The sequence below is a fragment of the Cesiribacter sp. SM1 genome (genome assembly GCF_020178975.1).
Taxonomy (GTDB): domain Bacteria; phylum Bacteroidota; class Bacteroidia; order Cytophagales; family Cyclobacteriaceae; genus Cesiribacter.
On the sequence record NZ_JAHXBU010000093.1, the window covers coordinates 57,672 to 115,342 of the forward strand.

The window sequence follows — 57,671 nt, forward strand, 5'->3', positions numbered from 1 at the left end:
GCACAATGTTATTATGGTAGGCCCTCCGGGTGCCGGTAAAACCATGCTGGCCAAGCGCCTGCCCACCATACTGCCGCCCCTAAGCCTGCATGAGGCACTGGAAACCACCAAGATTCATTCCGTAGCCGGTAAGCTGGGCACCAATGCTTCGCTGATCGCACACCGGCCTTACCGCTCGCCTCACCATACTATATCAGATGTAGCCCTGGTAGGCGGTGGTGGTATTCCGCAGCCGGGCGAGATCAGCCTGGCCCATAATGGAATCCTTTTCCTGGATGAGCTGCCAGAGTTTAAACGGACAGTACTGGAGGTAATGCGCCAGCCGCTGGAGGAGCGCCGGGTAACGGTTAGTCGTGCAAAGATATCTGTGGACTTTCCTGCCAATTTTATGCTCATCGCCAGCATGAATCCCTGCCCCTGTGGCTATCACAATCATCCTGACAAAGAGTGTGTGTGTCCGCCCGGTGCCGTGCAGCGTTATCTGAATAAAATAAGTGGCCCCCTGCTCGACCGCATAGACCTGCATGTAGAGGTAACACCCGTTTCTTTTGATGAGATGACAGGCCAGCGAAAAACCGAAAGCAGTGCCAGCATACGGGAGCGTGTAATAAAGGCCCGTGAGCGCCAGAAGCAGCGCTTCGAAGAGTATCCTGAAATCCATTCTAATGCCCTGATGCCCTCGCAGATGGTAAAGGAAGTGTGCCAGATAAACGAAGGAGGCAGAGCCCTGCTGAAGCGGGCCATGGAGCGCCTGGGCCTAAGTGCCCGGGCCTATGATCGTATTCTTAAAGTAAGCCGCACCATTGCCGATCTGGCCGATAACGACAACATCCAGATAGAACACCTGGCCGAAGCCATCCAGTACCGCAGCCTGGATAGGGAAAGCTGGGCCGGGGGGTGATACTCCTACCCCAATGCAACATCCAAAATCATCATCAGCGTAAAGCCACAGAGGGCACCAAAGGTGGCCAGGTTCTTGTCTTTTTCCATTTGTGCCGAAGGGATAAGCTCTTCTACCACCACGTAAATCATGGCGCCGGCGGCAAAGGCAAGGCTGTAGGGAAGCAGGGGCTGAATGGAGATTACCATCCAGGCACCCAGCACACCTGCCAGGGGCTCCACTGCACCGCTAAGCTGTCCGTACCAGAAGGCCCTTCCGCGTGTATAGCCCTCCCGCCTAAGCGGTACAGCCACCGAGGTGCCTTCGGGAAAGTTCTGCAGGCCTATGCCAATGGCTAGCGCTATGGCACCACCAATGGTGGCACCCTCAAAATTAGCTGCTGCAGCGCCAAAAGCAACGCCTACGGCCAGACCTTCGGGAATGTTATGCAGGGTAATGGCAAGTACCAGGAGAATGCTTCGCCTGAGGCTGGAGCGTGGCCCTTCGTTTTTTTCCAGACCAGGGTGCAGGTGGGGTAAAATCTTGTTGATGAGGCCTACAAAAAGCCCGCCGCCCATAAAGCCAACGGCTGCGGGAATCCAACTGGCAACATCTCCGTTTTCTTCTGATAAGCGTATGGCCGGAGCCAGGAGTGACCAGTAACTGGCGGCAATCATTACCCCGGCGGCAAAGCCCAGCATCAGGTTCATAACCCGGTGGCCAACACCACTGAAGAAAAATACAAGAGAGGCGCCCAGGGCAGTAACACCCCAGGTAAAGAGGGTTGCGAGCAGTGCCTGTACAATTGGAGAAAGCTCCCTGAACCAATCCGGAATCGACATGTCTGATTTTATATGCTATAGGGAACAGCTAAACATCAGAATTGTCTATTCTTTTTTCTTATTGCTGTAATCGCCCCTGCGGATAGACTGGATAAACTTGGCCCAGTTCAGGGGGTTAAAGAATGGATTAGTACGGTAGAAATTGCGGTTGTGGGTATCCATGATCTGCTGCTGCGAGTACCGCTTGTAGTTCTCGCTGCCATCCATAGGCATGTCCTGCATCATCATGGCCAGCAGGTTGGCATTCATGTTACGTTCGAGCAAATCTTCCTCCTCTGCTTTGGGTAGCTCCATGGCCAGAATTGCCTGCTTAAACAGCTGTTCGGTGGGGTAGGGGAAAATGGTTAGCTCTGGTAAGTAAGTAGTATCCGGCGATAGTTCTACCACAATTGTAATGGCATCGCCTACATTATTGGGTATTTTAAAATGCTGTTTCCGGTAGCCCAGGTAGCTGATTACAACGCTATCGCCCACCAGCACCGGCATGCTGAAAAAGCCCAGCATGTTAGTGATAGTACCACGGCCGGCTTTAGGAACATAAACGTGAACGCCCGGCAGGCTGGAGGTAGAATCGTCTGATGCCAGCACAATACCCGAGAATTGCACAACAGGTGCTTTTGCTTTTCGCTGAGCCAGCGCGGGCAGGCTAAACAGGCCAAGCACCAGCAGCAACATCAACGAATACAGATATGGTTTACGGTTTACCAGCACGCCAGTATGGTTAGTTTGTACCAAGTTACGTTAAGTTCTAAAAAGAAAATAATAAATTTACCTTAAAGTAGGTTCCATTCCGGGAGCCTTTTTTGTTCTAACACAGCATGCGACTTAAAAATTTCAGTATACAGTTTGGTGCACAGATCTTTAAGGCAGTATCCGATGAGGCGCGTCTTCGTATACTACATTTACTTTACCGCAATAGAGAAATGTGTATATCAGACCTGGAGCTCACGCTTGATTTTACCCAGACTAAAACGTCGCGGCACATCAATTATTTAAAGAACGCAGGTCTGTTAAGCTTTCGTAAGGAAGAATTATATATTTTTTATTATGTGAAGGAAGAAATGGAAGACATCGTGCGCCAGTTGATTGAACTGCTGGAGAAAGACCCTGTGCTTCGTCGGGATCAGGAAGTATATCAGATTCTCCACTCTAACCGCGAACTTGCCGTAAACAAACTACAGAGGCGCCGCTGGATGGGACTTCCTCAATGATAATTTTTTAAGATTATGCGTCAGCTAAAAACAACCTACAAATTTTTATTTTTTGATCTTGACCACACCCTTTGGGATTACACCAGCAATTCAGAAGAAACGCTTCGGGAGCTTTACGAAAAGTATGGCCTGGCACAGGTGGGAAATTTCTGTACAGACACCTTCTGCCAGACTTTCGATAAAGTAAACCGCCAGTTGTGGTCGCTGAACGAAGCCGGAGCGCTGGGGCGTGATGAATTGCGGCGCCAGCGCTTTGTGCGGGTGCTGGAAGCGCTGGGGAACACCTCTGTTCCGGAATGGGTAAGCGAAGGACTTGATCGCGATTATATGAGCATATGCCCGGCAAAAGGAGGACTTCTGCCCTATGCGCGCGAAGTGCTGGAGCATTGCCACAAACGCTTTCCCATGTATGTGCTCACTAATGGCTTTAGAGATGTGCAGGATATTAAGCTGGAGGCAGCAGGCATCAACCATTTTTTTGATGGAATATTTACTGCAGAAGATGCCGGGGTTTCAAAACCTAATACCTTCTTTTTTGAATATGTGCTACGGAAAGTTGGCGCAAAGCCACAGGAGTGCCTTATGGTGGGTGATAATCTGAAAGCAGATATCATAGGAGCCGCTTCTGCCGGGATCGATAGTGTTTATTATAACCCCTACAGGCGAAAATACAATGTTCCCGTTCAGCGCGACATTCATTGCCTTAGCGAACTGCTAACTATGCTTTGAGCATGGATCTGCTAAGTTTCCTGCCTCTTAGCTACCGGAAGGCTCTTGCTTAACAACAGCCGGTTACATAAAATCCTACTTTATGGTCACTGTTGGGTGCTGCATCTGCATATGCTGCTGCTTGTATATAAATATAGTAGCAGTGCTGCTTTGTCTGTATCTGGTTGATTTGCAGTAAGCTGTGTTTGTTGTATTGTGGGCTTTTTTGTAAAATTTATAGAAGCACCAGGTTGATTTCTAGGCTTAAATATCTAATTTGGATTGATCTAAGGATTAGCTTGCCTGCCCGTGAATACCAGAACTGTTTTAGGATGCTTATTGCTGTTGCTCATTTTTGTACCTGCCTTTGGGCAGCATCAAAATAAGCTGGAGAAAATTGAGCGCCGCTTAAAGCAGGCAAAAAAAATAGATACGCTCTACATAGATGACCTGAACATACTAAGCAATGAGTATGCAATGTCCGGGCGTAAAGATCCACTTCCGCTGGCCAGAAAAGCACTGCAGCTGTCCGATAGCCTCCAGTACCTCCGCGGGCAGGGCATTGCCAACCTAAACCTGGGAATTGTATTCGATACCCGGGGCAACTACCACCAGGCGCTTGATCATTACCTTATTAGCTTAAGGCAATTGCGCCAGGTAAACGACGAAGACTATCTTTCGCAGCTGCTTCAAAACCTTGGTTACTTTTACAGTGCACAGGGTAACTACCGCAAGGCTATAGAAGTAACCAAGCAGGCAGCAGATCTAACCTTTAAAAATCATGGAGAGCTTGGCTCCAGCTACTGCTGGAATAATTTGGGTTATTACTATACAGAAGCAGCAGCATATGACAGTGCACTGTTCTTTACCTTCAGGGCATATGAAGCTTTGAAAACAGCAAAAGACACTGCAGGGCTGGCCGATGTTTTTTACAACCTGGGCAATATTGCCTGGAGGGCCGATGGCAATGCTCCCCAAGCACTGGACTATTGCCTGCAGGCACTTGAATATTACGTAAAGCCTCCCTTTGAGGCAGAGGCTTATATTGGTTGTAAAGCTTTTGTAGGCTATTTGTACCTGCAGCTTAATGACCATACCCGGGCAGAGCGCTACCTGCAGGAGTCGCTGGCCGATGCCCGCAAAAATCAGTATCGCTTCCTGATGAAAAACATCTACAGGTGGCAGGCCGATCTTTATGCTGATGTAGGTGTATGGGATAAGGCCTACGATAGCCATAAAAGGTTTTTTCAGCTGCACGATTCTATTTTTAGTGAGCATTCGGCAAACAGGGTGGAGCAATTCAAAGCAGAGTATGAGCTGGAAGCCCGCGAGGCTAAAATTGAGCTGCTCAAAAAGAGCAAGATTATCCAGGAAGATGAACTGGAGCGCCAAATGCTGTACCGCAACAGCTTTATGGCTCTTTTTGCCCTGTTTCTGCTGATAACAGGTGTTTTGTACAAGAGCAACACTGCAAAAAACCGCACCAACAAGGTGCTAACCGAACAAAAGCGTGAAATAGAAGAAAAAAGCAGGGCAATAGTGCGGCAAAACCTCCTGCTGGAAGAGCAGCAAAAAGCCATTGCATCGCAGGCACAGCATTTAAACAGGGCCAACCACCAGATAAACCGGCAACGCCAGGCCATTGAGCAAACGGCACATGATTTAAGCTCAGGCCTAAACTATGCCAGTCGTATTCAGCATGCCATGATGCCACGCCCGGCAGAACTCAAGGCCGCGCTCCCCGATTCTTTTATCTGGCTAAATGCAAAAGATGTTGTTAGTGGTGACTTTTACTGGTTTACCCAGCTGGGCCACAAGATTTACCTGGCAGCCTTAGACTGTACCGGCCATGGCGTGCCAGGCGCTTTCTTATCGCTGATTGGTGATGTGTACCTGAACCAGGCCATTTTGCAGGAAAAGATACAGGATGCAGGCCAGATCCTTAGCTACCTGCACGAGCACGTAAGACGCGCCCTAAACCAGGAGGTGAGCTACAGCCAGGATGGTATGGAAGTAGGCTTGTGTGTGATTGATCTGGAGTTAAAAGAGGTGGCATTTGCTGGGGCCCGTAACAGCTTATACTACTGCCAGGGCGGAGAGGTGCATAAAGTAGGGGGCGACAGAATGTACATTGGTGGCCTTAACAGAAATAGTTTCTCTGGTTTTACCACCCACAAACTTAAGCTTGAAGAGCCCGCCTCTTTTTACCTCAGTACCGATGGGGTGCGCGATCAGTTTGGAGGGGAGCAGGATAAAAAGTTTGGTGAAAAAAGGCTGCTGGAGCTGATTGCACGGGTGTGCGATTTGCCGATGGAGCAGCAGAAAGAGCAGTTTCGGGAGCAACTGCTGCTGTGGATGAGGGGTTACGAACAAACCGATGATATGATGCTGATTGGCTGGAAGCTGTAAGCCCCTGCTGTGTAGAAGCAATTTCTTCTCTTTTTTCGTACCTTTGCAGGGTTATAAATTTTAAATTAACCCGTCATGTCAAACGGATTTTTCAAAGTTCCCTATCCTAAAAACGAACCTGTGCTGAACTATGCCCCGGGTTCTCCGGAGCGTAAGGCCCTAAAGGCAGCGCTTGACCAGATGCGCAGCCAGGAGATGGATGTGCCTATGTTCATAGGTGGTGAAGAGGTGCGTACAGGGAATAAAAGGAAGCTGAGCCCGCCACACGATCACCAGCATGTGCTTGGATATTTTCACGAAGGTGATGCCGGTCATGTAGAGCAGGCCATACAGGCGGCCCTTAATGCCAAAGAATTATGGGAGGGAATGAGCTGGGAAATGCGTGCCAGCATCTTTCTGAAAGCTGCCGATCTGATAGCCGGTCCGTACCGGGCAAGGCTCAATGCAGCCACCATGCTGGGGCAGTCAAAAAACGCCTACCAGGCCGAGATCGATTCTGCCTGTGAAATCATAGACTTCCTTCGCTTTAATGTCTACTTCATGAGCGAAATGTACAAAGTGCAGCCAGAGAGCTCTCCGGGCATCTGGAACCGTACAGAGTACCGCCCGCTGGAAGGTTTTATCTTTGCGCTTACGCCATTCAACTTTACTGCCATTGCCGGTAACCTGCCTTCGGCTCCTGCCATGCTGGGCAATACTGTGGTCTGGAAACCTGCCGAAACCCAGGTATACTCTGCTCATGTACTGATGGAAGTGTTTCGTGAGGCAGGCGTACCCGAGGGTGTTATCAACCTGGTGTTTGTAGACGGGCCTAAAGCCGGCGAAATAATTTTCAAACACCCCGATTTTGCTGGTATTCACTTTACCGGCAGTACGAAAGTATTCCAGATAATCTGGAAAACCATTGGCGAAAACATTGGGCGTTACAAAGGCTACCCGCGTATTGTAGGCGAAACAGGTGGCAAAGATTTTATCATGGCTCACCACACTGCAAATGCAAAAGCACTGGCAACGGCTATTACCCGCGGTGCTTTTGAATACCAGGGCCAGAAATGCTCTGCAGCCTCGCGTGCCTATGTGCCTGCCAACCTTTGGGATGAGGTTAAAGGCTATGTGGTAGAAGACCTGAAGAGCCTGAAAATGGGTGGCGTTGAAGATTTCGGTAACTTTGTAAATGCCGTTATCGACGAAAAGTCCTTCGATAAAATCAGCAATTATATTGATGGCGCCAAAAACGATCCGGATGTAGAACTGGTAGCTGGCGGTAACTACGATAAGAGCAGGGGCTATTTCATTGAGCCTACCATCTTTAAAGTAGAAAACCCTAGCTACACTACCATGTGCGAGGAGATCTTTGGTCCGGTGCTTACGGTGTATGTGTACCAGCCGGAGCGCTTTGAAGAAACCCTGGAGCTGGTAGATAAAACCTCTCCATATGCCCTTACCGGTGCTATTTTTGCGCAAGACCGCTACGCCATAGAACTGGCCACTAAAAAGCTAAGGCATGCAGCCGGTAACTACTACATTAACGATAAACCTACAGGAGCCGTAGTAGGGCAGCAGCCATTTGGTGGCGGCCGCGCTTCCGGTACCAACGATAAAGCCGGTGCTCAGCTAAACCTGCTGCGCTGGGTATCTGCCCGCACCATCAAAGAAACCTTTGTACCGCCAGTAGACTACCGCTATCCATTCCTGGAGCAGGAGTAGTAGTAAGTACTGGAACTGGGTATCTGGTATTAAGTACACAGACAATAAAAGAGCCGCCTCTATAATAAGAAGCGGCTCTTTTGCATTTCATTTAAGCTGTTTTGTATAGAACAAGTTTTTGAAGAAGGATGGAAATATCACAGCCTGTAGGCTATTATCTCCGGGAACACCGTCTCAATACTCAATTCTTTGTACTCATACCAAAATTTAGAACGGCAGGTCATCCTCCTGGATATCGTTCAGGAAGCTGCCGGTGCCGGCTTCTTTTCCGGCTACCTGCATCCAGCTGGGGGGCTCCTGTGTATTGCCGGCACCTCCGGCAGGTGCTCCGGCAGGTTTGCGGTAGCCGCCGTTTTGCTGGGCAGCGGGCGGTGCGGCACCTTCGGCGCCGGCACGATCCAGGCGCCAGGCCTGCAGCGTGTTAAAATATTGGGTAGCGCCCTGGTTGTTTGTCCAGGCACGGCCGCGGATGTTAAAGTGTACATCCACTTCTTCGCCAACTTTATATTCATCAAGCATTTCGCAGCGATCTTTTACAATCTCAAACTTAATTAGCTGCGGATACTGGGGGTTATCTGCATATTCAAGAACAAATTCGCGTTTGCTGAAGCGATCGCTAATATGCTGTGTGTCGAAAATTTCTTTGATTTTACCTCTCAAATTCATCATAGCTGCTGTAGTTAACCAAGTGACGGATAACAAAGTTAATCAATCTGAGTCTTGTAAAAAACCATTACAAAACTTATCCTAATTTTTTTAGCAACAGCCCCTGCAATGCCTCAAAATACCTTTTCCCCAAGATATTTGGTTCGGGAAGTCCGTCGCTTCCTCTATCACTTTTACCGTTCCTACAAAGATTATCTTCTTTTCTTTGCCGGTATTTTTATAGGTGTTTTGGTTGTAGCCCTCTTAGGCAGAGGTTTTTATGAGCTTTTGAGCGACCTGCGTGCCGAAAGGCTGGGTGCTTTCGATGATAGCATTACCCTTTGGGTACTCAGCTGGAAAACGCCTGCCCTGGATTGGTACCTGAGTTCAATTACCCATCTGGGTGATCGCTATGCCTATATTATGCTCTCGGTTATATTAGGGCTCTACCTTTATATACGCAAGGGTAATCTTATTTTTACGCTGCAGGCAGTGGCGGTGCTTGTTGTGGCTGGTGTTTTAAGCTTCTGGCTTAAAGATCTTATTGGCAGGCCACGCCCGGAAGCGGCGCATCAGTTAGGAATACACACCTTAAGCTTTCCCAGCGGGCATTCCATGAGCAGTATCGCTTTTTATGGTTTTCTGATACACCTGACCTGGCGCATTTACAAAAGCAGGTTAAAAAAGATAGTTTTCACTATTATACTAGTTATTCTCATCATCAGCATTGGCGTAAGCCGAATTTACCTGCAGGTGCATTACCCCAGCGATGTGCTCTCTGGCTTTGCTGCAGGAGGCATATGCCTGGTCTTTTTTATTATCCTGTTCTCGGCCCTGCGTTTCAGGCAGCGCTGGAAAGGCGAAGATCGCCAGCCAGATACCGCCACAGCCGAAGAAAACAGACCCTCTACTGACAGAAAAGAGCTGTCCTGAACTCAAAGTGTCTATGCTAATATGTGCATAACGCTTGTGATTTGCTGATTTAGCTACAAGAGTAAAGCCAACTTTCCTGTGCAATTTGTATGAAGTCTTATGCACAGCACAGCTAAAAAATGCCGCAAGAGACTTTTGAGCCCGTTTAAGTTGGGCTAGTGCAATAAATTATTCGTAGTTAACAAAGCACACTTGCCTTCTTAAAAAAAGGGATGATTAAGGTATGCCAGCATAAAAAACGCATCTGTACGGGCAAGTAGTGGTATTGGTAAAGTGCAAAAAATGTAGAAATAAGGCAATAGTAAGCCTTTTTCAGCCTATTTGTCTAACAATATTATGTGTTGTCTATACATCATGCAGATATATGCATAATTACCAGCATGTTTTGAGGCTATTGTTTGAGCATGAGGAACTTATAATGATCAATTGAATGGCACTCTGCTGTTCTGCAAGATGTGCCATTAGGCCTTTGGAGTTTAAACAATCAAGTATCAAACATGAATTAAAAGTGATTGCTGTAAGGCTTTCTAGGGCTGTGATCTTACTTAATGTAAAGATGAAACCGATTGCGAAATCCTTTTCAGTGCAAAAAATTCCAAGATATTCATTGAAAAAGAGATTAAAATTACAATATTGATGGATGCTTGTCAGCTCAGCAACCAATCAACTTTTTTCATATGAGAAAAATTCTACTTGTTCTACTTTTACTTGGCTGCGTTTTGTGGCAGCCGGTACTGGCACAGGAGCGCAGAATTACGGGTGCCGTAAGAGACGCCTCCAGTGGTGAAGCTCTACCTGGTGTAAGTATCCTTATTGATGGTACTTCTACCGGCACCGTTACCGATATGAACGGTACTTATGCACTTAGTGCAGCGCCCAATGCAACGCTGGTGTTTTCCTTTATAGGCTATCTGGAACAGCGAGTGCCTGTGAATAACAGAAGCGTAATTGATGTGCAGTTACGGGAAGATGTTGAGCAACTCTCTGAAATAGTAGTGGTAGGTTATGGTACTCAGGAGAAAAAGGATGCTACCGGCGCTGTTACCTCCATTAGTTCAAAAGAGTTTAACCAGGGAGTTATCTCCTCTCCTGAACAGCTCATTCAAGGTAAATCGGCTGGTATACAGGTGACAGAATCAAGTGGTGAGCCTGGAGCAGGCATGACCATTCGTATAAGGGGTACATCTTCTATCAGAAGTGGTAACAATCCTTTATATGTGATAGATGGTGTGCCATTAAGTGGTAGTGAAGCAATGAGCGCTGGTACAGATGTAGGCTTTGGAACAAGCTCTGCACGTAACCCGCTTACCTTTATTAACCCAAATGATATAGAAAACGTAAGCGTTTTAAAAGATGCCTCTGCCACTGCTATTTATGGCTCACGTGGTGCAAACGGTGTAATTTTAATTACAACAAAACGAGGACAGGGTGAAAACGAAACCCTTGAGGTTAACTCCTCTATTAGTACCAGTCGCATTACCAGACGGTTTGACCTTTTGGGCAGGGAAGCTTTTCTGGACGGAGCAGAAGCATTGGGTGGCGACAGAGAGGCATTGGATCTAGGCGGGAATACCGACTGGCAGGACGAGATTCTCAGAACTGCCATTACTCATAACCACTACATTGCTTATAGCGATAGAAGCGATGCAGGAAGCTATAGGCTGTCTTTAGGTTATATGGATCAGGAGGGTATCGTAAATGAAAGTGGCCTGAAAAGAATTACAGGCAGGATTAACGCCAACAGAAGGTTTCTGAACGACAGAATTACTCTATCAACCCAACTTACTCTGGCGAATGTTAGAGACCAGAACGTGCCCATTACCAACAACTCGGGATTCCGGGGCGATCTACTTGGAGCAATGATAATTGCAAATCCAACACGTCCGGTGCGTAACGCTGATGGCACGTTTAACCAGCCTGGTGTTGACCAACTGAATCCTGTTGCTATGCTTGCCTATAATGATGATTATACCAATACCATTCGTGCATTGGCCAGCTTTGGGATAGACGTAAAAATTTATAAAGATCTTTCTTTCCGTACCAGCCTTGGGTTTGATCAGTCAACCTCCAACCGTAAAGCAGCCTACTCGGGCGATCTGGTGGCGGCAGGTATTCAGGATGTAGGCAGGGGAGGTTACCTCGATGTGCGTGAAAATAACCTCTTAGTAGAAAATTATTTTACCTATAACCGAGAACTGAACTCAAACAATAATTTAGAGTTTTTGCTTGGTTATGCCTATCAAAGGTTTGATTATGAAACCCAGACAGTACTTACCCGAGACTATCGCACAAGGGATTTGAACATCATGATCAACAACTCGGCATCGGCAAACCAGTTTTTGGTTAATACCGCAAACCGGGTAGATGAACTACAGTCGGTTTTTGGACGCTTCAATCTGAAACTTTTTTCAGACAAGTTTCTGGTTACCGGTACTGTTAGGGCTGACGGATCTACAAAATTTGGGGAGAATAATAAATATGGTGTTTTCCCCTCCGGAGCTGTTGCCTGGCGGATCTCCGATGAAGCCTTTGTTCCTGATGCTTTCTCTGACCTGAAATTAAGGGTGGGTTACGGAATTACCGGCAACCAGGAAATTCCAAATAACCTGGTGTACCCCCGGCAAAGGTACAGCGATTATTCATTTGCTGAAAACGGAGATATTAATGGTGGAGACCTGGGAGACGTTGCCTTTGCAAACCCTAACCTTAGGTGGGAGTCTACTGCACAGTTCAACGCTGGTTTAGATTATGGCTTTTTTAGCAACAGGCTAAGGGGTTCGCTGGATTACTACTACAAAACTACATATGACCTGTTAATTCAGCAGGTGGCGGCACAACCCGCAGCACAGCCATTTGTATGGACAAACCTCGATGCTGATATCATTAACCAGGGGGTAGAGCTTAATCTGGAAGCGAACATCATTAATACAACTGCCTTTAGCTGGGATATAAATGGTAACGTAGGCTACAATAGAAATAAAGTTGTAAACTACACCAGTATTACTAACACCGGCGAAATTACCGGCCAGGGTTTAACTGGAGCATATGCCCAACGTATTGCTAATAATCAACCCCTGTATGCCTACTACCTTAGGGATTTTACAGGTTATGACTCAGAGGGTAATGCTACCTACAATGGAGGTGATGTGCAGCAGTTTACCGGCGATACCCCACTGCCAAAGGTAACGGCTGGTTTAACCAACAATTTCAGGTATAAAAACTTTGATCTGGGCTTCTTCTTTAATGGCATGTTTGGCCACAAGATCTATAACAACACTGCAAATGCCTTCTTTACTTCAGGTTCTTTGGTAGTTGGCCGGAATGTTACAGCAGATGTGGTTGGTAATGGAGAGTCGCCATTAAACGCAGCTGACGTTTCCACCCGCTTCCTGGAAAGTGGCAATTTTGTAAGGCTGCAAAATGCAACACTGGGGTATACGCTTCCAGTAGGAACCATCAGAAACATCTCTAACGTACGCATCTTTATTACCGGCCAGAACCTCCTGCTATTTACCAACTATACCGGTCTTGATCCGGAAGTTAATATTAGTAAGGCAATTGACGGTATACCTTCTGCAGGTATAGATTATACCGCGTATCCAAAAGCACGCACATTTACTTTTGGTCTAAGTGTAGCGCTTTAATCCTTAACTACTACTATATATGTTAAAGCATAAATATATAAAGCGAGCATGCAGCATCGCAATTTGCAGCCTGGTAGCCTTTGGCTGTACCGACCTGGAAACTGAATTCTCAGACTCTATTCCTGTTACAACAGACGGCGGTGCCACTTCAGGTGATCCTGCTGCACTTCTGTCTACAAACTACAACAGGCTTGGAGATCACATATGGCAGGACAACGTGATGGCTTTACTGGAGCATCCTACAGATGAAATGATGGGCCCTACACGGGGTACTGACTGGGGTGATAATGGCATCTGGCGGCAGTTGCACCAGCACACCTGGGATCCTACCCACAACTGGATCAGGGTTTCCTGGAACAGCCTCAATTCGCTTGTGTTTATCAGTAATCAGGTTTTAGGCTCAAATCCTACTCCACAGCAGGCTGCCGAAGCCAAGTTCCTGCGTGCCTTCAATATGTTTTACATTATGGATCTGTTTGGCCAGGTGCCATTTCGTGAAATCGATGAAGGCGTTGAGGTTGATCCAAGGGTTCTTAGCAGATCAGAAGCCTTTGAATTCATCATCAATGATCTTGAGGAGGCTATACCAAATCTACCGGAAGGAATGCCAGGCGCCGGCAACGATCTAAGCGTACCCCCTGGAAAAGCTTCCAAAGCGGCTGCTTATGCCCTGCTGGCAAGGCTGTATCTCAACAAAGCAGTATACTTGAGTGATAATCCTGCCGGGCCATATACTTTCGATGCTGCCGACATGAACAAGGTTATTGAGTATGCCGACCTTGTAACGGCCTCTGGTTTTTCTCTGGATGAAGATTACTTCCAGAACTTTCAGGACGTTGAAACAACAGAAAAGATCCTTACAACGCCAAAGAGCGTAACAGCACAACCAGAGGCTTACTACTATATGGGTGCCCATTACAATATGAATCCCGGTGGCTGGAATGGCTTTGTTACCCTTGCTGATTTTTACGACAAGTTTAGTATGGAGGACGAGCGGCTTGGCGAACCACACACACCTGGCCAGGGCTTTAAGGTGGGACCCCAGGTGGATGCCAATGGTGAGCCAATCCTGAACAGAAGAGGTGATCAGTTAACGTTTACCCCAGAGGTACAAATAGCAGGTAACAACGATCAGGCAGGCATACGTGTGTACAAATACCACCCCGATGTAAACATTGGCTCTTTGGTATTACTGAGGTACGCAGATGTATACCTGATGAAGATAGAGGCCATTCTTAGAGGGGGTACGGCTACCGGTGGTGAAACAGCCCAAAGCATGCTGGATGCACTAAGGGCTTTAAGAGGAGTGGAGTCGATTCCTGCCACACTGGAGACCATACTGGATGAAAGAGGCCGTGAGCTATACTGGGAGCGTGTTCGGAGAACAGACCAAATTCGTTTTGGAACCTTCACCGATACCTGGCATGAGAAAACAGTTACAGATCCTACAAAAGTACTGTTCCCAATTCCGCAGGTAGCCATCGACTCAAACCCTAACCTGGAGCAAAACCCGGGCTATTAATTTATTCTGATAATTTATGGTATTATGGAAAGCAAGTAAGTCTGTACTTACTTGCTTTCTCTTTCTATTTTGCTGAAATTAAAAGAATGAAGAGGATTGCTGCTGCGTTGTTGATGCCTGCTTTTGCTTGTATTTGTCTACTCTCCTGCAAGCAGAAAGATGCCGAACCCGAAACCCGGCTGTTTACCCGTTTGCCTGCCGCCCAAACGGGTGTGGATTTTAAAAATGTACTTACCCTAAGCGAAGATTTTGATGTATTTCGCTACCGCAATTACTATAATGGCGGCGGTGTAGCTATTGGCGACATCAACAACGATGGCCTGCCCGATATCTTCCTTACCTCTAATATGGAGCAAAACCGCCTCTACCTCAATAAAGGTAAAGCAGGGGAAACTCCACTTACATTTGAAGATATTACTGATAAGGCAGGCATCCTGAAGGATAAAATATGGTCTACCGGCGTGAGCATGGCCGATGTAAACGGCGATGGGCTGCTGGATATCTACGTATGCAACTCAGGCGATGTAGAGGGCGGTAACCGGGAAAACGAGCTTTACATCAATAACGGAGACCTCACTTTTACAGAACAGGCAGCAGCCTATGGACTGGCCGATAAGGGCTTTGGCACCCATGCAGCCTTTTTTGATTATGATCAGGATGGCGACCTGGACTGTTACGTACTGAACAATTCATTCCGCCCGGTTTCTACCCTGGGCATGAACAACATACGCCATGAGCGTGATAGCACCGGCGGCGACAAGCTCTACCGCAACGATAGCGGAAAATTTAAAGATGTAAGCGAAGCGGCCGGTATCTGGGGCAGTGTGGTGGGCTTTGGGCTAGGTGTAACCGTGGTAGATGTTGACAGCGATGGCTGGCTGGATATCTACATCTCCAATGATTTTTTTGAGCGGGACTACCTCTACATCAATCAAAAAAACGGCACCTTTAAAGATGAGCTTCCGCAGCGCATTGGCCATATCAGTAACTTTTCCATGGGTACCGATGCCGCCGATCTTAACAACGATGGCGCCCCTGAGATCTTTGTAACGGACATGCTGCCCGAAGATGATCGCCGCCTTAAAACCATGGTTATGTACGATGACTATGATCTTTACCAGGCTAAGCTCAAAAACGATTATTACGAGCAGTACATGCGCAATACCCTGCAGCTGAACCGCGGCGATGGCAATTTTCTGGAGGTAGGGCAGTATGCCGGAGTAGATGCCACAGACTGGAGCTGGGGCGCCCTTATTGCCGATTTTGATAATGATAACACCAAAGAAATTTTCGTTACCAATGGCATAGAGCGCGACCTGATCGACCAGGACTTTATCAACTACATGGCCAGCGAAGAAACCCTGCTGGCTACCATGCGTGAGGGCAAGGCCGATTTCAAAAGCCTGGTAGAAAAAATGCCCTCCACCAAAATTCCAAACTACCTTTTTAAGCAGCAGCAGCATTTGCGCTTCCAGAATGTAGCAGAAGCCTGGGGTCTGGCAGAGGCCGGTTTCTCTAATGGCGCCGCCTACGGCGACCTGGATGGCGATGGCGACCTGGACCTGGTGGTGAATAACCTACAGGAAGAGGCAGGCATTTACCGGAACAATGCCAATGAGCTGCAGGGTAATCATTACCTGAAGGTATCCCTGAAGGGGCCTGCACAGAATACTTTTGGCATAGGTGCCCGTGTGTATGCCTATGCAGCAGGCCAGGTGCAGATGCTTGAGAATATTCCTACCAAGGGGTTCCAGTCTTCTATGGACTATACCCTGCACTTTGGCCTGGGCAAAACCGCTGCCCTCGATAGCCTGGTGGTAAACTGGGGCTATGGCAAAACACAAACGATAAAGGAGGTTAAGGCAAACCAGCTGCTGCAGCTGGATATTAAGCAGGCAAAAGAAGCTCCCCCCGCAGGAGTCACACAGCCAAATGCAGGGGCAATAAAAAACACATTGTTTACGCCTGTAGCATTACCCGCTGCCACCCCCCACCAGGAAAACTACTATGTAGATTTTAACCGGGAGCGCCTTATTTACCACATGCTTTCCAAAGAAGGTCCGGCGCTGGCCATAGGCGATGCAGATGGCGATGGCCTCGACGATGTATATGTAGGCGGTGCCAGCGGGCAGCCCGGACAGCTCTACCTGCAGGATAAAGCAGGAGGTTTGAAGGTGAAATCGATGGCTGCTTTTAATAAAGACCAGCAATATGAAGACGTACGTTCCCTGTTTTTCGATGCCAATGGCGATGGAAGGCAGGATCTCTATGTAGTAAGCGGCGGCAGCGAGTTTGCTTCCGATGCCAGAATGCTGCAGGACCGGCTGTACCTGAACAGGGGTGGCCTTCAGTTTGAGCGTTGCGAAACCTGCCTGCCTGCATTTTACTCCATGGGCTCCACTGTTAAGGCTGCCGATTGGGATGCCGACGGCGATGTTGATCTCTTTGTGGGTGGCCGTGCCATACCCGGACAATACGGTCTTTCTGCAGCAAGCTACCTGCTGCAAAATAATGGTGAGGGTAATTTTGCCAATGTAACCGCCAGAGTATCTCCTTCTTTAGGCGATTTTGGTATGGTAACCGATGCTGTCTGGACTGATGTTGATAGTGATAAGGACCTTGACCTGGTGGTAGTCGGAGAGTGGAGTGCGCCCACCATCTTCAAAAATAACGGAGCAAACCTGGAGCGGCTCAATAATACAGAAGGACTGGAAAAAGCAGAAGGCTGGTGGAACAGCATTGAAGCAACCGACCTGGATGAGGACGGTAACATAGATTTTGTAGTTGGCAACTGGGGCCTGAATTCAAAGTTCTCCGCCTCCCCGGAAGCGCCGCTCTCGCTCTACGTGGCAGACTTTGACGATAACCAGACCATTGAGCAAATCTTTGCTCAAACAAGAAATGGACAGGAGAGTCCCCTGGTGCTGCGGCACGACCTGGTTAAGCAGCTAAGCAGCCTTAAGAAAAAGTATAATACCTACCAGGCCTACGCCGGCCAGAGTGTGCAAAATGTATTTTCTCCCGACCAGCTAACCAAAGCCATTCGCCGGGTAGCCCACACCCTGGCTACCAGCGTAATTTACAACAATGGCGATGGAACCTATACAGTGCAGCCCCTGCCCGATGAGGTGCAGTACTCACCGGTAAGGTCTGTACTGGTGGATGACTTTGACGGAGATGGAACAATTGATCTCCTGCTTAGCGGCAATTTTGATGGAACAAAGCCAGAAGAGGGGCGCTACGATGCGAACACTGGCATTGTAGTAAAAGTAGCACCAGACCGCAGCTTTCAGGTGCTTAAACAGCAGCAAACAGGATTGGATGTAAAAGGGGTGGTGAGCCAGTCGGCTATTCTTAAAACTGCCAGTGGTAAAAAACGGGTCATTTTTGCCAGAAACAACGAAACGGTACAACTCTATGCATATTAATATCAATTTAAGCCTGGCAATAGCGGTAGCAGCTGCTGCAGTTTTTGCATCAGCCTGCCATACTGCATCTGAGCCGCGCTTTGAGCTAATTTCTCCCGAGCAGAGCGGTGTTACCTTTGAGAACAGATTAGAGGAGAGTGTACAGCACAACATCTTTTCTTATCTCTATTTCTACAATGGCGGCGGCGTGGCTGCCGGAGACTTAAATGGCGACGGACTGCCCGATCTTTACTTTACTGCCAACCAGGGCGAAAACAAGCTGTACCTGAACCGGGGCAATTTTAAGTTTGAAGATATAACCGGTCAGGTAAAAATGCAGGGAAAAAAAGGCTGGACCACCGGCGTTACCATGGCCGATGTAAACGGCGATGGCAGGCTCGATATCTACGTGAGCCAGCTTGGGGATTTCCAGAACATCAGGGGTAAAAACCAGCTCTACATCAACAAGGGCAATAGTGCAGAGGGCGTACCGCAGTTCCAGGACGAGGCCAAAGCCTATGGGCTCGATCTGATCGGCTTCTCCACCCAGGCTGCCTTTTTCGATTATGATGCAGATGGCGACCTGGATATGTACATGCTCAACCACTCGGTGCACTCCAATGGTACTTTTGCCAAGGCATCCATCCGGCAGGAGTCTCACCCCCTGGCAGGTGACAAACTGCTCCGCAACGATGGCGGCAGCTTTACCGATGTTACTGACGGCAGCGGTATTTACAGCAGCGCCCTGGGCTATGGCCTGGGTGTTACCGTTGCAGATATCAACTGGGATGGCTACCCCGATATTTATGTAGGCAACGACTTCCACGAAAATGATTACCTCTACCTGAATAATGGAGATGGTACCTTTACAGAGAGCCTGGAAAAGATGATGCAGCATACCAGCCGCTATTCCATGGGTAACGATATTGCCGACATCAACAACGATGGGCTGCCCGACATCCTGTCGCTGGATATGCTCCCCTCAGACCCTGTGAAACTAAAGGCATCGGCAGCAGAAGATGCTTATGAAATATATAAGTTTAAGATAGATTACGGCTATAACCACCAGTTTGCCCGCAATACGCTGCAGCTTAACCTGGGTAATGGCAAGTTCAGCGAAATAGGCTTGCAGGCAGGTGTAGCCGCTACAGACTGGAGCTGGTCGGGCCTTTTTGCCGATCTGGACCTGGATGGTTACAAAGACATTTACATTGCCAATGGCATTAAGCGCCGCTCCAACGACCTGGACTACATCAACTATGTATCCAGCGAAGCCATACAGTCGCGCCTGGCTGGTAACATCAGCGAAGAAGACCTGCTGCTCACCGAAAAAATGCCCGAGGTTAAAATTCCTAATGCAGCTTTTAGAAATAATGGAGACCTCTCTTTCGAGGATGTTTCGCAAAGCTGGGGCCTCAACCAGGAGTCCTTCTCAAACGGTGCTGCCTATGCCGACCTGGATGGCGATGGTGACCTGGATCTGGTTGCCAATAATGTAAACCAGCCCGCCTTTATTTATAAAAACCTTACCATCGATGATAAGAATAAGGGTGGTAATTACCTTAAGATCAGTCTTAAAGGGGAGGGTAATAACCGCTTTGGGATCGGTGCCAAAATCATCATTCCTAAAAAGGGGCAGGTGCTTACCTTTGAGCACTATCCAACACGTGGTTACCAGTCTGCCGTAAGTGATGACCTGACGATAGGCCTGGGAGAAGACTCACTGGTAGACAAGCTGATTGTGGTATGGCCAGACCGTAGGTTCCAGGAGCTGCAGGGGCTTAAGGGCAACCGTGTACTAACCCTGGATCAGGCAGATGCCACTGGCACTTATTCATTTACAAAAGCAGCTGAGGTACCTGCTTTTACCGATTTAACCGCAGTATTGCCAGTGCCATATAAGCACGAAGAGAACAAATATATTGAATTTAACAGGGAAGCCCTGCTCCCCCACATGACTTCTACAGAAGGGCCGAAACTAGCTGTAGGCGATGTGAACGGCGATGGACTTGATGATTTTTTTGTAGGCGGTGCCAAACGGCAGCCGGGCAGCCTGTTTGTTCAAACTGCGCAGGGAGTTGCCAGCACTAATGTTGCACTCTTCAGGGCCGATAGCCTGGCAGAAGATGTGGGGGCAACATTTGTAGATTATGATAATGACAGGGACCTGGACCTGGTAGTGGTGAGTGGCGGCAACGAATTTCAGGCACACAGTGCTGCCCTGGAAGTTCGCTTTTACCTGAACGATGGCCGGGGAAACTTCAGCAGAGATCAAAAGGCAGCTCCGGGTATCTATGTAACCGGCTCCTGCGTAACTGCAGCAGATTATGATGGCGATGGCGACCAGGATCTGTTCATTGGCGGCCGTGTAGTGCCCTGGAATTATGGCAGCACCCCAAACAGCTATCTGCTGCAAAACCAGGGCGGGGGCAGGTTTAAAGACATCAGCGCCGATGTAGCGGGTCTTGCCAATGCCGGTATGGTTAAAGATGCCCGCTGGGCCGACCTGAATGGCGATGGGTTTGACGAGCTGCTGCTGGTGGGAGAGTGGATGCCCATCACCATATTCAGCAACAGAAAAGGAAAACTTGAAAAAGCAGATATTTCCTCACTGGAAAAAACTAACGGCTGGTGGAATGTGGTAAAGGTAGCCGACCTTGATGGCGACGGCGACCTGGATTTGGTTGCCGGCAACCTGGGACTTAATTCTAAGTTGAAAGCAAGTCCGGATAAGCCGGTAAGCCTCCTGGTACATGACTTTGATGGTAATGAAAAGCCCGACCCGCTTCTGTATCACTATGTTGGTGACAGGCAATACCTTTTCGCCACGCGCGATGAGGTGGTGAGCCAGCTCCGGGAAGTGAAGGGCAAGTATGTAAAATATGGCGATTTTGCCAGTGCAGACCAAACCAGTCTCTTTGAGCAGCAACTAATAAGCAAAGCTGAAAAACAGTACGCCTATGAGTTTCGCTCAGGCATCTTCCTCAATAATGGCGATGCTGGCTTCAGCTTTGAGCCACTGCCGGCACAGGCACAGTTTTCTCCAATTCAGGCGCTGTTGCTGCTGGATTTTGATAAGGACGGCAAGCTGGATATCCTCTCAGGTGGCAACCACTACGAGGTAAACATTCAGCGGGGCCGCTATGATGCCGACTACGGTACCCTGATGCGTAATGCAGGAAACGGCCACTTTACTGTGGTTCCACCTGCACAAAGTGGGGTATTGATCGAAGGGCAGGTACGCGATATACAAAAGATCAGGCTACAGGGGCAGGAGCTTGTGCTTGTGAGCAGGAATAATGCTCCCCTTCAGCTGTTAAAGCCAAAGCAGGAGAGGGCTCTTTTACAATGAAGAGTTCTTTTTTGATATAGAACCATCTAAACATCAACGGTATGGGAAGATCTTTTTACCTGGGCACATTATTGCTGCTGTGCTGCTGGGGTTGCAGCCTGCAGCAAAAGGAGACCAGTGAAGTAACAGTAAGCCCTGATGCACTGCACCATGGCATGCAGCAGCTTACGGATGTAATCGTGCATGATATTTTCTCCCCGCCGGTTGCCAGCCGTATTTACGCCTACGCCAGCATTGCTGCCTACGAGGTGCTGGCCCTGCACGATTCCGTATACCAGCCGCTGGCAGGGCAGCTGAATGGCCTGCAGCCACTGCCCCGGCCAAAGCTGCCTGTTAATCACCAGGTAGCTGCGGTAGATGCTTTTTTGCTAACAGGCAAAGCCCTTACCTTTTCTGATGATAAGGTAGAAGCCTACCGCCAGCAATGGCACCAAAGCCTGCTGGAGCAGGGAATTTCAGAAGAGCTTCTCAGGCAAACGCTTGAGTACAGCCAGCTTGCCTCGGCCCACATTCTGGCCTGGGCTGCCAGCGATAATTATAAACAAACCCGAACCTACGAAAAACATACCATCGCCAGTGAAGATCCAGGTAAGTGGAAACCCACACCTCCGGCTTATATGGAAGCCATAGAGCCACACTGGTTCAAGATCCGTCCCTTTGTGCTGGACTCCTGCAACCAGTTTATGCCTCCACGGCCAACCCTTTACAGCGAAGCAAAAGAGAGCCCCTTTATGCAGGAGGTTGCAGAGGTATATGAGGTGGGTAAAAACCTAAGTAAGGAGCAAAGAGAAATTGCCAGCTTCTGGGACTGCAACCCCTACGTAATGAATGTGCATGGCCATGTGATGTTTGCCGCTAAAAAAATAACCCCGGGCGGCCACTGGATGGGCATTGCCAAAATAGCCTGCCAGAAGGAGAACACCAGCCTTACGCGCACGGCGCAGGTGTATGCTCTAACTGCCGTTTCGGTAGCCGATGGCTTTATCAGCTGCTGGGATGAAAAGTACCGCAGCAATCTTATTCGTCCGGAAACTGTTATTAACCGCCACCTCGACGAAAGCTGGGCCCCCCTGCTGCAAACACCACCTTTTCCGGAGTATCCCAGCGGGCACAGTGTTATTTCAACGGCGGCAAGTGTTATGCTTACCTCGCTCTTTGGCGATAATTTTGCTTATATAGACTCTACGGAAGTGCGCTATGGCCTGCCGGCACGATCCTTCAGCTCGTTTAAGCAAGCTGCCGATGAAGCAGCTATCAGCAGGTTGTATGGCGGCATCCACTACAGGCCGGCCATTACTAATGGTGTGGTGCAGGGCAGAGCGGTGGGCGAGCTGGCAGTGCAGCGTATTAAAACCCAAAGATCCGCACTGGCAGAGAGCATGGAATAGAGAAGAGTTTTTTAGTAACGGATCAAACCTCTAGCACAATCTCTGAGCCCAAGGTCTGGCAAATTTGATCGGCAACAGCTGGCCTGCATAAGAGAATTTTGAAGGCATCAGCGGGGGTGGTTTATACAGTTTAACTTAAAAGCTAACGGAATCCATCAGCAGCTGTGACTCACTCAATTTTGCTGATCAGGTTTCTGATTTCCTCCAGCTTTAAGGGTTTTTCCAAAACAGCAAGCACATCATAGCGGCTGGCTAATTGCTCTTCTTTCTCGGTTTTATGAGAGGTTACAATTGCAAAATTGGTGTTATCCAGGTTTGCCAGCCCGGCCTTTCTTAAATCTTTCAATATGTTCAGAATTTCAAAGCCTCCAAATCCTGGCATGTCAATATCTAACAGCACCAGGTCTGGTCCGGTTTGGCGCTGATTTTTTGCGTTATTTCTATATTTTTCTTTCAAGAACTTAAGAGCTTTAAGGCTATCGGAAAATGCCAGCACCTCTTCCGCTACCTGCATATGCTCCAAAAGCCTCTGTGTAACCATGCCAATGATTTCGTCATCATCAATAAACATGATGCTCTTTATTTTTCTATCCATTTATTTAAATCTTTGCGTATCCTCCGGCCACTACAAGTGTAAGCCTGCCAATAGCTCTTGCCTGGCATCCTGTACACTTTGCATGTGCCAAGAAGAATTCTTTAGAAGAAGTATCATGTAACATACCTGCCAGGCTGCTGAAAGCATGCTCTGATTCGGTTGGTTCCATCATTATTTTAAACTCACTCGGTACTGTTTAACAGCAAGACGTTAAATATTTACAAAAGGTACGAAGCCACTAGGCAGGCATGCTCATAGATATGCACTGATCTGGTGGGGCAGGTTTATCCGTATCTTCCAAGTATCAGGAGCAGTACATAGCATAGTACTATGATGAAAAGCGTTTGAAAGTCCTGATTTTCAGTTGTGTTGCTTTCTGCTCTGGGCTTTTTATGATTTGTACTTTTATCCAGGTCCAGTAAATCATAAAAAAAGTCTAGCAAGCCAGTAAATACCTGCTTCAGCTTCATAAAAGAAATATTTTTGGAGGTGCTGCTGATCGGGGAGTTATCCCGGCAACAGCATAAATAAGAAGATTGTAGTACCGGCTGATAAGCGTTATTTACTTGCGGAATGTAACCGCTTTAGCGCTTATCAATAATGATAATAGCCAGTACAGCTGCTCATGGAGAAACCGGCAGCAGTTCAGGAATCCTGATTCAGGGTGGAGTGGGGGTGCTTTTGATTAATTTCATAGCTGTATCTAAAGATAATAATTTCTCCGGAACACCCAATAAGCAAAAGCATAATGCTTTCAGCAGTTGGACAGCAGGGGGATAAAAGGGTGCAGACGGAGGGAAAATGATTATCCAGGCAGCATAACACCAGCAGGCGGTAGCCAGGGGCATTACCCACAGCAACCCCCTGCTGGTGTTAAGAATTTATAAATATTTCAAATAGCATAAAATAAATAGTCATTATCTTATAAATTTGCTGCAGATTGGCCTCTTTAGGGCAAATTTGCTACAAGAACTGTGTTGTTGGAGTTTATTTTTTTGTTAGTAAAGTTTTTTCTTGAGCAGTGCTTAAATAACTTTTTATAATTAAACTGCCATGTTAACAACGCTCAGAACTATGTTTCCTGCACAGGCTACAGTTGCAGAGCTATCACCCTCCTCTGATAAACTGCATAGAATATCGAAGAAAATTGTATGGACATTGGTGGCAGTTGGCGTTTTTTTAAGGCTGTTCCACTACTTTAATAACAGGTCTTTGTTCATAGACGAGATCTATCTGTCTACCAGCCTAATTAAAATGAGCTTTGCTGAGCTAACCAGCCCCATGCTGGATTATCAGCAGAAGGCACCTCTTGGCTTTCTGTGGCTGGTAAAGCTTTCGGTGGTTCTTTTTGGTAAAAAGGAGATGGCCCTTAGGCTTGTTCCTCTACTGGCTGGTATTACTTCGCTATTTGTTTTCCTGCCGGTGGCACGCTACTTTCTTAAACCGTTGGGTGTGGTGCTGGCTGTGGGTATGCTTGCACTTGCTCCGGTACTGGTGTATCATAGTGTGGAGATCAAGCAGTACTGTACAGAAATGCTGGCTTCCATTGTTTCGCTGTACCTGTACACCCGCTACCACCAGCGGCAGGATTACAGCTCCCTTTTTCTTTGGGGGTTATGGGGGGCGCTAATTCTCTGGTTTTCTTATGCGGCCATATTTGTTCTGGCTGGTATCGCTATTGGCCTTAGCCTCTATTATCTGTTTACAAAAGACTGGAACCGGCTGTTTGCCTCCCTCATCCCCTTTAGCCTTTGGTTCTTTAGTTTTGCTCTTAATTTTTACCTGTTCACCTATAAGCATACCGGCTCCGACTGGCTGGTGGAGTGGTTCAGGCTGCGGAATGGATTTTTACCCCTGAATGCATCGGCAAAAGATGTAGTGGTTTGGCTTGCCCAGTCTATTTACAGCTTGCTCAACTACCCTTTAGGTATATTATGGAATGCCAGCCAGATTCATGCGCTGGGAAACCCTATCCTAAAGTTACTGCTTAAGATGCCGCTGGTTTTGTTCTTATTCTGGGGTGCCGGCATGTATACGTTCTTCAGGCACAACCGCAAAGCCTTGCTGATACTGGTGCTGCCACTGGGGCTCACTCTTTTTGCAGGCCTGCTGGAACAGTATCCTTTTTATGAAAGGTTAACCGTTTTTCTGGCACCTTTGCTCATACTCATGATTGCCCATGGCTGTGCTGCCGTTACAAATTATTTTCCTGCGCATGCACAGTGGCGCTTTATCTTTCCGGCAATTTTACTCTTCTGGCCTTTCTGGAAGTCGGTTGACCAGGTACTGCAACCAGAACAGTTCGGAAGCAGAAAAATATCATACTACCGGCAGGGCATTCTGTTTCTTAAAGAAAGAATGCAGCAGGATGATGTGGTGTACGTTTACTGGAACGCAAAGCATTACTACGATTACTACAACGAAGCCTATGACCTGAACCTGGGCGGCATTCAGCTTAATGACTTTCGCCTGGTATCCAAAGATCCCGAAGAGTACCTCCGCAGGTTAAGGCCCGAATACCAAAATGCAGCACAGCCTGGCAGGGTGTGGTTTGTGCATGATCCTTTGCTAACGATAGATATTGGTGAGTACGACCACCAGCCGGCATGGTACCACGAAGATGTAAATGCATCCGGAGCCCTGGTGTGCCGGGATCTTGAGTCTATGGGCAAGCGGGAGGTAGAGTCTTATGTGAGGCTTAATGCAGGGATAAGGCTGTTCGAGTAAGCAACACAAAAGTGTAGGCTGCTCTGTTTACTTTCCTGGGTAACACTGGTAGAGGCTGTGTTGGCTACAGCTGTTTACAGGCTCTGGAAAGTCAGGAATAAAAATCATTAGGGCTTCCCCTGAACACAGCTGCAGCCCGGCATTTGCAGGGCTGCAGCTATGGTACCAATTATGGTGTTCAAAGGCTCTTGTTCTTGTGCCTTTGAGCACCTGTCTGTTCGCTTATTTTGCCTGTTAATCAATCACCTTCCATTTACCTGTACTTACGTACAGACACTGGAAAGAAAATGAGTTTTATTTGGCCAGTCGGGGTTTATTTACCGCCCCCTTACGTTCGTAAAGCAATTCATTTGCTTCGCTAATCAGGTTTTCCCCTCTTGATGTAAGCCTGAAAGCAACTCCTCCAAACTCAGCATCTACATAGTACAGCAGGCTACGGAGAAACAAGAGGAGACCAGTCAGCTCCATAGACTCCTCAATGATGGTAAAAACTACTAGTGTAAGGCTGTTCTCAAAAGTTTGGGTGTAGTGATAGCTGGCCAGTGCTTCCATGCCCAGGGCGCCACCAACATATATGGCACCCGATAGGATCATTAGTTTCTTTATTCTGAGAGGAAGATTCCATACAAAACGGGTATAGGCAGCCCCTATTACCAGCACCAGCAGTCCGTAGGGGATAATCCAGGCAAAATGGAAAACACCGGAGGTCTGGAGTGTATTTTGGGTCCAGGCACCAATCCGCTCATGAATCTGCACCGATTCATCAATGCTGAGAAGTAGAAAGATAAAAGAAAGGCCCATCCAGTACAGCTGTTTGCCCGACTTACGTTCCTTTTCCAGAAAAGCCACTATTCCCAATGTTGCAGCACAACCAAGCAGCAGCAAACTGGAGAAATAGGTTGGTATATTATTCTCTTTATCTAAATTGAAAAGCTCAATCAGGTAAGAAGATTCATAGCCGAATGAAAACCTGGCAACCATGCCTGCTATATTTGCCAGAATCAGGAAGCTAATGATTATGCCTAATATAAAAATGATCCTATTTGGCTTGCTGGTAATTTCCATACATGTGAAGTTTAAATCGGAGAAGTTAAAAAATTGATTATCAGGTGTCTGCTGTGGGTTTTTAGCAGCGGATAATGGCTTTGACACAGAATGGCTGATCAATGTGTCATATATAAATATCCTAAAATGATAATAAACTACAATGTTATGGAAAGGTTTTTTTTAAGTTAATTTTTTTTAAACCGCAGTATTGCTACTCTGTTGCTGCCTTGCTTTTCCTTTTCCTGTAGTTGAATTGCTGGTTCAGTTATTTTTTTGCCTTTGCTGAAAGCATTGGTTCCATAGAAAAATAGACTGCCTGCCAATTTTTTCCTATCTTCACATTATGATGATGATGCTATCCATCGATTGATCCTTTCTTAAAGCGTGCCGGACGTGCCACTTTCTGTGCTTTCTATTTTCCGGTAATCCAGTTTCTGTTTCCAGGAATACATTAGCTGCTATCCTATTTTTTGCAGCGAAAAACATCTTCACATGCTTTCTAAGGCATTTGCTTCAATTTATAAACAGCCGGCACCAGCTCTGCAGTATATGCCGCAGCTTAATCAGGCTGCAGTTGCATTTAGGCTTGTGGTGCTTATGCGAAGTGTTTTCCAAAAGAGGAGAGCCTCTCCTGCCAGGGGGTAAAGCGCCAGCTTATACAGCAAGAGTATCCTTTTCAAAAGAACATATTAATCACAAATCAATTTTTTACTATCTGTTATGAATAACAATCATACAAGAGCGCAGCACCATGTAAAGAGCGGGCTCTTTTCTCATGAAAAAGACCGATTTGCCAGCCGGCCTGGTTGTATTTTTAATTGCCCTCCCGCTTTCAACCATTACCCACGGCACCCTTATGTTAATTTGTGTAATGGCAATGCCAAGGGTGCTCAACATGATTCCGCTGGCTTCTCTTTCTGCCGTGCTGTTTGTGGTTGGGTATAAGCTAACCTCTTTTCCGCTCTACAGGCAGATGTACAGGGCTGGCATGCGGCGCTTCCTGCCTTTCTTTCTTACGGTAGTGGCTGTAATGTTCACCGACCTGATCACAGGCATTTTAATTGGAGGTGCTGTTTCGGTATTCTTTATTTTACGTGATAATTATAAGACTCCTTATTTTTTTCATAAAGAAGAGCACCAGAAGGGTGAAAAAATCAGGTTAACCCTATCGGAAGAAGTTACCTTTCTGAACAAAGCCAGCATGATGCTTACGCTCGATCACCTGCCCGAAGATTCTGAAGTAGTGATTGACGCAACCCGCTCTGTAAATATTGATGATGATGTACTGGAAATTATAGAAGAGTTTAGGCATACCGCCAGCTATAAGAACATTAAGTTTGAGACAATCGGGCTTGATAAACACAAAAAAGTGCCTCAGTTTGTCTGATTGGCTGCTTATATTTCCCATCTTAAGGTCCAAATCCAGGCAATTCAGATGCCTGGGCGTAAAGCGAAAGAGGCCAGCGATAGCCCTTCCATTTTCTAAATTCATCAAAATCATTAAGATGGTCCGCATTCATCTTATTTCAGGTCCGCGTAATATTTCTACAGCCCTGATGTATTCATTTGCCCAGCGCAGCGACACCACTGTGGTAGATGAGCCCTTTTACGCCTACTACCTGGCTCATACCGGCATCCGGCATCCGGGTAGGGAAGAAGTGCTTGCCAGCATGAGTGCCGAGCCCCGGCAGGTAATTGAGGAGGTAATCTTCGGGCGCTATGCCACTGAGGTAGTCTTTTTCAAGAACATGGCAAAGCACCTGCTGGGTTTAGAAGCCTCCTTTTGTGAAAAGCTTCACAATGTATTCCTGATCCGCGATCCAGCCCGGCTCATTACTTCCTTTGCCAAGGTGGTGCCAGCACTCAATGAGTCTGAAATTGGCCTTAAGCATGCTGCTGAACTGTTTAAAGCACTGAAGGAAAAGGGCAATGCGCCCCTGGTGCTCAATTCAGATGTTGTGCTGCAGAATCCAGCCCTGGTATTAGGGAAGCTATGTGCTGCTTTGGGTATCGCTTTTGATGAGGGGATGCTAAGCTGGCAGCCAGGGCCACGGCCGGAAGATGGCAGCTGGGCAAAGTACTGGTACGGCAATGTGCATAAAAGCTCCGGCTTTCAGGCACCTCCTTCCGGTGCTTCTGCTGTACCGGAGCAGTACAGCGCCTTGCTGGAGGAGGTAGAGCCCTATTTCACTTATTTAAACCAATTTGCAATTACTTTAGAATAACAACAATGCTTCAACAGTACAATCCTAAAAATGCAGATATTCAGGTATGGGTAAATGGCCTGTGCCACCGGAACGAAGCTAAAGTCTCGGTTTTCGATAGTGTAGTGCAGGGCGGCGATGCCGTATGGGAGGGCCTGCGGGTGTACCAGGGCGGCATATTTTGCCTCGATAAGCACCTGGAGCGGCTGGAGCACTCTGCCAAAGCCCTTGCTTTTAGCGAGATTCCTGCCAGGGAAGAAGTCAAAAAAGCCATTTTTGCCACCCTACAGGCCAACGGCATGCGCGACGAAACGCATATACGACTTACCCTAACGCGTGGTGAAAAAGTTACCTCTGGCATGGACCCGCGCCTGAACACCAAGGGTACCACCCTTATAGTGCTGGCCGAATGGAAGCCACTGGTATATGACAATGAAAACGGAATCCGGGTGATCAGCTCTTCCATTCAGCGTAATTCTCCCAAATTCCTGGATAGTAAAATTCACCACAACAACCTGCTCAACAACATTCTGGCTAAAATTCAGGCGAATGTAGCCGGTGTTGATGCAGCCCTTATGCTCGATGCCAATGGTTTTGTAGCAGAGCTCAACGACACAAACCTGTTTATGGCAAAGGGGGGCGTGCTCTACACCCCGCATGCCGATGCCTGCCTGCACGGCATTACCCGTGGCCTGGTGATTGAAATTGGCCGCGCGCTGGGCCTGCAGGTAGTGGAAAGAAACCTCTCCCTTACCGAATTTTACAATGCAGATGAGGTGTTTTGCTGCGGTACCATGGGCGAGCTAACCCCTGTGGTGGCCATTGACGGCAGAAAGATTGAAAACAAATGGGGTAGCTCCCTGAAAGAACAGGTACATGCTGCTTTTGAGCGCAAGGTGCCCGAGCTTAGCGAAGCACTGCCTTTTTAGTAGCAGATGATTTAAGCTAATTAGTATTGTTACAAAAGACCTTGACTGCAAATCAGTTGCTGGTTTGAATGGGATTCTAAAAATTTGCCTGCCCGTGCTTTGTTACTGCACTACCAGCTTACTTTTGTAAACTTTTGAGTTAGCGTTAATTAGCAGGAGATAAATTCCTTTTTGAGCCCCGGACAGCTCCAGAGGATGTTTCTCCTGCATAATCACATTTGTTTCTTGTTTTGTTAACAAGCCCCTGGTGTCGAAGATCTGGTAGGAGACTATCTTGCCTGTAGCTTCAGGCATGCTTAAGTAAAATTTGCCACCCTTCGCTGGATTTGGAAATGCCTGTAAGGTTGTGCTGGCAGTGGGCTGTACACCAAGGGGATCTGTCTTGTCCTCCTCTTCCGGTGTCGGGTTTTCCTCAGCACCGGTATCTTCGTCCTCCTCTGGTGCTTGGTTTTCTTCTGGATCGGTACTGGTTTTGAAGTAGAAATACACACTACGGTTGCGGGTGTAGTTGGGGAGGGCAGGGTAGTAAGATCTGGCAATCAGCTGATAATGTTGTTCCTTGTTTTCTTCGCCAGTCCATTCAATGTTGATGGAAGCTTCCCCCTTTGCTCTAACACTGCGGCTGGATGCGCTAACATTGGCACGATCTACAAAGTCTCCCCAGATCTCCAGCACCACACTATCATTTACAGTAGGAGCATAGGCCGTAATAGTAAAACCTACAGCTTCTCCTGCGGCTGGTGCTAATTGTCCAGCAGTAAATGGAAAAGATAGCTGCGGATGCTTTGTTTCCCCCAGGTCTTCTACAATAATCTGCATATCACGCATTACATAGCCAAGAAGTTGGTGTTTTCCATTTATTTTTCGCCATTCCTTTACATAATAGCTTATGCTGTACTCACCTCTTGTGCCTGGAGCATCCCAGCTTATATCTCCTGTATAATGATTAATACTGATGTTTGGTGTAGCCCCGCTTTCGCTGTTGCCATTTCTGGGATCACCCTCAGGGAAAGATTTGTCAGGAAAGCGGAAGCCCGCTACAGGTATATTCAGGTCTTGTTGGCTAATGCCCAGGTGATAAGAAAGGCTATCACCGTCTTCATCAACGGCACCTGGTTGGTGATGATAGGTTTTTCCAACAAAGGCTCTGTCAGTAGCAGGCCTTTTAAATACCGGAGTATGGTTGTTTTCTACAGAAGGATCTATGAAAATAGCAGTTTCAATGTAAAATGGCATATTTACCGAATTGTCCATGTTCAGCACGTTTTCATTTCGGTAAAACTCTCTAAAGGATACAATATAGTGACCTGCAGAAGGAAAGGTATGACTTACCTTAAGTATATATACCCAGGTATCGGCGTTCAAAGCCTCTCTTGATACATAATTAAGGTCTCCGGGCTGTGTATCACCGTCATTATTGATCACCAGGGAGGTGCCATCTCCAAAATCCAGCGTGCCATTGCTGCCAAATATTACCTGTGAGTCACGGTCGGCATAACCTTTCAGGGTGACTTCAAAGGTTAATGCCTGTGAGTCTGTTCTGCTTGCGGTAATTTCCCCGGCCCTTATGTGTGTGGCATGAGCAAGCCCCGAATGCAGGCACATACATAAAAGGATCAATACAGAGGAGATTGTGCGGGTATAGAGCTGAATCATCTATGTTTTAGGATAAGAAGCAATTTGCTCAGAAGTCTATTCCAGTAAAAACAAATCCTACAGCATACCTTACAGATACAGTTGATCAAACTTTCCAGTTTAAACTTTAAAGCCACTCATCCTTCAAATTCTGCCACTACTCCTTAACCCATAGCCATTGAGTTTAAAAGAAAGTATTTTGTATGTTTAGTGGTTAATTATGATCAGTGTTATTATTTCCTATACTGAAAACTTATGAAGAAACTATTCCTGCTGGGCCTGCTCTGCTGGGCGGGGCTGGCACAGGGGCAAAATAAGCCCGAAGATGTCAACACCTTTACCCTTGATAATGGCATGAAGGTGTTGGTGCTGGAAGATCATTCCATTCCCAATGCCAATATGTACCTGTTCTGGAAGGTGGGAAGCCGCAATGAATATCCCGGCATTACCGGCCTAAGCCATTTCTTCGAGCATATGATGTTCAATGGTGCTAAAAAGTACGGCCCTAAAATGTTCGACCGTACCATGGAAGCCGCCGGTGGCAGCAACAATGCCTATACTACCGAAGATCTTACCGTATACACCAACTGGTTTCCGAGCAGTGCCCTCGAAACTATTTTCGACCTGGAGGCCGACCGTATTGCCAACCTGGCCCTTGACGATGAGATGGTGGAGAGCGAACGCGGAGTGGTGTTAAGCGAGCGCAGCACAGGCCTGGAGAACAGTAACTTCCGGATGCTGCACGAGCAGGTAAAGTCATCTGCCTTTATGGCCCACCCTTACCGCTGGTCGGTGATCGGCTATGAATCTGATATAAAAAACTGGACCAAGGAAGACCTGCAGCGCTATTTCGAGACCTACTATGCACCAAATAATGCCGTGCTGGTAATAGCCGGAGCAGTAAAAGTGCCGGAGGTTAAGCGCATGGCCCAGCAGTACTTTGGCAGCATAAAAGCACAGGAGCCACCACGTGAAATCCATACCGTAGAGCCGGAGCAGCAGGGCGAAAAACGGGTGAGGGTGCATAAAAAAGTGAGCACCCCTAACCTGATGATGGCCTGGCACACCCCCGCCACCAGTCACGAAGATTTTTATGCCATTGAGCTGATGAATGTGATCCTGAGCGGAGGCAATAGCAGCCGCCTGCACCAGGCGCTGGTAGATGAGCAGCAGGTAGCCACCGATGTGTTTACCTACTTCCCCGAAAGCTTCGATCCTAACCTTATGTACCTCTATGCAGTTGCCGGTGGCGATGCCGATGAGGCAAAGCTGGAGGCCGCTATTGATGGGGTGCTGGCTAAGTTTGTAGAAGAAGGGCCAAGCGAGCGCGAGCTGCAAAAAGCAAAAAACACTAAGCTGATGGAGCTGTACCGTACCCTGGAAACCATCAATGGCAAAGCCAACACCCTGGGCACTTACGAACTGTTCTTTGGCGATTACCGCAAAATGTTCGATGCCCCCAAACTTTATGAGCAGGTAACCGCAGCCGATATTCAGCGGGTGGCTAAAAAGTACCTGACCAATCCTAACCGTACTGTTGGTGTTTTAAAAGACCTTTCCAATGAACTTGCCCAAGATGATCAACAATAATAAACCTCTGCTTCTGGCAGTTCTGCTGCTGTTTGGTGTTGCCCTAGGCGTGCAGGCGCAGAACTTTAAGCTGCCCGCTTACCAGAAAACGGTACTGCCCAATGGCCTTACCCTTTACCTGATGGAGCAAAAAGAGGTGCCCCTGATCAGTGTATCTACCGTTCTGCCAGGCGGCACTATTTACGAAAACGCTAAGCCTGGCCTGGCGGCTGTAACTGCCGATGCTCTGATGTTTGGTGCAGGCAAGCGCAGCAAGCAGGAGCTGGAAGAGGCGCTGGATTTTGTAGGCGCTTCTGTAAATACCTGGGCCGATAAGGAAACCGCTAACCTGCAGGCAAGCTTTGCCAAGAAAGATGCAGACCTGGTGCTGGGTATCATTCATGACCTGCTGGTAGATCCAAAGTTTGATGCCACGGAGTGGGAAAAACTGCAAAGCCGCCTGCTGGTGCAGTACGATCAGGCAAAGGAAAGTCCCCGAAGTGTTATTTCTGATTACTACGATAACTTTGTGTTTGGTGATCACCTTTATGCACGCCCCTCCAGCGGTACCAAAGAAGGGCTAAAAAACATAGCCGTAGCCGATATACAATCTTTCTACAAGCAAAATTACCAGCCCGGGGGCGCTGCCATGGCCATAGTAGGTGATTTTAATGCAAAAGAGATGAAGAAAAAGATCCAGTCGCTTTTCAAAGACTGGAAGGGCAAAGGAAATGCAGCAGCCGTACAAACGGCACAACTACCTGCACCAGATGCGGCAAGGGTGCTGCTGGTGAACAAACCAGATGCCCGCGAAACAACCTTCTACATCGGCGGCCCTGGTGTAGCCCGCAACAATCCTGACTGGGTGCCGATACAGGTGGTAAATACCATCCTGGGCGGACGCTTTACCTCCTGGCTCAACGATGAACTGCGGGTAAACAGCGGCCTTACCTATGGTGCCCGCAGCAGCTTCGACAGCTACAAGCAGGGTGGCCGCTTTGTGATCAGTACTTTTACCAAAAACGAAAGTACCGAAGAGGCCATAGACCTGGCGCTTAAAACCTACGGCAGGCTGCAGGAGCAGGGCATTGATGCCGAAACACTGGCTTCTGCCAAAAGCTATGTGCAGGGCCAGTTTCCGCCCCGCTACGAAACTGCCGGCTCGCTGGCCCGCCTGCTTACCGATATGTACTGGCATGGTTTCGATGAAAATTTCATCAACACCTTTCAGCAAAAAGTAGCCGCACTGGATGTAGAGAGTGCCAATGCCATTGCCCGTCAGTACTTCCCGAAAGAAAATCTGCAGTTTGTACTCATTGGCAAAGCCGAAGACCTGCGCGAAACTGCCAAAAAATGGGGCGCAGTAACAGAAAAAGAGATCAAGGCGGATGGATTTTAGTGGTTCTTCCATTCCTAACTTTCATCACGCCTTATTCCTATTCCTGTTTCCAATATCCCGTTATCTCCGCGTGTGCGGGGATCTGCCAGATTCGCATAGGTTTGACAGGCTTTTCGGGGATATAACAAGCAGATTCCCACCTTCGTGGCGATGACGTACATTAAAGTTCAAAAGAAATGAAAGAGGCCGCTACACCAGCGGCCCTTTTTTTTAATGCTTTACTGTACCACCAGCTTACTCCTGTATACCTGCCCCTGGCACGCCAGGTGAACCAGGTACATGCCCTGTTTTGCTCCTGGTAATGCTACAGCCTGCTGCTCCTCAAAAGCTGCAAAGGTTTGCCGGTGTACAAGGCTGCCCTTCATGTCAAAAACCTGTAGCACAGCCTTTTTACCTGCAGTTTCGGGTATGCTGATGAAAAAGGTGCTTTCTGCCAAAGGATTGGGAAATATGGTGGCTGTGGAAATTTTAGAATCATTCAGGCCCAGTGGCGAAGCAGGATCGTAGTAGAGGGTGGTAATGCGGTTGCGGGTATGCTGGGGCTGTTCGGGGAAATAAGATCTGGCAATGAGCTGATAATGCTGGCCCAGATCTGCCTCGCCCGTCCAGCTGATGGTGATAGATGCTTCGCCTGTTGCCCTTACCCTGCTGCTGCTTATGGTTGCACCGGATCGTGGCAGAAAATCACCCCATAGCTCCAGCACTACGCTGTCGGAAGGAGAGGGAGCTGTGGCCGTAATCGTCCAGCTTACAGCTTCGCCGGCAGTTGGGTTAACCCGGGCAGAGGAAAAAGGCATGCTAAGCTGCGGATAAAGATCTGCTTCGGCATCAACTACCTTAACCAGCATATCGCGGACTACATAACCCATCAGGTAATACTGTCCATTTACCTCTCTCCATTCATCTACGGCAAAGGCAATGGTATATTCGCCTGTAGTACCGGGGGCATCCCAGCTAATATCGCCGCTATAAGGATTAATGGTGAAGGCTGGAGTGCCTCCCAGTTCCTGGGTTCCATTTCTGCTGTCTCCCTGCGGAAAAACGCGATGAGGAAAGCGATAATTAAGCACTTGCGTACTTCTATCCTGCAGGGGGCGAACTAGCCTGTAAGAGAGGCTGTCACCGTCAGGATCTGTTGCGCCAGGCTGGTGGTGGTAGGTTTTGCCAGCAAAAGCAGTTTCAACAGGAGGTCTTGTGAATACCGGGCTGCTGTTAGGACCAAGAAAAGAATCTATCTTGATTGCAGTTTCTGCATAAAAGGGTGTATCAGACGAATTTTCAATATTCAAAATAGAACTATTGCGGTAAAGCTCGCGAAAGGAAATAGTGTAAGTGCCGCCGGTTGGGTAAGTATGTGTTATTTTAAATTCGTGTACCCACACACCCTCGCTGATACGTGTTGGAATAACATTGTTGCCGTTATTGATAAGATCCATTACCGTGCCATCACCAAAATCAAGCACACCGTTGCTACTGAAGCCAACCCCCGAACTGGCATCAGTGTAGCCTCTTACTGTAATCTCGAAAGTAAGACTTTGGGCATCTAGTCTGCGTGCTGTAATTTCGCCTCCTATAATATGGGTAGCAGTGGCTGTGAATGCCATTAAGCACAGGCCCGTGAATAAAAAGCATAGCAGGGGCAGGCGATGTAAAAAAGGGTTCATCGGCGCAGTAATTTAGGTGTAACACAAGATACTGATATGCTGCGACTTGTAAAACAAAAGCCAGACTTTAACTTCTGTGCTGCCCTCGCTCCAGCAGGCGTATCAAAACAGAGGATGCCACCAGACCGGCAGCAACAGCCCATATCAATACAGTAACACCTACACCCACTCCCTCAAAGCCGCCTTTCTCAAACCAGTTCCATGCAAGTAAAAGACCAATGGTTATAAACAGAAGTATCCAGAATATCCATTTGTTGGTAGCAGAAGCTTTTGTGAAGGCCGAAGCTGGTTTGTTTAAGCGCATGATCAGCAGAAATAACACAAGCGTTCCTACCACATCAAAGGTACGCTCTGCTACAATAAGTGGCCGGGTTCTTAGCGATCCTATGGTGACTACCTCTGTGAAGGCCGTGTTGCCTAAAGGCCCTTTGAACGGATGTGTAGACCAATCGAGCAGAAAGTGACTGGCAATACCCAGTAACATAGAGAAAACGAACACCAGCCAGTGTTTGCCCAGGTAGGCAAGAAAAGAAGTCTGGGCGTAGCCGCTCAGCCGATGGTCATAAGGCTGGGGCAGGTTGCGGATCAGGGGCCGCTTTACCAGCAGGTGAAAAATAAGCGCAACGATCAGCGCAAGGGGCAAATCGAACAGCAGTGCTCCCCACAGGGTTTCTCCCAGGCTGGGGCTGGGGTACTGCTTTAAAAAATATTCATAGTCGGGTGCCATACTGCCCACCACAAGCCCGGTGGTGGAAAACCAGTCTTTTTTTATCCACTTTAAAGGTAGGGCTCCCGCAGGATGTGCTAAGGTAAAAGGCATAATTGCCAACAAAAATTTATTTTAGCGAGTAAACTAGATAGTACTTACGGTTGAATAGTTTTTTTATGGAAGAAAATCAGAAATTTTTATACAAGTATCTTAATAATCCTTCGCCCACCGGTTTTGAGAGTTCAGGACAGGAAATCTGGCTCGATTACATTAAGCCCTACGTAGACAGCTGGTTTACGGATACCTACGGCACGGCTGTGGGGGTGATTAATCCTGATGCGAAATTTAAGGTTGTGATAGAGGCTCATGCCGATGAAATAAGCTGGTTTGTAAATTACATTACTGAGCAGGGCTACATTTATGTGAAAAGGAACGGTGGCTCCGATTTTACCATTGCGCCCTCCAAGCGGGTTAACCTGCACACACGTAAAGGAATGGTGAAGGGTGTTTTTGGCTGGCCGGCCATACATGTGCGCAAAAAAGAGGGAGAGCCCTCGCCTAACCAGGAAAACACTTTTATTGATGTAGGTGCCAGTAGTCGGGAGGAGGTAGAAAACATGGGCATCCATGTAGGTACGGTAATCACTTTTGATGATGAACTGCTGGAACTGAATGATAAATACTACTGCGGCCGTGCACTTGATAACCGCATTGGTGGCTATATGATCGCAGAAGTTGCCCGCCGGCTGCACGAAGAAGGCTTTCGCCCCGATTTTGGCCTGTATGTAGTGAATGCCGTACAGGAAGAGGTAGGCTTGCGCGGTGCCGAAATGATTGCCCACCGCATCAGGCCAAATGTTGCTTTGGTTACTGATGTTACTCATGATACAACATCTCCGGGCTATAATAAGATAGTGAGCGGCGATCTGCAGTGTGGCAAGGGACCAGTACTTACATATGGGCCGGCCATTCAATATAAGCTGCAGCAAATGATCATAGATGTGGCTCAGCGAGCCGAAGTGCCCTTTCAGCGGGCGGCGGCCAGCCGCGCCACCGGTACCGATACAGATGCCTTTGCCTACTCCAGCGAAGGCGTGGCCTCTGCCCTGATTTCACTGCCCCTCAAATACATGCACACAACCGTAGAGGTGGTGCATAAGGAGGATGTGGAGAACATCATTCGCCTGATGGCAGAGTTCCTGAAGGAAATACCTGCTAACCACGATTTCCGCTACATCCAGGAGGCTAAGAAGCTCTAATGGATAAAATGTGTTTAAGGATAGCAGAGATGAAAATTGAGGCCGCAAAGGCTGGTGATAGCAGTCTTCTGACGGAGCTGGCTATGGCCTCGAAAGCCTACTGGAATTATACACCGCAACAACTTAACGAATGGAAAGACGAGCTTACTGTTACTGAACAATATATTGCTGAAAGGCACGTGTATAAGTGCATCTGTGGTAGTAAGATCGTAGGCTTTTATGCCCTAAGTGGTTTGGTTGGCAGCATTATATCTCTTGATTTTCTGTTTGTGCTGCCAGACTACATTGGTTGCGGCCTTGGCAGCTTACTGGCTGAGCATGCCATCGAAATGAGTAAGCAGTTGTTGGCTGAAGCAATTATGCTGGATGCTGATCCGAATGCAACAGCATTTTACGAGAAGCTTGGGTTTGAAGTGCTGGGCCAAAAGGAAAGCACAATTCCGGGCCGGTATTTGCCAGTGATGAGAAAAATGCTGAGCTAACGAAGCAGAGGCGTTTAAACAACTGCAGCAGCTTTCAGCCTGGATGCTTCATTGTGCAAAGCACCAGGATTATTACTGGATTGTAGCGCAGATGCCGTAAATGAACGATAAATTTAGAGACTTCTAATGAATAGAAAATCCACCACCTTCACCGACCAGATGGGCCGGCAAATTACAGTAGAATGGCCTCCCCGGAGAATCATTTCACTGGTGCCCTCCCAAACAGAGCTGCTCTATACCCTGGAACTGGAGGAGCAGGTGGTGGGGCTTACCAAATTCTGCCTGTACCCGGAGCACTGGCGAAAGCAAAAAAAGGTGATAGGGGGTACTAAAACACCTCAGCTGGATAGGATAAAGGCCTTGCAGCCTGATCTGATTATTGGCAATAAAGAAGAAAATGAACAGGAATCCATAGAGGTACTGGCCCGGGAGTTTCCGGTCTGGATGAGCGACATCTACAATCTGGAGGATGCGCTGCAAATGATGCGAATGCTGGGAGGGCTTACCAACAGGAATGAAGAAGCAGAAAAGCTGGTAGCAACCATTGTAAAAGCGTTTGCCGGACTGCCTCTTGCTTCTCCTGTTTCTGTGCTATACCTCATCTGGCAAAACCCCTGGATGGGAGTGGGTAACACCACCTTTGTGCACAACATGCTGGAGCTCTGTGGTTTCAGAAATGTGCTGGAAGATAGTGCCCGTTACCCCCGGCTAAGTGATGAAGCGCTGCAGCAGCTAAATCCCGAGGTGGTGCTGTTGTCATCAGAACCATACCCCTTTAAAGAAAAGCATATGGCTGCCCTGCAGGAGCTTTTGCCAAAATCAAAGTTGCTGCTGGTAGATGGTGAAATGTTCAGCTGGTACGGCAGCCGCCTGCTGCAAGCCCCACAGTATTTTCGTGAGGTGCAGGAGAGGATAGTTGTGAGGGAGTGATTTAGTGAGGGAGTGAGTAAGAAGCCACTGCACGATATTAACAGCTGATGCAAGAAATACCCGCTCATTCACTCACTCCCACAGTCCATCATTCACTCATGCCCGCACAACACCGAACCCAGCCCGCTCAATCTGCTCCCAGAAGCGGGGGAAGGATTTGTTTACTACTTCGGGATGTTCAAGGGTAACTTCCATTTTGGTGGCTAGGGGCGCAAAGGCCATGGCCATGCGGTGGTCGTCGTAGGTGTTGATAAAAACCTGCTTGGGAAGGGCTTTGGAAGGAGTTAATATCCAGGCACCGTTGCCTTCTTTTTCTTCCAGCAGGGTGGCGCCTATTTTGCCCAGCTCGTTCTGCAGCGCAGCAATGCGGTCGGTTTCTTTAATGCGCAGGCTGTGCAGGCCGGTAAAGCGACCGCTAACACCTTTTGCCGCACAACAAACGGCTATGGTTTGGGCAAGGTCAGGGCAGTCGTCAAAATCCTGCTCAACAGTGGGTTGGGCTTCTGTTTTAAACAGGTGTACACCATTGCCTTCCCAGCGGGTACCTACACCCAGCTTCTCCATTATTTCGATTACACGCTTATCGCCCTGCAGGGAGTGCTGGCGCAGATCGGGAAGAAAGATTTCTGCCTGATCTGCCAGGGCTACCAGGCTAAACCAATAGCTGGCACCCGACCAGTCGCCCTCAATGCTGTACTCATTGGGGGTGTAGCCGCCGGGGGCTATTTCAATGGTATTGCCCTCCCACTGCCAGCGGGCGCCAAAGTGCTCCATCAGGTCGAGGGTCATTTGTATGTAGGGGCGGCTGCTGATAGCGCCTACCAGCTCCAGCTTCAGGCCTTTGGGTAAGCTGGGGGCAATCATGAGCAGGGCAGAGATAAACTGGCTGCTGATGTCGCTGCGAATACTTAGACGCTCCGTTTGCTGCTGAAAATTTTTTTCGATCTTCAGGGGAGGATAACCTTCTTTTACCGCATAGCTGATAGGGGCACCTAATTGCTGCAGGGCATTTACCAGTGGCCCGATGGGGCGCTCCAGCATGCGGGGCGTACCGGTAAGCAGGGCTTCGCGGCCGCTGGCGGCGCAGTAGGCTGCCAGAAAACGCATGGTGGTGCCGGCATCCAGCACATCCAGCTCATGTGCGTCGCTGTTCAGCAGGCGCTGCATGGTTTGGGTATCGCGTGCTTCGGAAAGGTTGTGCAGGCTGGGTCTGGGTTTGCAAAGAGCCTGGATAATAAGCGCCCGGTTGCTCTCGCTTTTAGAGGCAGGAAGTTGTATGGTAACCGGTGGCAGTGTTGCCTTAGGATATATGGATAGGGAGGCTGCGGACATGATAAATGATTTTCCTGTTAAAATTCAAAACAATTTCTTAAAATTGGCCGTATTCTAAAGTTGAATCAAGATTCTACTTCTATTTTAAATTAGCTAATACAATTTTTTTTATTCTAAAACCTCAAATCTCCTATGGGCAACTCAGGAAAATTTATGGCCTTTTTGGCCGGTGCAGCTGCTGGTGCAGCAATTGGTCTTTTAATGGCTCCAGACAAAGGTGATGTAACCCGCGAAAAACTTTCCCGTCAGGCAGATGATCTGCTAAGCGATCTGGAAGACCAGTGGGAGCAATCATATGCTAAAATCCGTGACCTTGCGAATAACGCATTAGAAGAAGCTGAAAGGCTTAGCGAGCAGGCGCAGCAAAAAGTGGATGATAACGCTTAATACTTAATAAATCTGGGCTGGCACTACTGCCAGCCTTTTTTTATGTACCACGCTAAGGCCTGCCGGGCCTCTGCCTGCTGAACAGCAATGTTATACACCGATTCTCCCGGGGCCTTCAGTAAGCTAAAAAGCACCTGCTTTCCTTCGTTTTTCTTATCCTGCTCCAGCCTGCCCAGTATGGCAGGTATATCTTCTGGCTTAGCCATTGTTTCGGGCCATACACTGCTGATGTAGCGGGCAATTTCCTTTAAACTCTCTTCAGAAAGGCCGCACTTTTGTGCCGAAAGCCATGCCTCGCAAATCATGCCTGCTGCAATAGCCTCACCGTGCAATAAGCGCTGCTCAGCGCTGCCCTCCAGCCGGTAGCTTTCCAGGGCATGGCCAAGGGTATGGCCAAAGTTCAGGATCTTGCGCAGTCCTTTTTCTGTAGGGTCCTGCAGCACCACATCTCCTTTTACACCAATGCTGTGGCTGATGATGTTTTGCCAGTCCAGCTCCTGCCACTGCTCCTGCTCCAGTAGCTTTTGCCAGTAGCCGGCATCGGCAATCAGTGCATGCTTCACTACCTCTGCGTAGCCGGAACGTAGCTCCCTTGGTGAAAGGGTTTTCAGAAAAACAGGATCTGCCAGTACAGCCTCGGGCTCGCCAAAAAGGCCAATGTGGTTTTTATATCCTTCAAAATCTACGCCCAGCTTGCCGCCCACGCTGGCATCTACCTGCGAGAGCAGCGTTGTAGGAATATTAATAAAGCGAACCCCGCGTTTGTAGGTGGCTGCACAAAAACCACCCATATCGGTAATAACGCCACCGCCCAGGTTAATCACCAGCGCCTGCCTGTCGAGGCCGGCGCTGGTCATCTGGCTCCAGATGCTGCTGCAGGTCTGGAGGGTTTTATGCTCCTCACCGGCAGGCACGCTAAAATGCAGGTGTTCTGCTGGTAAAATACTACTGATAAGCGGGTAGCAATGCGCTGCAGTATTCTCATCAGTGAGCACAAAGAGCTTGCTGAAAGAGGTGTTTTGCAGTACTTGTTCCAGGCTTTGCCCGATTGGCGCTATCAGCACATGCTTGGGAATGGCCATTAGTCCTTGTTCATGATCTTGGTTTGCCTGCGAATAGATCCCTGGTGGATCAGCATGTACAAATCACGGATAAAAGATTTTTTCAGGTTAAGGTGCTTGCCCCACTTCTGGCGGCTTTCCAGGATCTCCTGCCAGCGATCCAGGTCCAGCACTGTAAGGTTGTGAGCACGTTTATATTCGCCAATCTGGTCTACCAGCTGCATACGGCGGTGCAGGGCTTCCAGAATTTCGCGGTCGGCCACATCTATACCATGACGGATCTCCTCCAGCTTATTGCGGAACTCGGGGTGCTCGCTGGCAGCTTCGGGATAACGCAGGCTTCTTAAAATATCGTGCAGCATGGCAGGGTTCACCTGCTGCTTGGCATCGCTCCAGGCATTTACGGGGTCGGGATGTGTTTCTATAATAAGGCCATCATAGTTCAGGTCAAGGGCAATCTGGGAGATTTCCTGGATCATGTTCCTGTCGCCGGAAATGTGGCTGGGGTCGCAGATGAGTGGCAGGTCAGGCATTTCGCGCTTCAGCTCAATAGCCATATGCCAGGCAGGCACGTTACGGAAGCGGCTTTCGCCAAAGAAGCTAAAGCCGCGGTGAATGGCACCCAGATTTTTGATGTTGCGGTTTGCCAGGCGCTCCAGTGCACCAAACCAGAGGGCCAGCTCGGGGTTGATCGGGTTTTTAACCAGTATTGGCTTATCAGTACCTGTGAGTGCCTCGGCAATTTCCTGAACGGTAAAAGGGTTTACGGTAGAGCGGGCACCAATCCATAATACATCAATATCATGCTTAAGGGCCAGCTCTACGTGCTGTGGGTTACCAACTTCTATGGCAAAGGCTACATCTAGTTCTTTGCGGATATCATCCATCCAGAACAGGGCCTCTTCGCCAACGCCCTCAAAGTTATTGGGGCGGGTCCGGGGTTTCCATACTCCGGCACGTACCAGTCTAATACCCTGATCGCGTACAGCCTTGGCTGTGGTGTACAACTGATCGTAAGTTTCGGCGCTGCAGGGGCCTGCAATAACAAGGGGCTGCCTGCCCCATTGACTCATCCATTCTTTCATTTGGCAAAAATACAGAATTATTTATATGTTAGATGCAGGAATTGATGCAAAGAATTTGGCGGTAGCAGATGCCAAAGCCCGTGATGTTGCCGTAATAGCCTGCATTGTGAATTCAAACGTTTTCAGGGCGCAGGTAATTTTTTGGATTTTCTTTTCGGGCGCCGCCGGATTCTTATCAATGCAGTGGCCCACAGGCTTAAAACTACAAATGCCATCCCATCCTTTAGGGGTCACGCCTCATACCAACAGATTTATAGTCTCTCAAAGTCCATCACAGTTCTTCTGTAGTACATTGTCTGTTGTCTCTCATCTATTATCTATCTTCTCCCTTCTAACATCCCCATAAACTATCGCCTTTTGATAGAAATAATTAGCTTTGCGTAGATCTTAATCTATTGCTGATGGAACTGAAAAAAACTGCTTTACACGATAAACATGTGGCCCTGGGTGCTAAAATGGTGCCTTTTGCAGGTTATAATATGCCTGTACGTTACACCTCCGATATTGAGGAGCACAAAACCGTGCGCGAGGGAGTGGGAGTATTTGATGTGTCGCATATGGGTGAGTTTATGGTGCGCGGACCCCAGGCAGAGCTGCTTATTCAGCTGGTCACCACCAACGACATCAGTAAATTAAAAACAGGGCAGGCGCAGTACAGCTGCATGACCAATCTGGAGGGCGGCATTATAGACGACCTGATCGTATACAAGCTTGCAGAGGAGGAGTACATGCTGGTGGTAAATGCCTCCAACATCGAAAAAGACTGGAACTGGATCAGCCAGTATGCCAAAGGCGAGGTAATGCTGGATAATGTATCAGACAAAATATCGCTTTTTGCAGTACAGGGACCAAAAGCTATAGAAGCCCTGCAATCACTTACGCCTGTAAAGCTTGCCGATATCCCTTTTTATCATTTTGTGAAGGGTGAATTTGCAGGTGTTCCGGATGTAATTATATCCGGCACTGGCTATACCGGCTCCGGCGGATTTGAGCTTTATGTGCCAAACCAGCATGCCGAGCAGGTGTGGGATAAGATTTTTAAAGCAGGCCAGCCCTACAACATAAAGCCTATAGGCTTAGGTGCGCGTGATACGCTGCGCCTGGAGATGGGTTACTGCCTGTATGGGAATGATATTGACGATACCACCTCACCCCTGGAGGCTCGCCTGGGCTGGATCACCAAATTCAGCAAGGAATTTAATAATTCTGAAAACCTGCGCAGACAAAAAGAAACCGGTGTTGAGCGTCAGTTAAGTGGCTTTAGAATGATAGACCGCGGCATACCCCGCCAGGGCTATGAGCTGGTAGATGCCGATGGAAATAAAATTGGTACTGTTACCAGTGGCACCATGTCGCCCTCGCTGAGCCAGGGCATTGGTATGGGCTATCTGAAAAAAGAATTTACCCAGCCGGGATCCGAAATTTTTGTAGATATTCGCGGCCGCAGGCTTAAGGCAGAGGTGGTGAAGATGCCTTTTTACCAGGCCTAAGCCAGCAGTAAATAAAAGCGGTGTAAACCAACAGATATGGATAATCGACAGATAGATGTTTGTTTGAGCCCCGAGCTGATCAATTTATATGATCTGAAGGGACAGATAGTGGTGGTGATTGATATTCTGCGTGCTACCTCCTGCATGGTAACAGCACTGGCAGAGGGCGTGGAGAGCATCAGGCCGGTAGCTACCCTGGATGAGTGCCAGCAGCTGGGCAAAAGGGGCTACCTTACTGCAGCCGAACGGGGTGGCGAGCAGGTGGCTGGCTTTGATCTTGGCAATTCGCCGCGAGCCTACCTGGAAGGCGCTTACGCCGGAAAAAAAGTGGCTGTAACCACCACCAATGGTACGCTGGCTATTACACGCTCGGCACCTTTTGCCAAGCAGGTGCTGATTGGTGCCTTTTTAAACCTCTCTGCCCTGGCCGGCTACCTGCGCCAGCAGCCCGAAGATGTGGTGCTGCTTTGTGCCGGCTGGAAGGGCAAGGTTAACATGGAAGATACACTGTTTGCCGGTGCGCTGGTGAGCATGCTCAGAGATACCCATGAGCCCTGCTGCGACTCACCCCTGGCTTCCATGACGCTCTACGAAACTGTAAAGAACCAGCTGTTCGACTACCTGATGCAGGCCTCCCATGCCCGCAGGCTTAGCAAGTTTGGGGTAGAAGATGATATTCGTTTCTCCCTGGAGAAAGATGTGTACCAGGTAATTCCCGTGCTGAAAGGCGATGAGCTGGTAATGCTGGAAAGCGTAGCACATTAAAAGCATAAAGCCGGTGATAAGCCGGCTTTTTTATTGCTCCAGGGTGGCATCCAGCTTTTGCAGCATATCGTCATAGGCAGAGATCAGGTAAGATTCCTGGCCAACCAGTTCGGCCATTGTGAACTGTAGCAGCACCAGGGTTTGTGCCGCCCGCTCCTGCTGGTGTGTTTCTCTTTCAAATATCAGGCTAATAAGCCTGTCAGCGGTATTGCTAACACCTAGTTTTTGTGCATCATAGGTCTCCGAGAGTGAGTTAGCAAGAGGTACCTCAATATTTTGAAGAATACCGGTACTTTTAGCGGTTTCCCAGGCGGTGCTGCGAACAAGGTTGGGGATAAGGGTTCCTTCAAATAGCCTGTTAAGCTGAAACTGATGATTTACTACCAGGCTATCGTAGGCCTCGGTTCTTCCCCTGTACTCTTCAATCTTTTTTAGGGCCACCCGGTGGTTCTGGTGCCAGTTCCTGACTATTTTCTGATTTTCACGCAGTTCCTCCCGAATGCTTATCAGCGCCTGCTTTGTTCTTTCGTCTTCTTTGTTTTGCGACATGTACTCGTTGAGTGCCAATGCCAGCAACACACTAAAAACGATGAGCAGAGATTCGATGCCCAGCTTGATCCAAAATGACTTACCGAATTTCATATGGTGCCGTTTTAAGCGAATATAGGATTATCCCAAAAATAAAAAAGCCATGCAGCTTATCACTACATGGCTTTTGATCTATCAAAACACCTGTTATTAATGCTTGAAAGCAAGCTCGCCAGAGGCAGTTGCGGCCGCACGTTCTTTAGCTTTGCTGCTTGCTTTGTAGGTATCTATGGCTACAAAGTAGTTAGGGTCTTCCAGTACGTTTACCTCGCAGATCTTCTCTGCACGCCTGATCAGGCGCACACAATCGGCGCTAAGGTGGCGCAGGTGCAGGGTTTTGCCGGCACGCAGGTACTTTTCATCCAGTTTGTTGATGGCTTCAATAGCCGACTGGTCTGCAATGCGAGAATCCTTAAAGTCGATGATTACTTCTTCCGGGTCGTTTGCCACATCGAATTTGGACATGAACAGCTGCGTGGAGCCAAAGAAAAGTGGTCCGAAAATCTCGTAGTGTTTAATGCCTTTTTCATCTACAAACTTGCGGGCGCGGATGCGCAGTGCATTTTCCCAGGCAAACACCAGTGCAGATACAATAACGCCTGCCACTACAGCAATGGCCAGATCAAAAATTACGGTTAAACCAGTTACCAGCACAATTACAATGGTATCGGTAGCTGGTATTTTGTTCCATACTTTAAAGGTACCCCAGGAGAAGGTGCCAATCACCACCATAAACATAACGCCTACCAGTGCGGCAATGGGTACCATTTCTATGTATTCGGCACCAAAAAGGATAAAGGCCAGCAGGGCCAGCGATGCCACCACGCCAGAAAGGCGGTTGCGTGCCCCACCCTTGATGTTGATGATGCTCTGGCCAATCATGGCGCAGCCACCCATACCACCAAAGAAACCATTAACAATGTTTGCAGCACCCTGGGCAATACTTTCCTGGTTGCCGCTGCCGCGGGTTTCTGTAATCTCGTCAATGAGGTTGAGCGTCATCAGGGATTCTATGAGGCCAATAGCGGCCAGAATTGCAGCGTACGGAAGGATGAACAGGAGTGTATCCAGGGTAAAAGGAATGCTGGGTACAGCAAAAGTTGGCAAACCTGCACTAATGCCGGTGCCGCCCCTTTCCACGATAAAGCTTTTTACCGTTGCAGTTTCAAAGCCACCAAAGATGGCAATAAGCGAAACAACAATAATGGCAGTAAGTGCAGCCGGTACTTTTTTTGTAAGCTTAGGCAGGAAGAACATAATAGCCATGGTGAGCGCTACCAGTGCCAGCATATAGTAAAGTGTAGTGCCTGTTAACCACTCGCCACCAGTTTTAAACATGCCCAGCTGCGATAGGAAAATGACAATGGCCAAACCATTTACAAAGCCCATCATTACCGGGTGGGGCACCATACGGATAAACTTGCCCAGTTTTAGCAGGCCTGCGCCTGCCTGTATAAGGCCTGTAAGCAGCAGCGTGGCAAATAAAAATTGCAGTCCCATACCTTCGCCCAGCTGGTTACCCTCACTTACCAGGCTTACCATTACCACGGCCATGGCGCCGGTGGCACCGGAGATCATACCCGGGCGGCCACCAAGAAGGGAGGTGATAAGGCCCATCATAAAGGCACCATACAAACCTACAATTGGCGATACGCCAGCCACAAAGGCAAAGGCAACAGCCTCTGGTACCAGTGCAAGGGCAACGGTAAGGCCTGAGAATATTTCGTCCTTAAGCGTACCCTGGCTTTTGTCAAATAAAGTATACTTCACGATTTGTACTATCTATTAACCTGATTCTGGAAATGAACCGGCAAAGATAGAGAATAATTCAATCGTGAACATCCGCTGGTGCAGAAGCAGATTTTGTACTGTAACGTTTGCGGTTTTATGTTACTTAATAAAAACCTGATTATTTAGAATAGCATCAGGGTTACATTATTTTTGGCAGAATAATATTATGTATGATAATGGTCGGGTAAAACTTACGCAATCGTTGGATTGTAGCTACTGCTTTAACTTATCGTTATTCTTGTGTCGCTCACTGTCGCGCAGGGTCTTTTTCTCTATGTTTTTCTGCAGGGCCTGGGTTAGGTCAACGCCGGTCTGGTTGGCCAGGCACATGAGCACCCAGAGCACATCGGCCATTTCATCGCCCAGATCGCGGTTTTTGTCACTTTCCTTAAAGCTCTGCTCACCATAGGTACGGGCCATTAGGCGGGCCAGCTCGCCCACTTCTTCCATAAGAATGGCTGTGTTGGTAAGTTCGTTGAAATAACGAACGCCGGTGGTGCGGATCCACGCATCTACCTGTTCCTGTGCTTCTTTGATCGTCATGCTTACAAGGTATTGCCTGCAGACTGTTTTTGCAAGACACTACAGATTTGAACTGTAATGCATGGGCACTTTGCTAATACAGGGCAGTATGGCTGTTGTGCAGCTTTTAAAACAGGGGGTAAAGCAGTTTTAAAACTCCTGTTCGTTTGGTTCAAATTTAATGATCTGGCTGGGGCGCGAGCTTCGGATAATATCTTCGTATACCAGCAGATAGTGAACGCCTGTTTTTTTATGCCGGGCATGGGCTATGATAAAAGCCCTTCCTTCATTTCCTTCCATCCACGTATCGCCGCCAGATATTCTTGTGTACACCTCTGCATCATAATCCAGCCTTACTATTTCAAGATTGGGCGGCAACCAAAGGCTGGTTTCCTGTGTAGGGGTGCGGGTAGGGTCCGGGGGAAGTGTGTTAACTGAAGGAGTACAGCCAACAGCAAGCAAAACGAAAAATGCTATGGGTACTAAAAATTTCATAGGGAGTATTTTTGGTAAAACAATCCCTGAAATCAGCACAAATACCTTGCCCTACTACAGTAAAAACAGCCTTATATCCGGAAAGGACTACTTTTTATCTTTTGTGTCGATGATGATGGTAACGGGACCATCATTGAGCAGCGCAATTTTCATATCGGCACCAAAGCGGCCGGTTTGTATGGGCTTGCCCAGCTCTGTTTGCAGTTGCTGAATGGTGGCTTCGTACAGAGGAATGGCTACAGGCGGTTTGGCGGCTTTTATGTAGCTGGGGCGGTTCCCTTTTTTAGTGCTGGCATGCAGGGTAAACTGGCTGATCAGTAGCAGGTCTCCCCCCGTATCCAGCAGGCTCCGGTTCATTACATCTGCCTCATCATTAAAAATGCGCAGGTTAACGATCTTCTTGCTCAGCCATTGAATATCTTCGCTGGTATCGGCATCTTCTATGCCCAGTAACACCAGCAGGCCGTTATTTATTTTACCACTCACCTCGCCATCTATGGTGCAGGAGGCTTCAGAAACACGTTGTAGTACAGCTATCATGCCTGTAAACCTACGCAGTTAGCCTCTTTTGTCCCAGCTTTTTTATCTCTTCCGAAGCATGAATCATGATTCCCCGCTGATCGGATTTGGCGGCAGCCAGCATACCCTCAGCTACCACATGCCCCTGAATGGGGCGGTACTTACGGAAAGGCCCCACCATTAAGGGCCGAATGATCCTGGTAATTTTTTGTGCAAACGCTTCTCCTTTGCGGTCATCCTGCCGGCGGCCCAGCAGGAGGGAGGGGCGGAATACATGAATGGTTCTGTACTGGCTTATTTTGCAAATGGCTTCTTCCACATCGCCTTTTACCCGGTTGTAAAAAAAGAGACTGCTCTTATTGGCGCCCATAGCCGTAACCAGCAGAAACTGATGGGCACCATTATTGGCAGCAAGCTTGGCCAGCTCGTAAGGATAGGTAAAATCTACCTTACGAAAAGCCTCCTTAGAGCCGGCTTTCTTCATAGTGGTGCCCAGGCAACAGTAAACATCCTGTACTTCCGGAATAAGGTTACGGTCGGCAAGGGTATCGAAATCGATAACCAGTTGCTCAAGCTTAGGGTGCTCGAGGGTTAGTTTTCTGCGCGTGAGCACATATACCCGGTCGTAATAAGGATCGCTCAGGAGCAGGTTAAGCAACTGCCAGCCAACCAGACCGGTTGCGCCGGCAATCAGTGCTGTACGCTGACCAAAGGTATCGGTGGGTGATGGTACGTTCACTATTCTGTTAAAACAGGCTTGTTATTATACTCCCATTCTTCAAACTTCTCTACGTCAGAAGCAACACTTTTATAAACCCAGCCCAATAAGGTGATATCATCTAACAGCCCTATGCCGGGAATAAAATCGGGAATAAGGTCTAATGGGTTTAAAAAGTATAAAATGGCGCCAACGATAGATAAAAGCGACTTCCAGGGGAGGTTTGGATATTCTTTGCGGGAGTAAGCTTTCAGCAAACGTTGAAAGACGATCAGCTGATTGAAGAAGTTCAGGATGTTCGGCTTTTTGTCCTTGACATTGTACATCTTCTTGCGTGACTTGTTCACCAGCTTGTCAAGCTTACCATTATCCCGGGCTATTGCTTCTGCTTCGTCTGAAGAACCCTGCATCAGCCGTAAGGCTTTCTGTAAAAAAGTATCGTCGCTGTTTCTCATGTTATTTAATTGGCTCTAAAAATATGTAACCCGCAGCCTACTGTTTGGTTTGCGCAGCAGGTGCTTCTGTTTAAAAAATAGTGCGGATTTCCTGCTTTACCCGGTGAAGGGCCTGTCCGGTAGGGTCTTTTTGCTGATCAATGGCTCTTTGCAGCACAGCCCGGCTAAGGTCAATGCTGCGCGCATCATCGGGTAGCGTATCTGTTGCCTGGTTAATAAGGGCAATTACTTCTTCCATGGCGGCCCGCACAGCAGCCCAGCTTTCTTCACTCATGTATACCTGCTGCGAAAGGTTGTGGTTGTACTCTTCCCGCACCTCGTGCACCAGTACCTGCTGGAATTCACGTGCAGAGTAGCGGCTGTCGTTGAGGCGCAGCAGCAGGTTATTTGGTGTAATGCGTTCCAGGAAAAGCACTATGCGCTCAAAAGCCTGCAGCCTGATGGGCAGCAGCACCTCCCGGTCGCGGGACTTCACCTCAATTGCTTTTTGCTGAAATTCTTTTTCCAGGAATGATTTTACCATCAGGTACATTGCATAGAGTACCAGTGCGGCAGGAACAATAATCTTTAATAAATCGGCCAGAACTTCCATAGTGTTTTTTAACTGAAACAGCCTGTGAGAGGCTTAGTTGCGGTGCTAAAGTAAATAAAATACTGTAGCAGGGGCATGGCTTTCTGAAAAAATGTGCTGCCGCTGTTCATTTGGCTCATGGGCTGATGCATAAAACGGCTGTACTCCTCTACCGGGGGGCTGTTCATGGTTGAGAACTTTTGTAATCCTGGAATCAACTAAGGTATCACTAGCGTTAAAATGTAAAGGGGCTGCCGTATCTTTGTTTTTGCAGCCACGGGCCAACTTATAAACACAACAGTATATGTTACAGCCAATAGAATTAACCTCTAAAGCAGTAGCCGAGGTAAAACATATCATGGAGAACAAGAACATCCCCGAAGGATATGGCCTGAGGGTAGGGGTAAAAGGCGGAGGCTGTGGAGGGGTATCTTATGTATTAGGTTTTGATAAACCCAAGGAAGGCGATCTGAAATACGATATACATGGGGTGCCGGTACTGGTAGAAAAGCGCCATACCATGTACCTGCTGGGCCTGCAGGTAGACTTCTACGAAGGCTCCGACGCCAGAGGATTTCTGTTCACCAACCCTTCTAAGGAAGAAAAAGAGGAAGAAGCGCAATAGTAAACAAAAAAGAGGCCCTGGGGCCTCTTCTGGTTTTTGTCGAGCTATCAAACCTTCAGCTTCACAATCTCATCCCGGGTTTTGCTCATGGTTACTTTGGCCTCGCGGCACACGCCACCAATGGGAGGGTTAAATTTGGATAAGTTCACCTCCACACGATCTGCAACGGGAAAGCGTTTAAACACCTCCTGGATGATCTGCATGTTGAGGGTTTCCAGCAGACGGCTGGGCCTGCTCATTACCTGGGCAATGATCTTATATAATACCTCATAGTTGATCGTTTCTGCCAGGGCATCGTGCTGGGCGGCGGCAGTCAGGTCCGTTTCTACGGCAACATCTACCGAATACTTATTGCCCATTTTTTGCTCTTCATCATAATATCCATGATAAGCAAAAAACTCCATGCCCTCCAATGCTACTTTTCCCATAAGAGCGGCTTAAATGGTGTCAAAGAAAGAAGAATTATCTTTTTTTTCTCTGCTTTCCGTGTCCTCACTGCTCATTCTTAGTTCTTCTACACTTTCCTCTTCATCCTCATCGAAAACAGCTTCGTCATTTTCGGTTCTGGCATTGGTATCCTGGTGGTAGCGGCGTTCGCGTACGGCCTGCTCTGCAGCGTTTACCAGGCCACTTACGTCGTGCTTCTTCACTTTCTTTTCGGCCTGCTCCACGCGCTCCAGTGTATTATTGGCCAGCACCAGCAAATCACTTAACAGGTTATCGCGGTGGCTCTCCAGCATGCGGTAATGATGCTCCATTTCCTTTACGCGTTTCTCCATGGCCTGCAGAATTTTTTCTGCTCTTTCATCAGCCTTATCCTGAATTTCGCGGGCACGGGCACGGGCATCATTCAGGATGGTTTCGGCTTTAAGCTCGGCCTCACGCAGGTGCAGGTCGGCTTTTTTAGTAGCCTGCTCTACCATGCTGTTGCCGGTATCTTCTGCGGTTTTCAGGGTTTTGAAAAGAGAGCTTTCCACATCGCGTAGCTTGCTCACCTCTTTATCTGCCATCTCGAGCTTATAGCGCAGCTCTTTGTGCTCCTCTACCACGCGCTCCCATTCCTGCGAAAGGGTGGTTAAAAAGGCATCTACTTCTTCTTTGTCGTATCCTCTAAAGTTGCGCTCAAAACTCTTTTGGCGTATTTCCAGTGGTGTAATTTTCATATTCCCTCTTGATGCTCTATGTTCCAGATTGAAATTGTTCGATCGTCGCTGGCAGATGCCAGTGTACTGTTGTTTAACCACAGCAGCCGGTTAACTGAGGTGCCATGGCCGGCATAGCGTACCTTGTCTATTACCTTCAGTAGTTTAAAAGCCGCTGCATCCCACACCTTAACAGATTTATCCATGCTGCAGCTGGCAAACAGCTTGCCATCGGGGCTGTAGCTAAGGTGGTTAATGGTGTACATGTGTCCCACAATGCTCTCGGCCAGCTCATAGCGGTCGGCTACAGACCAGGCCTTTATGTGTGCATCGCGGCTGCCACTCAGTAGGTAACGGCCATCCGGCGAATATTGTACGGTAAAAACAGAATTTTGGTGTGCCTCTATCTCCTGTTTTAAAGCAAGGGTATTTAAATCCAGTATGCGAATTTTCCCATCGCTGTAAGCGGCTGCCAGCTCCTGCCAGCCGGCGTGTAGGGCAATGCCTCTCAGACTTTTTTCAGACAGCTGAATTTCGTGCAGCACCCGCAATGGATTTTGCTGCAGTACCAGCAGGTGTCCGCTGCCGGTGCCTGCATAAATTTTTCCGTCCCAAGCTTCCAGGCTAAAAATGGCTGATTTAGTAACCTGCAGCGAGCTAAGATTCTTTTTGCTGTTTATTTCTATGAGCCGGATGCCATCGTAATTCTGCCCGAAGAAGAGCCAGTCCTGCTGCTGCTCGTAGGCCATGGCGTAGATAGAGGCATCTGCTTTAGCCAGCAGCTGGCCCTGGTCTGGAGTTGCGAGCTGCCATTGCACTACCAGCCCATCGGCGCCTGCAGAAAAAAAAGATTCTCCGGTGCCGGTAGGGGCCAGGGTATAGAGGCAATCGCGGTGGCCGCTGAAGGTGTGCTGCTTTTGTACGGCTAAGCGGGGCATGCTTTGGTTTTACAATTCTGATGTAAATTAACGATATTTGTCCGTAAACCTAAACCATGCCCCTATTCCAGACTGGTAATTTAACGGACGGCGGTAGCTGGGCACTCTGGCAGCTGGAGGAGCCCGAACAGCAACTCCAGCAGCAACTTAACCCTAACTGCTTTCCGCTTCAGGAGCTGCAAAACATTCGTGTGGAGCAGCGCAGGCTGGAGTGGCTGGGGTGCAGGCTGGCCTTGCAGTCGCTCCTGCCCGATGTGGGGGCCTTATGCCTGCAGAAGAATTCTTTCGGCAGGCCGTTTCTACATCCGGAAACACTGTACATTTCACTATCGCATGCTTTTCCATTTGCGGCAGCAGCGGTGCATCCGCTTAGGCCGGTGGGCCTCGATATTGAAAAACCCCGTCCGCAGCTGTTCCGTATTAAGCACAAGTTTCTTTCGCAGCAGGAGCAGGCGCTGGTTGGTGATAATCTCGAGCAGCTTTGCCTCTGGTGGGCTGCAAAAGAAGCGCTCTATAAACTAAATGGCCAGCCCGGGCTTATCTTTGCCCGCGATATGGAGGTAGCGCCGCTAAAGGGTACCAACAGGCTGCAGGCCTTGCTGTATGGTAAGCCCTACGAGCTGCATTATCAGTGGTATAACAGCTTACTACTGTGCGTAGTAGCATAAAGATGGTACAGATTTTGTCATAGTATAGATAACCTCAAGATTAGATATGAAAAAGCTTTTGATATTAACTGTGTTAGGCCTGGGATTGGTAATAGGCGCTTATGCGCAGGGGGTAAGCCCTGGTGCTGCAGCTCCTGATTTTACGCTCACCGATGCTGTTAGCGGGCGTGCCGTATCACTGGCTGATTTTAAAGGGCAGAAAGCCGTTGTGCTGGTGTTCACTTCCAATTACTGCCCATACTCCCGCCTGTATGAGGCACGCATCAATGAGCTGGTTGGACAGTATAAAGACAGAGGTGTTGCTTTTGTCCTGATCAATCCGAACGATGCCCAGCAAAACAATGAGGAATCGGAGCAGGCCATGAAACAAAAAGCCGAGAGTTGGGGCAATGGCCTGCCCTACCTGGCAGATAAGCAGCAGGCAACGGCAAAGAAGTACGGTGCCAGCAAAACACCTGAAGTTTATGTGCTTACGCCACGCAATGGTAGCTTCACCGTGCATTACTCCGGTGCTATCGACGACAACCCCCAGGTTGCAGAGGATGTAAGCCAGCCTTACCTGCAGCAGGCCATCGAAAGCGCTTTAACTGGTAAAACAGCTGTGGTAAAAACCAAGCGGCCGGTGGGTTGTATGATAAAAGTTAATTAAGGGCATATCTGAAATAATAATAAAGGTAAAGGAAACCGGCTGTTCAGGCCGGTTTTTTGTTGTGAGTGCTGATAATCAGTCATTGAAACATAAGTTAATACGTGCATAATTTACAGATGGGCTGAGGAGGTTGTATACCTGAATTTGCTGAATTTTGTAACATTAGGTAGAATATGATGTGGTTTTTAGTAATTTGCTGTGCCGCTCACTAAATAATTTCCAAACGATTTAACTGACCAGAACCTTTCAACCTCAGCCTCCTATCATGAAATCAGCATTGATTGCTTTAATGGCTCTGTTTCTAAGCCTGAACGCCTATGCCCAATCAAACTATCGTCCGGGATACATCATTACCATAAAAGGCGATACAGTGGCAGGATTCATCAATTACAAAGGCAATAAAAGCAGCGCAAAATCTTGTGAATATAAAAAGGGGCTGTCGGGTGATGTTATAACTTATAAGCCCTTTGATCTTAAAGGCTACGGGTTTGTTAACGATAAATTCTTTCAGTCTATCGAAATCAGGAGTACCGATAACAATGGGGTTAGTAAAGATCAGCTGTTCGTAGAGGTTCTGGTTAGAGGGGTTGTGTCGTTATACAGAGATCCTTCTGCATTTTACATAGCCAAAGGAGATTCAACTTTACATAAGCTTGTGGTCAGGGAAGATCTTGAAGTGATTGATGGTAAAAAGATGCTGCGGAGGTCTACCCATCATATTGGTATCCTAACCTATATGATGCATGATTGTGGAAGGCTTAAAGAGAAAATCGAAAGAATTTTTATTGAAGAAAAAGATTTAACAAAGCTTGTAGAAGAATATAACCGCTGTATTTCTACAGATTATATTTCTTATAAAGAGAGCAAACCGTGGTTCAGGGCAGGTTTTGGCGTTACTGCCGGCTACAGGATGTCAAAGCTAACGTTCCATTCTCAGGAGAGGGCAATGGATCTTTTTACAAAAGGAACATACAGAAGCCAAGATTTGGAAGCGGGAGTTTTGCTGAGCTTCCTATCTCCAAGAATTACCGAAAGGTTAGCCTTTCAGAGTGGAGTATTATTCTGTAGCCCTCAATATTCGGCTTATCTTGAAGCGAAGGAAGGTAACAGGGTGTACAGAAATGATGTGATCTTTACCTTGAATGAGTTCAAGATCCCCCTGGGGTTGCAATACCGGTTTCCGGAAAAGCAATACACGCCGTTTTTCAACATTGGTTTATCCAGCACACTTCATTTAAAAGCTCATTTTTTACAAATTCTGGAGGTTGAAGGAGCAGATGAAGTGCACAGATATGAGTACAGGAATTTTCCTATTGCAAAAAACCAGTTAGGAATCTGGGGTGGATTTGGTGTTGAACGAACTGTTTCCGGCAAACTGAAGGGGTATGTTGAATTTAGCTATGAGCGAACGAGTGGACTTAGCTATAACATTTGGGATGTTATCAGACCTGTTAGTTCTAACATAGCTAATCTACATTTCACTGTTGGTATCAAGTACTAATCAAATTAGGGCATGATAAGTAAACTTTCAAAAGGCTTTTTATTGTTGGCCGTATTATTCATTACGCTTATCAGGTGCAATGAAGATGAAGTAACTCCACGGCACTACCCCCGCTTAAATACACTTTCAGTAAAAAATGTTACTCAGAATGGAGCAACATTGGAGGCAGAGATTGCACATGCAGGTAACTCGCCTATTCTGGATCATGGGTTCCTGTGGGGGTTAAATGAAGGACTGTCAACAAGGCAGTCAGATAAAATCTCGCTAGGTGCATTCTCCGGGAAAGGAAATTTCAACGCACAAGTCAGCAGCAGCCTGTATAAAGATAGCACCTATTTTGTAAAAGCCTATGCCATAACCCGGGAGCATATTATATATGGCGATGCCGTACAGTTTTCGAGCCGGGGAAGTATTGCTCCTGTTATTGAGGGATTTACGCCTGAAACTGCTACCTCCGGAGATACAGTTAAAATCAGGGGGAAGTATTTTAGTTTTGTAAAGCTAAACAATCAGGTAAGCTTTGGAGAACGTAGTGCGAAGATTGTTGCCAGCACTGATACCTTAATTACATG

General features: G+C 48.0%; 51 protein-coding genes (2 of these 51 cut by a window edge). 28 read left to right on the forward strand and 23 right to left on the reverse strand.

Annotation, left to right across the window (positions count from 1 at the left end; all coding sequences use genetic code 11):
- Positions 1-901 carry the 3' portion of a YifB family Mg chelatase-like AAA ATPase gene (locus tag KWJ01_RS22160; RefSeq protein WP_224999312.1) on the forward strand. The gene continues 641 nt to the left of window position 1, outside the view, so the window shows 901 of its 1,542 coding nt (coding positions 642-1,542); its start codon lies beyond the left edge, outside the window; its stop codon occupies positions 899-901.
- A gap of 5 nt (positions 902-906) precedes the next feature.
- Here the strand turns inward: KWJ01_RS22160 and KWJ01_RS22165 are convergent, their stop codons facing one another.
- Complete coding sequence (locus KWJ01_RS22165; RefSeq protein WP_224999313.1) at positions 907-1,722, reverse strand: ZIP family metal transporter; 816 nt, start codon at positions 1,720-1,722, stop codon at positions 907-909.
- Between the two features lie 45 nt (positions 1,723-1,767).
- Positions 1,768-2,457 carry a carboxypeptidase-like regulatory domain-containing protein gene (locus KWJ01_RS22170; RefSeq protein WP_224999314.1) on the reverse strand — a complete coding sequence of 230 codons (690 nt, stop codon included), beginning with the start codon at positions 2,455-2,457 and terminating at the stop codon, positions 1,768-1,770.
- A gap of 83 nt (positions 2,458-2,540) precedes the next feature.
- On the opposite strand from KWJ01_RS22170, the gene KWJ01_RS22175 reads away from it, so the two are divergent.
- The 4 genes from KWJ01_RS22175 (at position 2,541) to pruA (ending at position 7,757) form a co-directional block, all read left to right on the forward strand.
- On the forward strand, positions 2,541-2,933 hold the full coding sequence (locus tag KWJ01_RS22175; protein WP_224999315.1) for a helix-turn-helix transcriptional regulator: 393 nt from the start codon (positions 2,541-2,543) through the stop codon (positions 2,931-2,933).
- 15 nt (positions 2,934-2,948) lie between these two features.
- The gene (locus KWJ01_RS22180; RefSeq protein ID WP_224999316.1) at positions 2,949-3,662 is read left to right on the forward strand and encodes a YjjG family noncanonical pyrimidine nucleotidase; all 714 of its coding nucleotides are present in this window, start codon (positions 2,949-2,951) and stop codon (positions 3,660-3,662) included.
- A 288-nt stretch (positions 3,663-3,950) separates the two neighbouring features.
- The gene (locus KWJ01_RS22185; RefSeq protein WP_224999317.1) at positions 3,951-6,050 is read left to right on the forward strand and encodes a SpoIIE family protein phosphatase; all 2,100 of its coding nucleotides are present in this window, start codon (positions 3,951-3,953) and stop codon (positions 6,048-6,050) included.
- 75 nt (positions 6,051-6,125) lie between these two features.
- Positions 6,126-7,757: an L-glutamate gamma-semialdehyde dehydrogenase gene (gene pruA, locus KWJ01_RS22190; protein ID WP_224999318.1), complete on the forward strand. Its 1,632-nt coding sequence runs from the start codon at positions 6,126-6,128 to the stop codon at positions 7,755-7,757.
- Positions 7,758-7,964: 207 nt separating this feature from the next.
- Here pruA and KWJ01_RS22195 read toward each other — a convergent pair whose 3' ends face one another.
- Complete coding sequence (locus KWJ01_RS22195) at positions 7,965-8,426, reverse strand: DUF3127 domain-containing protein (RefSeq protein ID WP_224999319.1); 462 nt, start codon at positions 8,424-8,426, stop codon at positions 7,965-7,967.
- Between the two features lie 105 nt (positions 8,427-8,531).
- On the opposite strand from KWJ01_RS22195, the gene KWJ01_RS22200 reads away from it, so the two are divergent.
- From KWJ01_RS22200 to KWJ01_RS22225, 6 genes are all read left to right on the forward strand, one after another.
- Positions 8,532-9,335: a phosphatase PAP2 family protein gene (locus KWJ01_RS22200; RefSeq protein ID WP_224999320.1), complete on the forward strand. Its 804-nt coding sequence runs from the start codon at positions 8,532-8,534 to the stop codon at positions 9,333-9,335.
- A gap of 677 nt (positions 9,336-10,012) precedes the next feature.
- Positions 10,013-12,979, forward strand: coding sequence for a TonB-dependent receptor (locus tag KWJ01_RS22205; protein WP_224999321.1), 2,967 nt, complete (start codon positions 10,013-10,015; stop codon positions 12,977-12,979).
- A 19-nt stretch (positions 12,980-12,998) separates the two neighbouring features.
- Positions 12,999-14,501, forward strand: coding sequence for a RagB/SusD family nutrient uptake outer membrane protein (locus tag KWJ01_RS22210; protein ID WP_224999322.1), 1,503 nt, complete (start codon positions 12,999-13,001; stop codon positions 14,499-14,501).
- Positions 14,502-14,587: 86 nt separating this feature from the next.
- Positions 14,588-17,929 carry a VCBS repeat-containing protein gene (locus KWJ01_RS22215; protein WP_224999323.1) on the forward strand — a complete coding sequence of 1,114 codons (3,342 nt, stop codon included), beginning with the start codon at positions 14,588-14,590 and terminating at the stop codon, positions 17,927-17,929.
- The gene (locus KWJ01_RS22220; protein WP_224999324.1) at positions 17,919-21,260 is read left to right on the forward strand and encodes a VCBS repeat-containing protein; all 3,342 of its coding nucleotides are present in this window, start codon (positions 17,919-17,921) and stop codon (positions 21,258-21,260) included. Before KWJ01_RS22215 ends, KWJ01_RS22220 begins: the two co-directional genes overlap by 11 nt.
- A 41-nt stretch (positions 21,261-21,301) precedes the next feature.
- The gene (locus KWJ01_RS22225) at positions 21,302-22,648 is read left to right on the forward strand and encodes a vanadium-dependent haloperoxidase (RefSeq protein WP_224999325.1); all 1,347 of its coding nucleotides are present in this window, start codon (positions 21,302-21,304) and stop codon (positions 22,646-22,648) included.
- 169 nt (positions 22,649-22,817) lie between these two features.
- Here the strand turns inward: KWJ01_RS22225 and KWJ01_RS22230 are convergent, their stop codons facing one another.
- On the reverse strand, positions 22,818-23,243 hold the full coding sequence (locus tag KWJ01_RS22230) for a response regulator (RefSeq protein WP_224999326.1): 426 nt from the start codon (positions 23,241-23,243) through the stop codon (positions 22,818-22,820).
- A gap of 1,053 nt (positions 23,244-24,296) precedes the next feature.
- Here KWJ01_RS22230 and KWJ01_RS22235 point away from each other — a divergent pair.
- Complete coding sequence (locus tag KWJ01_RS22235) at positions 24,297-25,970, forward strand: glycosyltransferase family 39 protein (protein WP_224999327.1); 1,674 nt, start codon at positions 24,297-24,299, stop codon at positions 25,968-25,970.
- Positions 25,971-26,264: 294 nt separating this feature from the next.
- Here KWJ01_RS22235 and KWJ01_RS22240 read toward each other — a convergent pair whose 3' ends face one another.
- Positions 26,265-27,035, reverse strand: a complete 771-nt coding sequence (locus tag KWJ01_RS22240; RefSeq protein WP_224999328.1) for a hypothetical protein — start codon at positions 27,033-27,035, stop codon at positions 26,265-26,267.
- Positions 27,036-27,792: 757 nt separating this feature from the next.
- Between KWJ01_RS22240 and KWJ01_RS22245 the strand changes: the two genes are divergently transcribed.
- From KWJ01_RS22245 to KWJ01_RS22255, 3 genes are all read left to right on the forward strand, one after another.
- The gene (locus KWJ01_RS22245) at positions 27,793-28,404 is read left to right on the forward strand and encodes a hypothetical protein (RefSeq protein ID WP_224999329.1); all 612 of its coding nucleotides are present in this window, start codon (positions 27,793-27,795) and stop codon (positions 28,402-28,404) included.
- Positions 28,405-28,522: 118 nt separating this feature from the next.
- Complete coding sequence (locus KWJ01_RS22250) at positions 28,523-29,242, forward strand: sulfotransferase family protein (RefSeq protein WP_224999330.1); 720 nt, start codon at positions 28,523-28,525, stop codon at positions 29,240-29,242.
- 5 nt (positions 29,243-29,247) lie between these two features.
- Positions 29,248-30,150 carry an aminotransferase class IV gene (locus KWJ01_RS22255; protein ID WP_224999331.1) on the forward strand — a complete coding sequence of 301 codons (903 nt, stop codon included), beginning with the start codon at positions 29,248-29,250 and terminating at the stop codon, positions 30,148-30,150.
- Positions 30,151-30,252: 102 nt separating this feature from the next.
- Here KWJ01_RS22255 and KWJ01_RS22260 read toward each other — a convergent pair whose 3' ends face one another.
- On the reverse strand, positions 30,253-31,806 hold the full coding sequence (locus KWJ01_RS22260; protein WP_224999332.1) for a T9SS type A sorting domain-containing protein: 1,554 nt from the start codon (positions 31,804-31,806) through the stop codon (positions 30,253-30,255).
- 234 nt (positions 31,807-32,040) lie between these two features.
- On the opposite strand from KWJ01_RS22260, the gene KWJ01_RS22265 reads away from it, so the two are divergent.
- Together KWJ01_RS22265 and KWJ01_RS22270 are read left to right on the forward strand one after the other, a co-directional pair.
- Positions 32,041-33,375 (forward strand): pitrilysin family protein, encoded by a 1,335-nt coding sequence (locus tag KWJ01_RS22265; RefSeq protein ID WP_224999333.1) that lies wholly within the window; start codon positions 32,041-32,043, stop codon positions 33,373-33,375.
- Positions 33,347-34,753, forward strand: coding sequence for a pitrilysin family protein (locus KWJ01_RS22270; protein WP_224999334.1), 1,407 nt, complete (start codon positions 33,347-33,349; stop codon positions 34,751-34,753). The genes KWJ01_RS22265 and KWJ01_RS22270 overlap by 29 nt, the downstream gene beginning before the upstream one ends.
- Before the next feature lie 218 nt (positions 34,754-34,971).
- On the opposite strand, the gene KWJ01_RS22275 is transcribed toward KWJ01_RS22270, so the two are convergent.
- Complete coding sequence (locus tag KWJ01_RS22275) at positions 34,972-36,417, reverse strand: T9SS type A sorting domain-containing protein (RefSeq protein WP_224999335.1); 1,446 nt, start codon at positions 36,415-36,417, stop codon at positions 34,972-34,974.
- Positions 36,418-36,484: 67 nt separating this feature from the next.
- The gene (locus tag KWJ01_RS22280; protein ID WP_224999336.1) at positions 36,485-37,237 is read right to left on the reverse strand and encodes a DUF4184 family protein; all 753 of its coding nucleotides are present in this window, start codon (positions 37,235-37,237) and stop codon (positions 36,485-36,487) included.
- A gap of 65 nt (positions 37,238-37,302) precedes the next feature.
- On the opposite strand from KWJ01_RS22280, the gene KWJ01_RS22285 reads away from it, so the two are divergent.
- From KWJ01_RS22285 to KWJ01_RS22295, 3 genes are all read left to right on the forward strand, one after another.
- Positions 37,303-38,385, forward strand: a complete 1,083-nt coding sequence (locus KWJ01_RS22285; RefSeq protein WP_224999337.1) for a M42 family metallopeptidase — start codon at positions 37,303-37,305, stop codon at positions 38,383-38,385.
- Positions 38,386-38,414: 29 nt separating this feature from the next.
- Positions 38,415-38,867 (forward strand): GNAT family N-acetyltransferase, encoded by a 453-nt coding sequence (locus KWJ01_RS22290; protein ID WP_224999338.1) that lies wholly within the window; start codon positions 38,415-38,417, stop codon positions 38,865-38,867.
- 126 nt (positions 38,868-38,993) lie between these two features.
- Positions 38,994-39,797 (forward strand): ABC transporter substrate-binding protein, encoded by an 804-nt coding sequence (locus KWJ01_RS22295; RefSeq protein ID WP_224999339.1) that lies wholly within the window; start codon positions 38,994-38,996, stop codon positions 39,795-39,797.
- Positions 39,798-39,893: 96 nt separating this feature from the next.
- Here the strand turns inward: KWJ01_RS22295 and KWJ01_RS22300 are convergent, their stop codons facing one another.
- Positions 39,894-41,129 (reverse strand): 3-phosphoshikimate 1-carboxyvinyltransferase, encoded by a 1,236-nt coding sequence (locus KWJ01_RS22300; RefSeq protein WP_224999340.1) that lies wholly within the window; start codon positions 41,127-41,129, stop codon positions 39,894-39,896.
- Positions 41,130-41,261: 132 nt separating this feature from the next.
- Here KWJ01_RS22300 and KWJ01_RS22305 point away from each other — a divergent pair, with 132 nt between their 5' ends.
- Positions 41,262-41,516, forward strand: a complete 255-nt coding sequence (locus tag KWJ01_RS22305) for a YtxH domain-containing protein (protein WP_224999341.1) — start codon at positions 41,262-41,264, stop codon at positions 41,514-41,516.
- 23 nt (positions 41,517-41,539) lie between these two features.
- On the opposite strand, the gene aroB is transcribed toward KWJ01_RS22305, so the two are convergent.
- Both aroB and KWJ01_RS22315 read right to left on the reverse strand, forming a co-directional pair.
- A complete protein-coding gene (gene aroB / locus KWJ01_RS22310) occupies positions 41,540-42,598 on the reverse strand; it encodes a 3-dehydroquinate synthase (RefSeq protein WP_224999342.1) in 1,059 nt (352 codons plus the stop codon).
- A complete protein-coding gene (locus tag KWJ01_RS22315) occupies positions 42,598-43,662 on the reverse strand; it encodes a bifunctional 3-deoxy-7-phosphoheptulonate synthase/chorismate mutase type II (RefSeq protein WP_224999343.1) in 1,065 nt (354 codons plus the stop codon). Before KWJ01_RS22315 ends, aroB begins: the two co-directional genes overlap by 1 nt.
- A gap of 401 nt (positions 43,663-44,063) precedes the next feature.
- On the opposite strand from KWJ01_RS22315, the gene gcvT reads away from it, so the two are divergent.
- Both gcvT and KWJ01_RS22325 read left to right on the forward strand, forming a co-directional pair.
- Positions 44,064-45,152: a glycine cleavage system aminomethyltransferase GcvT gene (gene gcvT, locus KWJ01_RS22320; protein WP_224999344.1), complete on the forward strand. Its 1,089-nt coding sequence runs from the start codon at positions 44,064-44,066 to the stop codon at positions 45,150-45,152.
- Positions 45,153-45,188: 36 nt separating this feature from the next.
- Entirely contained in the window at positions 45,189-45,917 is a 729-nt protein-coding gene (locus KWJ01_RS22325) for a 2-phosphosulfolactate phosphatase (protein ID WP_224999345.1), read from the forward strand.
- Positions 45,918-45,947: 30 nt separating this feature from the next.
- Here the strand turns inward: KWJ01_RS22325 and KWJ01_RS22330 are convergent, their stop codons facing one another.
- The 9 genes from KWJ01_RS22330 to KWJ01_RS22370 form a co-directional block, all read right to left on the reverse strand.
- Positions 45,948-46,559, reverse strand: a complete 612-nt coding sequence (locus tag KWJ01_RS22330) for a hypothetical protein (protein ID WP_224999346.1) — start codon at positions 46,557-46,559, stop codon at positions 45,948-45,950.
- 96 nt (positions 46,560-46,655) lie between these two features.
- Complete coding sequence (locus tag KWJ01_RS22335) at positions 46,656-48,275, reverse strand: SulP family inorganic anion transporter (protein ID WP_224999347.1); 1,620 nt, start codon at positions 48,273-48,275, stop codon at positions 46,656-46,658.
- A gap of 234 nt (positions 48,276-48,509) precedes the next feature.
- Entirely contained in the window at positions 48,510-48,839 is a 330-nt protein-coding gene (locus tag KWJ01_RS22340; protein WP_224999348.1) for a nucleotide pyrophosphohydrolase, read from the reverse strand.
- A gap of 129 nt (positions 48,840-48,968) precedes the next feature.
- The gene (locus tag KWJ01_RS22345) at positions 48,969-49,313 is read right to left on the reverse strand and encodes a hypothetical protein (RefSeq protein ID WP_224999349.1); all 345 of its coding nucleotides are present in this window, start codon (positions 49,311-49,313) and stop codon (positions 48,969-48,971) included.
- 87 nt (positions 49,314-49,400) lie between these two features.
- Positions 49,401-49,853, reverse strand: a complete 453-nt coding sequence (gene dtd, locus KWJ01_RS22350; protein WP_224999350.1) for a D-aminoacyl-tRNA deacylase — start codon at positions 49,851-49,853, stop codon at positions 49,401-49,403.
- Positions 49,854-49,863: 10 nt separating this feature from the next.
- Positions 49,864-50,571, reverse strand: a complete 708-nt coding sequence (locus tag KWJ01_RS22355) for an oxidoreductase (RefSeq protein ID WP_224999351.1) — start codon at positions 50,569-50,571, stop codon at positions 49,864-49,866.
- Positions 50,571-51,005: a YkvA family protein gene (locus tag KWJ01_RS22360; RefSeq protein WP_224999352.1), complete on the reverse strand. Its 435-nt coding sequence runs from the start codon at positions 51,003-51,005 to the stop codon at positions 50,571-50,573. Before KWJ01_RS22360 ends, KWJ01_RS22355 begins: the two co-directional genes overlap by 1 nt.
- Before the next feature lie 70 nt (positions 51,006-51,075).
- The gene (locus tag KWJ01_RS22365) at positions 51,076-51,597 is read right to left on the reverse strand and encodes a hypothetical protein (protein WP_224999353.1); all 522 of its coding nucleotides are present in this window, start codon (positions 51,595-51,597) and stop codon (positions 51,076-51,078) included.
- Between the two features lie 8 nt (positions 51,598-51,605).
- Positions 51,606-51,764: a hypothetical protein gene (locus KWJ01_RS22370; protein ID WP_224999354.1), complete on the reverse strand. Its 159-nt coding sequence runs from the start codon at positions 51,762-51,764 to the stop codon at positions 51,606-51,608.
- Positions 51,765-51,880: 116 nt separating this feature from the next.
- Between KWJ01_RS22370 and KWJ01_RS22375 the strand changes: the two genes are divergently transcribed.
- Positions 51,881-52,201 (forward strand): iron-sulfur cluster assembly accessory protein, encoded by a 321-nt coding sequence (locus tag KWJ01_RS22375; RefSeq protein ID WP_224999355.1) that lies wholly within the window; start codon positions 51,881-51,883, stop codon positions 52,199-52,201.
- A gap of 47 nt (positions 52,202-52,248) precedes the next feature.
- Here KWJ01_RS22375 and folB read toward each other — a convergent pair whose 3' ends face one another.
- From folB to KWJ01_RS22390, 3 genes are read right to left on the reverse strand one after another with little or no spacing between them, the layout of a single operon-like run.
- Positions 52,249-52,629 carry a dihydroneopterin aldolase gene (gene folB, locus KWJ01_RS22380; protein ID WP_224999356.1) on the reverse strand — a complete coding sequence of 127 codons (381 nt, stop codon included), beginning with the start codon at positions 52,627-52,629 and terminating at the stop codon, positions 52,249-52,251.
- A gap of 9 nt (positions 52,630-52,638) precedes the next feature.
- A complete protein-coding gene (locus tag KWJ01_RS22385) occupies positions 52,639-53,364 on the reverse strand; it encodes a DivIVA domain-containing protein (RefSeq protein WP_224999357.1) in 726 nt (241 codons plus the stop codon).
- A complete protein-coding gene (locus KWJ01_RS22390) occupies positions 53,361-54,281 on the reverse strand; it encodes a WD40 repeat domain-containing protein (RefSeq protein ID WP_224999358.1) in 921 nt (306 codons plus the stop codon). The genes KWJ01_RS22385 and KWJ01_RS22390 overlap by 4 nt, the downstream gene beginning before the upstream one ends.
- A gap of 56 nt (positions 54,282-54,337) precedes the next feature.
- Here KWJ01_RS22390 and KWJ01_RS22395 point away from each other — a divergent pair, with 56 nt between their 5' ends.
- The 4 genes from KWJ01_RS22395 to KWJ01_RS22410 all read left to right on the forward strand — a co-directional run.
- Complete coding sequence (locus KWJ01_RS22395) at positions 54,338-54,949, forward strand: 4'-phosphopantetheinyl transferase superfamily protein (protein ID WP_224999359.1); 612 nt, start codon at positions 54,338-54,340, stop codon at positions 54,947-54,949.
- A gap of 46 nt (positions 54,950-54,995) precedes the next feature.
- Positions 54,996-55,598, forward strand: a complete 603-nt coding sequence (locus KWJ01_RS22400; protein ID WP_224999360.1) for a thioredoxin family protein — start codon at positions 54,996-54,998, stop codon at positions 55,596-55,598.
- Between the two features lie 265 nt (positions 55,599-55,863).
- Entirely contained in the window at positions 55,864-57,099 is a 1,236-nt protein-coding gene (locus KWJ01_RS22405) for an outer membrane beta-barrel protein (protein ID WP_224999361.1), read from the forward strand.
- Positions 57,100-57,111: 12 nt separating this feature from the next.
- Positions 57,112-57,671 carry the beginning of an IPT/TIG domain-containing protein gene (locus tag KWJ01_RS22410; protein ID WP_224999362.1) on the forward strand. 1,462 nt of this gene lie beyond the right edge of the window, so the window shows 560 of its 2,022 coding nt (coding positions 1-560); its start codon is at positions 57,112-57,114; the stop codon falls past the right edge of the window.

What these genes read in the sequence shown, in the direction of transcription:
- KWJ01_RS22165 (WP_224999313.1), bottom strand. Translation starts at nt 1,722, where the DNA reads ATGTCGATTCCGGATTGGTTCAGGGAGCTTTCTCCAATTGTACAGGCA.
- KWJ01_RS22175 (WP_224999315.1), top strand. Translation starts at nt 2,541, where the DNA reads ATGCGACTTAAAAATTTCAGTATACAGTTTGGTGCACAGATCTTTAAG.
- KWJ01_RS22180 (WP_224999316.1), top strand. Translation starts at nt 2,949, where the DNA reads ATGCGTCAGCTAAAAACAACCTACAAATTTTTATTTTTTGATCTTGAC.
- pruA (WP_224999318.1), top strand. Translation starts at nt 6,126, where the DNA reads ATGTCAAACGGATTTTTCAAAGTTCCCTATCCTAAAAACGAACCTGTG.
- KWJ01_RS22195 (WP_224999319.1), bottom strand. Translation starts at nt 8,426, where the DNA reads ATGATGAATTTGAGAGGTAAAATCAAAGAAATTTTCGACACACAGCAT.
- KWJ01_RS22200 (WP_224999320.1), top strand. Translation starts at nt 8,532, where the DNA reads ATGCCTCAAAATACCTTTTCCCCAAGATATTTGGTTCGGGAAGTCCGT.
- KWJ01_RS22205 (WP_224999321.1), top strand. Translation starts at nt 10,013, where the DNA reads ATGAGAAAAATTCTACTTGTTCTACTTTTACTTGGCTGCGTTTTGTGG.
- KWJ01_RS22210 (WP_224999322.1), top strand. Translation starts at nt 12,999, where the DNA reads ATGTTAAAGCATAAATATATAAAGCGAGCATGCAGCATCGCAATTTGC.
- KWJ01_RS22215 (WP_224999323.1), top strand. Translation starts at nt 14,588, where the DNA reads ATGAAGAGGATTGCTGCTGCGTTGTTGATGCCTGCTTTTGCTTGTATT.
- KWJ01_RS22220 (WP_224999324.1), top strand. Translation starts at nt 17,919, where the DNA reads ATGCATATTAATATCAATTTAAGCCTGGCAATAGCGGTAGCAGCTGCT.
- KWJ01_RS22225 (WP_224999325.1), top strand. Translation starts at nt 21,302, where the DNA reads ATGGGAAGATCTTTTTACCTGGGCACATTATTGCTGCTGTGCTGCTGG.
- KWJ01_RS22230 (WP_224999326.1), bottom strand. Translation starts at nt 23,243, where the DNA reads ATGGATAGAAAAATAAAGAGCATCATGTTTATTGATGATGACGAAATC.
- KWJ01_RS22235 (WP_224999327.1), top strand. Translation starts at nt 24,297, where the DNA reads ATGTTAACAACGCTCAGAACTATGTTTCCTGCACAGGCTACAGTTGCA.
- KWJ01_RS22240 (WP_224999328.1), bottom strand. Translation starts at nt 27,035, where the DNA reads ATGGAAATTACCAGCAAGCCAAATAGGATCATTTTTATATTAGGCATA.
- KWJ01_RS22245 (WP_224999329.1), top strand. Translation starts at nt 27,793, where the DNA reads ATGAAAAAGACCGATTTGCCAGCCGGCCTGGTTGTATTTTTAATTGCC.
- KWJ01_RS22250 (WP_224999330.1), top strand. Translation starts at nt 28,523, where the DNA reads ATGGTCCGCATTCATCTTATTTCAGGTCCGCGTAATATTTCTACAGCC.
- KWJ01_RS22255 (WP_224999331.1), top strand. Translation starts at nt 29,248, where the DNA reads ATGCTTCAACAGTACAATCCTAAAAATGCAGATATTCAGGTATGGGTA.
- KWJ01_RS22260 (WP_224999332.1), bottom strand. Translation starts at nt 31,806, where the DNA reads ATGATTCAGCTCTATACCCGCACAATCTCCTCTGTATTGATCCTTTTA.
- KWJ01_RS22265 (WP_224999333.1), top strand. Translation starts at nt 32,041, where the DNA reads ATGAAGAAACTATTCCTGCTGGGCCTGCTCTGCTGGGCGGGGCTGGCA.
- KWJ01_RS22270 (WP_224999334.1), top strand. Translation starts at nt 33,347, where the DNA reads ATGAACTTGCCCAAGATGATCAACAATAATAAACCTCTGCTTCTGGCA.
- KWJ01_RS22275 (WP_224999335.1), bottom strand. Translation starts at nt 36,417, where the DNA reads ATGAACCCTTTTTTACATCGCCTGCCCCTGCTATGCTTTTTATTCACG.
- KWJ01_RS22280 (WP_224999336.1), bottom strand. Translation starts at nt 37,237, where the DNA reads ATGCCTTTTACCTTAGCACATCCTGCGGGAGCCCTACCTTTAAAGTGG.
- KWJ01_RS22285 (WP_224999337.1), top strand. Translation starts at nt 37,303, where the DNA reads ATGGAAGAAAATCAGAAATTTTTATACAAGTATCTTAATAATCCTTCG.
- KWJ01_RS22290 (WP_224999338.1), top strand. Translation starts at nt 38,415, where the DNA reads ATGAAAATTGAGGCCGCAAAGGCTGGTGATAGCAGTCTTCTGACGGAG.
- KWJ01_RS22295 (WP_224999339.1), top strand. Translation starts at nt 38,994, where the DNA reads ATGAATAGAAAATCCACCACCTTCACCGACCAGATGGGCCGGCAAATT.
- KWJ01_RS22300 (WP_224999340.1), bottom strand. Translation starts at nt 41,129, where the DNA reads ATGTCCGCAGCCTCCCTATCCATATATCCTAAGGCAACACTGCCACCG.
- KWJ01_RS22305 (WP_224999341.1), top strand. Translation starts at nt 41,262, where the DNA reads ATGGGCAACTCAGGAAAATTTATGGCCTTTTTGGCCGGTGCAGCTGCT.
- aroB (WP_224999342.1), bottom strand. Translation starts at nt 42,598, where the DNA reads ATGGCCATTCCCAAGCATGTGCTGATAGCGCCAATCGGGCAAAGCCTG.
- KWJ01_RS22315 (WP_224999343.1), bottom strand. Translation starts at nt 43,662, where the DNA reads ATGAAAGAATGGATGAGTCAATGGGGCAGGCAGCCCCTTGTTATTGCA.
- gcvT (WP_224999344.1), top strand. Translation starts at nt 44,064, where the DNA reads ATGGAACTGAAAAAAACTGCTTTACACGATAAACATGTGGCCCTGGGT.
- KWJ01_RS22325 (WP_224999345.1), top strand. Translation starts at nt 45,189, where the DNA reads ATGGATAATCGACAGATAGATGTTTGTTTGAGCCCCGAGCTGATCAAT.
- KWJ01_RS22330 (WP_224999346.1), bottom strand. Translation starts at nt 46,559, where the DNA reads ATGAAATTCGGTAAGTCATTTTGGATCAAGCTGGGCATCGAATCTCTG.
- KWJ01_RS22340 (WP_224999348.1), bottom strand. Translation starts at nt 48,839, where the DNA reads ATGACGATCAAAGAAGCACAGGAACAGGTAGATGCGTGGATCCGCACC.
- KWJ01_RS22345 (WP_224999349.1), bottom strand. Translation starts at nt 49,313, where the DNA reads ATGAAATTTTTAGTACCCATAGCATTTTTCGTTTTGCTTGCTGTTGGC.
- dtd (WP_224999350.1), bottom strand. Translation starts at nt 49,853, where the DNA reads ATGATAGCTGTACTACAACGTGTTTCTGAAGCCTCCTGCACCATAGAT.
- KWJ01_RS22360 (WP_224999352.1), bottom strand. Translation starts at nt 51,005, where the DNA reads ATGAGAAACAGCGACGATACTTTTTTACAGAAAGCCTTACGGCTGATG.
- KWJ01_RS22365 (WP_224999353.1), bottom strand. Translation starts at nt 51,597, where the DNA reads ATGGAAGTTCTGGCCGATTTATTAAAGATTATTGTTCCTGCCGCACTG.
- KWJ01_RS22370 (WP_224999354.1), bottom strand. Translation starts at nt 51,764, where the DNA reads ATGAACAGCCCCCCGGTAGAGGAGTACAGCCGTTTTATGCATCAGCCC.
- KWJ01_RS22375 (WP_224999355.1), top strand. Translation starts at nt 51,881, where the DNA reads ATGTTACAGCCAATAGAATTAACCTCTAAAGCAGTAGCCGAGGTAAAA.
- folB (WP_224999356.1), bottom strand. Translation starts at nt 52,629, where the DNA reads ATGGGAAAAGTAGCATTGGAGGGCATGGAGTTTTTTGCTTATCATGGA.
- KWJ01_RS22385 (WP_224999357.1), bottom strand. Translation starts at nt 53,364, where the DNA reads ATGAAAATTACACCACTGGAAATACGCCAAAAGAGTTTTGAGCGCAAC.
- KWJ01_RS22390 (WP_224999358.1), bottom strand. Translation starts at nt 54,281, where the DNA reads ATGCCCCGCTTAGCCGTACAAAAGCAGCACACCTTCAGCGGCCACCGC.
- KWJ01_RS22395 (WP_224999359.1), top strand. Translation starts at nt 54,338, where the DNA reads ATGCCCCTATTCCAGACTGGTAATTTAACGGACGGCGGTAGCTGGGCA.
- KWJ01_RS22400 (WP_224999360.1), top strand. Translation starts at nt 54,996, where the DNA reads ATGAAAAAGCTTTTGATATTAACTGTGTTAGGCCTGGGATTGGTAATA.
- KWJ01_RS22405 (WP_224999361.1), top strand. Translation starts at nt 55,864, where the DNA reads ATGAAATCAGCATTGATTGCTTTAATGGCTCTGTTTCTAAGCCTGAAC.